The sequence below is a fragment of the Saccharothrix isguenensis genome (assembly GCF_052936305.1).
Genome location: NZ_CP193626.1, coordinates 6,747,832 through 6,804,630 on the forward strand (window position 1 = coordinate 6,747,832; position 56,799 = coordinate 6,804,630).

54 protein-coding genes (2 of these 54 cut by a window edge) are annotated in these 56,799 nt (G+C 72.0%); 14 read left to right on the plus strand and 40 right to left on the minus strand.

Annotation, left to right across the window (positions count from 1 at the left end):
- From cimA to ACRAKI_RS30325, 11 genes are all read right to left on the minus strand, one after another.
- On the minus strand, positions 1-1,097 hold the 5' portion of the coding sequence (gene cimA / locus ACRAKI_RS30275; RefSeq protein WP_447003892.1) for a citramalate synthase. Its footprint begins 499 nt before the window's first position; 1,097 of the gene's 1,596 nt are visible here — the first part of the coding sequence; the start codon lies at positions 1,095-1,097; the stop codon falls past the left edge of the window.
- Positions 1,098-1,297: 200 nt separating this feature from the next.
- A complete protein-coding gene (locus tag ACRAKI_RS30280; RefSeq protein WP_447003893.1) occupies positions 1,298-2,284 on the minus strand; it encodes an ABC transporter substrate-binding protein in 987 nt (328 codons plus the stop codon).
- On the minus strand, positions 2,281-3,033 hold the full coding sequence (locus tag ACRAKI_RS30285; RefSeq protein ID WP_447003894.1) for a heme ABC transporter ATP-binding protein: 753 nt from the start codon (positions 3,031-3,033) through the stop codon (positions 2,281-2,283). The genes ACRAKI_RS30280 and ACRAKI_RS30285 overlap by 4 nt, the downstream gene beginning before the upstream one ends.
- Positions 3,033-4,106, minus strand: a complete 1,074-nt coding sequence (locus ACRAKI_RS30290; RefSeq protein WP_447003895.1) for a FecCD family ABC transporter permease — start codon at positions 4,104-4,106, stop codon at positions 3,033-3,035. The genes ACRAKI_RS30285 and ACRAKI_RS30290 overlap by 1 nt, the downstream gene beginning before the upstream one ends.
- A 324-nt stretch (positions 4,107-4,430) precedes the next feature.
- Positions 4,431-5,468, minus strand: coding sequence for a 3-isopropylmalate dehydrogenase (locus tag ACRAKI_RS30295; RefSeq protein WP_447003896.1), 1,038 nt, complete (start codon positions 5,466-5,468; stop codon positions 4,431-4,433).
- Positions 5,469-5,718: 250 nt separating this feature from the next.
- Positions 5,719-9,048 (minus strand): S8 family serine peptidase, encoded by a 3,330-nt coding sequence (locus tag ACRAKI_RS30300; protein ID WP_447003897.1) that lies wholly within the window; start codon positions 9,046-9,048, stop codon positions 5,719-5,721.
- Positions 9,049-9,326: 278 nt separating this feature from the next.
- Complete coding sequence (serA, locus tag ACRAKI_RS30305; RefSeq protein ID WP_447003898.1) at positions 9,327-10,916, minus strand: phosphoglycerate dehydrogenase; 1,590 nt, start codon at positions 10,914-10,916, stop codon at positions 9,327-9,329.
- 328 nt (positions 10,917-11,244) lie between these two features.
- On the minus strand, positions 11,245-11,514 hold the full coding sequence (locus tag ACRAKI_RS30310) for a DUF397 domain-containing protein (RefSeq protein WP_158843276.1): 270 nt from the start codon (positions 11,512-11,514) through the stop codon (positions 11,245-11,247).
- Positions 11,515-11,584: 70 nt separating this feature from the next.
- Positions 11,585-12,598: a ketol-acid reductoisomerase gene (gene ilvC, locus ACRAKI_RS30315; RefSeq protein ID WP_447003899.1), complete on the minus strand. Its 1,014-nt coding sequence runs from the start codon at positions 12,596-12,598 to the stop codon at positions 11,585-11,587.
- Positions 12,599-12,629: 31 nt separating this feature from the next.
- Complete coding sequence (gene ilvN, locus ACRAKI_RS30320; protein ID WP_053723072.1) at positions 12,630-13,136, minus strand: acetolactate synthase small subunit; 507 nt, start codon at positions 13,134-13,136, stop codon at positions 12,630-12,632.
- Between the two features lie 7 nt (positions 13,137-13,143).
- Positions 13,144-14,982 (minus strand): acetolactate synthase large subunit, encoded by a 1,839-nt coding sequence (locus tag ACRAKI_RS30325; RefSeq protein ID WP_447003900.1) that lies wholly within the window; start codon positions 14,980-14,982, stop codon positions 13,144-13,146.
- A gap of 269 nt (positions 14,983-15,251) precedes the next feature.
- On the opposite strand from ACRAKI_RS30325, the gene ACRAKI_RS30330 reads away from it, so the two are divergent.
- From ACRAKI_RS30330 to ilvD, 3 genes are all read left to right on the plus strand, one after another.
- Positions 15,252-15,719, plus strand: coding sequence for a PH domain-containing protein (locus tag ACRAKI_RS30330; protein ID WP_447003901.1), 468 nt, complete (start codon positions 15,252-15,254; stop codon positions 15,717-15,719).
- Between the two features lie 26 nt (positions 15,720-15,745).
- Positions 15,746-16,159, plus strand: coding sequence for a vitamin K epoxide reductase family protein (locus tag ACRAKI_RS30335; protein ID WP_447003902.1), 414 nt, complete (start codon positions 15,746-15,748; stop codon positions 16,157-16,159).
- 79 nt (positions 16,160-16,238) lie between these two features.
- Positions 16,239-18,083, plus strand: coding sequence for a dihydroxy-acid dehydratase (ilvD, locus tag ACRAKI_RS30340; RefSeq protein ID WP_447003903.1), 1,845 nt, complete (start codon positions 16,239-16,241; stop codon positions 18,081-18,083).
- Between the two features lie 82 nt (positions 18,084-18,165).
- Here the strand turns inward: ilvD and ACRAKI_RS30345 are convergent, their stop codons facing one another.
- The 3 genes from ACRAKI_RS30345 to ACRAKI_RS30355 form a co-directional block, all read right to left on the minus strand.
- The gene (locus tag ACRAKI_RS30345; RefSeq protein ID WP_447003904.1) at positions 18,166-18,333 is read right to left on the minus strand and encodes a hypothetical protein; all 168 of its coding nucleotides are present in this window, start codon (positions 18,331-18,333) and stop codon (positions 18,166-18,168) included.
- On the minus strand, positions 18,333-19,058 hold the full coding sequence (locus ACRAKI_RS30350; protein ID WP_447003905.1) for a DoxX family protein: 726 nt from the start codon (positions 19,056-19,058) through the stop codon (positions 18,333-18,335). Before ACRAKI_RS30350 ends, ACRAKI_RS30345 begins: the two co-directional genes overlap by 1 nt.
- 81 nt (positions 19,059-19,139) lie before the next feature.
- A complete protein-coding gene (locus ACRAKI_RS30355; protein WP_447003906.1) occupies positions 19,140-20,054 on the minus strand; it encodes a 2-hydroxyacid dehydrogenase in 915 nt (304 codons plus the stop codon).
- Positions 20,055-20,084: 30 nt separating this feature from the next.
- Here ACRAKI_RS30355 and ACRAKI_RS30360 point away from each other — a divergent pair, with 30 nt between their 5' ends.
- Both ACRAKI_RS30360 and ACRAKI_RS30365 read left to right on the plus strand, forming a co-directional pair.
- Complete coding sequence (locus tag ACRAKI_RS30360; RefSeq protein ID WP_447003907.1) at positions 20,085-20,990, plus strand: alpha/beta fold hydrolase; 906 nt, start codon at positions 20,085-20,087, stop codon at positions 20,988-20,990.
- 10 nt (positions 20,991-21,000) lie between these two features.
- Positions 21,001-22,179, plus strand: a complete 1,179-nt coding sequence (locus tag ACRAKI_RS30365; protein ID WP_447003908.1) for a PQQ-dependent sugar dehydrogenase — start codon at positions 21,001-21,003, stop codon at positions 22,177-22,179.
- Positions 22,180-22,190: 11 nt separating this feature from the next.
- On the opposite strand, the gene ACRAKI_RS30370 is transcribed toward ACRAKI_RS30365, so the two are convergent.
- The 7 genes from ACRAKI_RS30370 to gatC form a co-directional block, all read right to left on the minus strand.
- A complete protein-coding gene (locus tag ACRAKI_RS30370; RefSeq protein WP_447003909.1) occupies positions 22,191-24,677 on the minus strand; it encodes a M14 family zinc carboxypeptidase in 2,487 nt (828 codons plus the stop codon).
- Positions 24,678-24,774: 97 nt separating this feature from the next.
- Positions 24,775-27,423 carry a CHAT domain-containing protein gene (locus ACRAKI_RS30375; protein ID WP_447003910.1) on the minus strand — a complete coding sequence of 883 codons (2,649 nt, stop codon included), beginning with the start codon at positions 27,421-27,423 and terminating at the stop codon, positions 24,775-24,777.
- 88 nt (positions 27,424-27,511) lie between these two features.
- Positions 27,512-27,724 (minus strand): hypothetical protein, encoded by a 213-nt coding sequence (locus tag ACRAKI_RS30380; RefSeq protein ID WP_447003911.1) that lies wholly within the window; start codon positions 27,722-27,724, stop codon positions 27,512-27,514.
- A 327-nt stretch (positions 27,725-28,051) separates the two neighbouring features.
- Positions 28,052-29,554 carry an Asp-tRNA(Asn)/Glu-tRNA(Gln) amidotransferase subunit GatB gene (gatB, locus tag ACRAKI_RS30385; protein WP_447003912.1) on the minus strand — a complete coding sequence of 501 codons (1,503 nt, stop codon included), beginning with the start codon at positions 29,552-29,554 and terminating at the stop codon, positions 28,052-28,054.
- Positions 29,551-29,742, minus strand: coding sequence for a hypothetical protein (locus ACRAKI_RS30390; RefSeq protein ID WP_447003913.1), 192 nt, complete (start codon positions 29,740-29,742; stop codon positions 29,551-29,553). Before ACRAKI_RS30390 ends, gatB begins: the two co-directional genes overlap by 4 nt.
- On the minus strand, positions 29,739-31,253 hold the full coding sequence (gene gatA, locus ACRAKI_RS30395) for an Asp-tRNA(Asn)/Glu-tRNA(Gln) amidotransferase subunit GatA (protein ID WP_447003914.1): 1,515 nt from the start codon (positions 31,251-31,253) through the stop codon (positions 29,739-29,741). Before gatA ends, ACRAKI_RS30390 begins: the two co-directional genes overlap by 4 nt.
- A complete protein-coding gene (gatC, locus tag ACRAKI_RS30400; RefSeq protein ID WP_015104569.1) occupies positions 31,250-31,549 on the minus strand; it encodes an Asp-tRNA(Asn)/Glu-tRNA(Gln) amidotransferase subunit GatC in 300 nt (99 codons plus the stop codon). The genes gatA and gatC overlap by 4 nt, the downstream gene beginning before the upstream one ends.
- 226 nt (positions 31,550-31,775) lie before the next feature.
- Here gatC and ACRAKI_RS30405 point away from each other — a divergent pair, with 226 nt between their 5' ends.
- Positions 31,776-32,426, plus strand: a complete 651-nt coding sequence (locus ACRAKI_RS30405) for an amino acid-binding protein (protein WP_447003915.1) — start codon at positions 31,776-31,778, stop codon at positions 32,424-32,426.
- A 19-nt stretch (positions 32,427-32,445) separates the two neighbouring features.
- On the opposite strand, the gene ACRAKI_RS30410 is transcribed toward ACRAKI_RS30405, so the two are convergent.
- Entirely contained in the window at positions 32,446-33,084 is a 639-nt protein-coding gene (locus tag ACRAKI_RS30410; protein ID WP_447003916.1) for a LysE family translocator, read from the minus strand.
- Positions 33,085-33,115: 31 nt separating this feature from the next.
- Positions 33,116-33,841 (minus strand): 3-keto-5-aminohexanoate cleavage protein, encoded by a 726-nt coding sequence (locus ACRAKI_RS30415; RefSeq protein ID WP_447003917.1) that lies wholly within the window; start codon positions 33,839-33,841, stop codon positions 33,116-33,118.
- A 26-nt stretch (positions 33,842-33,867) separates the two neighbouring features.
- Between ACRAKI_RS30415 and ACRAKI_RS30420 the strand changes: the two genes are divergently transcribed.
- Entirely contained in the window at positions 33,868-34,278 is a 411-nt protein-coding gene (locus ACRAKI_RS30420; RefSeq protein WP_447003918.1) for an SWIM zinc finger family protein, read from the plus strand.
- Here ACRAKI_RS30420 and ACRAKI_RS30425 read toward each other — a convergent pair.
- Positions 34,259-34,765 carry a GNAT family N-acetyltransferase gene (locus tag ACRAKI_RS30425; RefSeq protein WP_447008562.1) on the minus strand — a complete coding sequence of 169 codons (507 nt, stop codon included), beginning with the start codon at positions 34,763-34,765 and terminating at the stop codon, positions 34,259-34,261. The genes ACRAKI_RS30420 and ACRAKI_RS30425 overlap by 20 nt on opposite strands.
- Positions 34,766-34,895: 130 nt before the next feature.
- Between ACRAKI_RS30425 and ACRAKI_RS30430 the strand changes: the two genes are divergently transcribed.
- The gene (locus ACRAKI_RS30430) at positions 34,896-35,339 is read left to right on the plus strand and encodes a protein-tyrosine phosphatase family protein (protein ID WP_447003919.1); all 444 of its coding nucleotides are present in this window, start codon (positions 34,896-34,898) and stop codon (positions 35,337-35,339) included.
- Here the strand turns inward: ACRAKI_RS30430 and ligA are convergent.
- From ligA to ACRAKI_RS30445, 3 genes are read right to left on the minus strand one after another with little or no spacing between them, the layout of a single operon-like run.
- Positions 35,336-37,480, minus strand: coding sequence for an NAD-dependent DNA ligase LigA (ligA, locus tag ACRAKI_RS30435; RefSeq protein ID WP_447003920.1), 2,145 nt, complete (start codon positions 37,478-37,480; stop codon positions 35,336-35,338). The genes ACRAKI_RS30430 and ligA overlap by 4 nt on opposite strands.
- Before the next feature lie 31 nt (positions 37,481-37,511).
- On the minus strand, positions 37,512-38,177 hold the full coding sequence (locus ACRAKI_RS30440; protein ID WP_447003921.1) for a hypothetical protein: 666 nt from the start codon (positions 38,175-38,177) through the stop codon (positions 37,512-37,514).
- Positions 38,174-39,064 (minus strand): LysR substrate-binding domain-containing protein, encoded by an 891-nt coding sequence (locus ACRAKI_RS30445; RefSeq protein WP_447003922.1) that lies wholly within the window; start codon positions 39,062-39,064, stop codon positions 38,174-38,176. Before ACRAKI_RS30445 ends, ACRAKI_RS30440 begins: the two co-directional genes overlap by 4 nt.
- A gap of 11 nt (positions 39,065-39,075) precedes the next feature.
- On the opposite strand from ACRAKI_RS30445, the gene ACRAKI_RS30450 reads away from it, so the two are divergent.
- Positions 39,076-39,924 (plus strand): YeiH family protein, encoded by an 849-nt coding sequence (locus tag ACRAKI_RS30450; RefSeq protein ID WP_447003923.1) that lies wholly within the window; start codon positions 39,076-39,078, stop codon positions 39,922-39,924.
- Here ACRAKI_RS30450 and ACRAKI_RS30455 read toward each other — a convergent pair.
- Genes ACRAKI_RS30455 through ACRAKI_RS30465 form a run of 3 tightly spaced genes read right to left on the minus strand, consistent with a single transcriptional unit; the run spans position 39,900 to position 43,193 of the window.
- A complete protein-coding gene (locus tag ACRAKI_RS30455; RefSeq protein ID WP_447003924.1) occupies positions 39,900-40,646 on the minus strand; it encodes a succinate dehydrogenase/fumarate reductase iron-sulfur subunit in 747 nt (248 codons plus the stop codon). The genes ACRAKI_RS30450 and ACRAKI_RS30455 overlap by 25 nt on opposite strands.
- Positions 40,643-42,562 (minus strand): fumarate reductase/succinate dehydrogenase flavoprotein subunit, encoded by a 1,920-nt coding sequence (locus ACRAKI_RS30460; RefSeq protein ID WP_447003925.1) that lies wholly within the window; start codon positions 42,560-42,562, stop codon positions 40,643-40,645. Before ACRAKI_RS30460 ends, ACRAKI_RS30455 begins: the two co-directional genes overlap by 4 nt.
- 1 nt (position 42,563) lies before the next feature.
- On the minus strand, positions 42,564-43,193 hold the full coding sequence (locus ACRAKI_RS30465) for a succinate dehydrogenase cytochrome b subunit (RefSeq protein WP_447003926.1): 630 nt from the start codon (positions 43,191-43,193) through the stop codon (positions 42,564-42,566).
- A gap of 72 nt (positions 43,194-43,265) precedes the next feature.
- On the opposite strand from ACRAKI_RS30465, the gene ACRAKI_RS30470 reads away from it, so the two are divergent.
- Positions 43,266-44,171: a LysR family transcriptional regulator gene (locus tag ACRAKI_RS30470; RefSeq protein ID WP_447003927.1), complete on the plus strand. Its 906-nt coding sequence runs from the start codon at positions 43,266-43,268 to the stop codon at positions 44,169-44,171.
- Between the two features lie 10 nt (positions 44,172-44,181).
- Positions 44,182-44,685 (plus strand): GNAT family N-acetyltransferase, encoded by a 504-nt coding sequence (locus ACRAKI_RS30475; RefSeq protein WP_447003928.1) that lies wholly within the window; start codon positions 44,182-44,184, stop codon positions 44,683-44,685.
- A 44-nt stretch (positions 44,686-44,729) separates the two neighbouring features.
- Here ACRAKI_RS30475 and ACRAKI_RS30480 read toward each other — a convergent pair whose 3' ends face one another.
- The gene (locus tag ACRAKI_RS30480) at positions 44,730-45,740 is read right to left on the minus strand and encodes a methionine synthase (RefSeq protein WP_447003929.1); all 1,011 of its coding nucleotides are present in this window, start codon (positions 45,738-45,740) and stop codon (positions 44,730-44,732) included.
- A gap of 206 nt (positions 45,741-45,946) precedes the next feature.
- On the opposite strand from ACRAKI_RS30480, the gene paaI reads away from it, so the two are divergent.
- A complete protein-coding gene (gene paaI, locus ACRAKI_RS30485) occupies positions 45,947-46,360 on the plus strand; it encodes a hydroxyphenylacetyl-CoA thioesterase PaaI (RefSeq protein WP_447003930.1) in 414 nt (137 codons plus the stop codon).
- Here the strand turns inward: paaI and ACRAKI_RS30490 are convergent.
- Positions 46,323-46,730 carry a hypothetical protein gene (locus ACRAKI_RS30490; RefSeq protein WP_447003931.1) on the minus strand — a complete coding sequence of 136 codons (408 nt, stop codon included), beginning with the start codon at positions 46,728-46,730 and terminating at the stop codon, positions 46,323-46,325. The two genes, paaI and ACRAKI_RS30490, sit on opposite strands and share 38 nt — an antisense overlap.
- A gap of 66 nt (positions 46,731-46,796) precedes the next feature.
- Positions 46,797-47,969 carry a hypothetical protein gene (locus ACRAKI_RS30495; RefSeq protein ID WP_447003932.1) on the minus strand — a complete coding sequence of 391 codons (1,173 nt, stop codon included), beginning with the start codon at positions 47,967-47,969 and terminating at the stop codon, positions 46,797-46,799.
- A 41-nt stretch (positions 47,970-48,010) separates the two neighbouring features.
- Here ACRAKI_RS30495 and ACRAKI_RS30500 point away from each other — a divergent pair, with 41 nt between their 5' ends.
- Both ACRAKI_RS30500 and ACRAKI_RS30505 read left to right on the plus strand, forming a co-directional pair.
- The gene (locus ACRAKI_RS30500) at positions 48,011-48,517 is read left to right on the plus strand and encodes a DUF6584 family protein (RefSeq protein ID WP_447003933.1); all 507 of its coding nucleotides are present in this window, start codon (positions 48,011-48,013) and stop codon (positions 48,515-48,517) included.
- Between the two features lie 15 nt (positions 48,518-48,532).
- Positions 48,533-49,405, plus strand: a complete 873-nt coding sequence (locus ACRAKI_RS30505; RefSeq protein WP_447003934.1) for a serine/threonine dehydratase — start codon at positions 48,533-48,535, stop codon at positions 49,403-49,405.
- 722 nt (positions 49,406-50,127) lie between these two features.
- On the opposite strand, the gene ACRAKI_RS30510 is transcribed toward ACRAKI_RS30505, so the two are convergent.
- The 7 genes from ACRAKI_RS30510 to ACRAKI_RS30540 all read right to left on the minus strand — a co-directional run.
- Positions 50,128-50,457 (minus strand): hypothetical protein, encoded by a 330-nt coding sequence (locus ACRAKI_RS30510; RefSeq protein ID WP_447003935.1) that lies wholly within the window; start codon positions 50,455-50,457, stop codon positions 50,128-50,130.
- 100 nt (positions 50,458-50,557) lie between these two features.
- Positions 50,558-51,643: a tRNA 2-thiouridine(34) synthase MnmA gene (mnmA, locus tag ACRAKI_RS30515; protein ID WP_447003936.1), complete on the minus strand. Its 1,086-nt coding sequence runs from the start codon at positions 51,641-51,643 to the stop codon at positions 50,558-50,560.
- Positions 51,644-51,648: 5 nt separating this feature from the next.
- On the minus strand, positions 51,649-52,938 hold the full coding sequence (locus tag ACRAKI_RS30520; RefSeq protein WP_447003937.1) for a cysteine desulfurase family protein: 1,290 nt from the start codon (positions 52,936-52,938) through the stop codon (positions 51,649-51,651).
- Positions 52,938-54,308, minus strand: a complete 1,371-nt coding sequence (locus tag ACRAKI_RS30525) for an MFS transporter (RefSeq protein WP_447003938.1) — start codon at positions 54,306-54,308, stop codon at positions 52,938-52,940. Before ACRAKI_RS30525 ends, ACRAKI_RS30520 begins: the two co-directional genes overlap by 1 nt.
- Positions 54,309-54,447: 139 nt before the next feature.
- Complete coding sequence (locus tag ACRAKI_RS30530) at positions 54,448-55,314, minus strand: lysophospholipid acyltransferase family protein (protein WP_447003939.1); 867 nt, start codon at positions 55,312-55,314, stop codon at positions 54,448-54,450.
- Complete coding sequence (locus ACRAKI_RS30535) at positions 55,311-56,081, minus strand: GNAT family N-acetyltransferase (RefSeq protein WP_447003940.1); 771 nt, start codon at positions 56,079-56,081, stop codon at positions 55,311-55,313. The genes ACRAKI_RS30530 and ACRAKI_RS30535 overlap by 4 nt, the downstream gene beginning before the upstream one ends.
- A gap of 159 nt (positions 56,082-56,240) precedes the next feature.
- Positions 56,241-56,799, minus strand: the 3' portion of a protein-coding gene (locus ACRAKI_RS30540; RefSeq protein WP_447003941.1) for an electron transfer flavoprotein subunit alpha/FixB family protein. It continues 401 nt past the right edge of the window; only the last 559 of its 960 coding nucleotides appear in the window; its start codon lies off the right edge, out of view; its stop codon occupies positions 56,241-56,243.

Sequence of the window (56,799 nt, forward strand, 5' to 3'; positions counted from 1 at the left end):
ACCACGTTGGTGAGCGCTTCCGGCCGGCGGGTCAGGTCGATCCCGAACTCACGTCCCTTGAGCTCGAGACTGGCCCGACCCGCCATCTCGGTGACCAGCACCCGCATGTCGTTGCCGACGGTGTCCGGATCGATGTGGTTGTACAGCTCCGGATCCACCTTGATCGCGCTCGCGTGCAGCCCCGCCTTGTGGGCGAAGGCCGACGACCCGACGTAGGCCTGGTGGGTCTCGGGGGCGATGTTCGCGATCTCGGCCAACGCATGGGAGACCCGGGTCAGCTCGGCCAGCGATTCGTGCGGTAGCACCTGCAGGCCGAGCTTGGTCACGAGGTTCCCGACGACGGCGAACAGGTCGGCGTTGCCCGCCCGCTCGCCGTAGCCGTTCGCGGTGCACTGGACGTGGGTCGCCCCCGCCTGCACCGCGGCGATGGTGTTGGCCACCGCGCAGGACGTGTCGTCCTGGCAGTGGATGCCGACGCGGAAGCCCGTGCGGGCGATCACGTCGGCGACGGTCTCGGCCAGGCCCAGGGGCAGCTGGCCGCCGTTGGTGTCGCACAGCACGACGACGTCCGCGCCACCCTCCACAGCGGACTCCAGCACGCGCAGCGACGTGTCCGGGTCGAAGGCGAAGCCGTCGAAGAAGTGCTCGGCGTCGAGGAAGACCCGGCGGCCCTCGTGCACCAGGTGGCGGACCGTGTCGCGGACCATCGCGCAGTTCTCCGCGACGTCGGTGCGCAGGGCGCGTTCGATGTGCCTGCGGTCCGACTTCGCGACCAGCGTCACGACCGGCGTCCGGGCCTCCAGCAGTGCCCTGACCTGGGCGTCTTCGTGCACTTTGACGCCCGCCTTGCGGGTCGAGCCGAACGCGACGAGCTGTGCGTGCTTGAGCGTGAGCTCCCCCGCCGCGGCGCGGGCGAAGAACTCGGTGTCCTTCGGCATGGCGCCCGGCCAGCCACCCTCGATGAACCCCACGCCCAGCGAGTCGAGCAGCCGGGACACGGCCAACTTGTCGTTGACCGAGTACGAGATGCCCTCGCGCTGGGCGCCGTCCCGCAGGGTCGTGTCGAAGAGGTGGAATGAATCGCCGAGGGGGGTCACGAAGGGGCTCCTAGAGATCTCGGAAAACAAAAAGACCCCCCGCAGGATGCGAGAGGTCAGCGCGTCGGTTGCTTCGGGGAAGCACTAGCCGACGCGCTCAGCGATAATGATCACGGTGTGGAGAGCCACGTCGCCGATGGTGCCACAACCCGCCCGGCGATACCAAGCCACGGACGGGTTGTCCCACATCCTGGGTGCGGCTAGCCGCCGCTACCGCCGTTGTCGGCCAGGAACCTGGCGAACGCCTCGATGGCGGCGGGGTTGCGAGGGCTCTCCACCAGCGCGGCGTACGGCAGCACGAAGAACCGCTTGTCCCTGATCGCGGTGACGTCCGCGAGCGGCTGGTACGACTCCAGGAACGCCCGCTTCTCGTCCGGTGTGGTCGCCTGGCCGTCCGCGTAGTCGTTGATCAGGACCACGTCCGGGTCGCGGGCGACGACGGCTTCCCAGCCGACCGTGGTCCAGCTGTCGTCCAGGTCGCCGAAGATGTTCTCGCCGCCGGCCTTGTCGATGATGTCCTGCGGCGCGCCGTTGCGGCCGGAGGTGAACGGCTGGTCGAGGCCGCTGTCGTAGAGGAACACCTTCGGGCGGTGCTCCTTGACCAGCTCCGCCGCGTCCGCGACCTGCTTCCGGTAGCCCGCGATCAGTTCGTCGGCCCTGGCCTCCACGCCGAAGATGCGGCCGAGGTTCCGGAGGTCCGTGTAGAGGGCTTCCAGCGGGGGCATGATGCCGCGCTGCCTGCCCACGCCGTTCCGGCACGCCTCGGTGAGCTGGTAGGTGGCGATGCCCAGGTCTTCGAGCGCGTCCGGGGTGAAGCCGGTGCTCTCCGAGAAGCCGTAGTTCCAGCCGGCGAACACCAGGTCGGCCCCCGCGCCCTGGACGAGCTCCTTGGTGATCTGCTCGCCCAGTCGCGGCACGCGCTCGAAGTCCGCCTTCCACGGTGACGACGCGACGTCGCGCGCCTGGCCGCCGGCGATGACGTAGCCCGCCATCCGATCGCCCAGGCCGAGCGCGAACATCAGCTCGGTGATGCCGGTGTCGTTGGTGACCACACGGGACGGCCTCTGGTAGGCGACCTCCTGCCCGCAGTTCGTGACGGTGGCGGTGGCCGTCGGCTCGGTGTGGGCGATCCGCGCACCGCAGCCGGTCGTGAGCAGGACCAGGGTGAACGCGACGAGCCTCTTCACGGGTGGGTCTCCCTGTGTTCGAACAGCAGTTGCGGCACGCCGCTGGTGGGGTGGCGCACCACGTGGGCGCGGACGTGGAAGACCTCTTGGAGGACTTCGGGGGTGAGCACTTCCGCCGGCTTGCCGCTGCGCACCACCCGGCCGTGGTCCAGGACGTGCAGGCGGTCGCAGTAGGCGGCGGCGAGGTTGAGGTCGTGCAGGACGGCGAGGACGGTGACGCCGAGGCCCCGGACCAGGTCGAGGACGGCCAGCTGGTGGCTGATGTCGAGGTGGTTGGTGGGTTCGTCCAGGACGAGGACCTTCGGCTGCTGCGCGAGGGCACGGGCGATGAGGACGCGCTGGCGCTCGCCGCCGGAGAGGGTGAGGAAGCTGCGGTCGGCGAGGTGCGCGGCGTCCACCCGGGACAGTGCGTCGGCTTGGACCCGCTCGTCCTCGCGCTCGGTGGCGCGGTGCGGGAGGCGGCCCATCGCGACCACTTCGGCGACCGTGAAGTCGAACTCGACGTGGCTGTCCTGGGTGAGCGCGGCGAGGTCCCTGGCGGTGTCACGGACCTTGGTGGCGGTGATGTCCCTGCCGTCCAGCCGGATCACTCCCCCGGACGGTTTCAGCGCCCGGTAGACGCAGCGGAGGGTGGTGGACTTGCCGCTGCCGTTGGGGCCGACGATGCCGTGCACCTCGCCCGACCCGGCGTGCAGGTCGACGCCGTGGAGGATGCGGTCGACGGTGACGTGGTCGAGTCGGACGTCCATCAGCGACCGCCGAACACGTAGCCGCGGCGGCGCATCAGCAGGATGAAGCACGGCACGCCCAGCGCGGCCGTGATGACGCCGAGAGGCAGTTCTTCGGGTGCGGCGAGCAGGCGTGCGGCGACGTCCACCCAGATGAGGAAGCACGCGCCGGCCAACGGCGCCACGGCGAGCACCTTCCGGTGGTCCGCGCCCACGACGAGGCGAACCAGGTGCGGGAGCATGAGGCCGACGAACCCGACCGCGCCGCTGACCGCGACCAGGACGCCGGTCATGGCGGCGGTGACGAGGAAGAGCTCCTGGCGGGTGCGGGAGACGTCGATGCCGAGGGTGGTGGCGGTCTCGTCGCCCATGGAGAGCGCGTTGAGGTGCTTGGCGCGGGTTCGCAGGTGCACGACTCCCGCGCCGACGACCGTCGCGGCGATCGGCAGCGATGCCCACGTGACGCCGCCGAGGCTGCCCAGGAGCCAGAACATCGCGGCCCGCGCGGCCTCACCGCGTGGTGACTGGAAGACCAGGAGCATGGCGATGGCGGAGAAGCCGTAGGCCATGGCGGTGCCGGTGAGGACGAGGCGCAGCGGGGTGAGGTTACGGCCGGCGACCAGGTAGACGATCGCCATCGCGGCGAGCGCGGCGAGGAACGCGGCCGTGGAGAGGGCGTAGATGCCGAGGGACGCGAACAGGCCCGTGGTCGCCACCGCGGTGGCGCCGACGCTCGCGCCGGAGGAGATGCCGAGGACGTACGGGTCGGCGAGGGCGTTGCGGACCATGGCCTGGATCGCGACGCCGACGACCGACAGTCCCGCGCCGACGACGGCGGCGAGGAGGACGCGCGGGAGCCGGATGTCCCAGACAATCCGGTAGGGGCCGGCTTCGGCGGCGTCGATCGTCGCGCCGGTGAGGGCGGCTCGCAGGAAGCGGAGGACGTCGGCGAACGGGATGCCCACCGGCCCCAGTGCGACACCGCAGACGACCGAGCCGGCGAGGACGGCGGTGAGCGCGAGGCACAGGCCCGTGGTGGACGGGCGGCGTGGTGGAGCCGGTGCAGCCGGGGAACGACTGCTGGTGGAGGTCACCGGTCGCCTTTCGGCCAGGTGGCCTCGACCGGTCGGCCGGCGCCGCTCGTGGCAGGCCGGCGCACCCGTCCCGCGGACCACGGCAGGAATGGAGCTTCTTCCCACCGCCCACGGGTGATCGGGCTCGCCGAGCGTGGTGCTCGGCCTACCGTTGCGGGTCAGCGCCGGAATTCGACCGGACTTCCCCCACGGGCGGTACCGGACGACCTTACGCGTCAGGGCCACCGCGGCGGCTGCCGTGGTGGCCCTGATCACGTGTTCCGAGCTTGAACCCGGTTGTTCCGAACGCAGGACTCGCGCGTTCCGAACGCAGGACTCGCGGGGTCAGGCGGTTCGGACGTTGGACGAGACGAGCGCGGCGAGGCGGTCGCCCACCGCGTAGGTGGCGCCGGGCGACGAGTGGTCACGAGTCGCCAGATCAAAGGCCACCGACGCTTCGATCCTCCTGGCCGACTCCGACTCGCCCAGGTGGTCGAGCATCAGGGCGACGGAGAGGACCGCCGCCGTCGGGTCGGCGATGCCCTGGCCCGCGATGTCCGGCGCGCTGCCGTGCACCGGCTCGAACATGCTCGGGTTGCGCCGCGTCACGTCGAGGTTCCCGGACGCCGCGAGACCGATGCCACCGGTCACCGCCGCCGCCAGGTCGGTCAGGATGTCGCCGAACAGGTTGTCCGTCACGATCACGTCGTACCGGCCGGGGTCGGTGACCAGGTGGATCGTCGCCGCGTCCACGTGCTGGTACGCCACCGTCACGTCGGGGTGCTGCAACGACACCTCCTCCACCACGCGCGACCACAACGACCCGGCGTGCGTGAGCACGTTGGTCTTGTGCACGAGCGTGAGGTGCTTGCGCGGCCGGTTGGCGGCACGGCCGAACGCGTCGCGCACCACCCGCTCCACGCCGAACGACGTGTTGATCGACACCTCGGTCGCGATCTCGTGCGGCGTGTCCTTCCGCAAGAGCCCGCCGTTGCCGGCGTACAGGCCTTCCGTGCCCTCGCGCACCACCACCATGTCGATCTCGGGCGGGTCGGCGATCGGGCTGCGCACGCCGGGGTAGAGCCGGGCCGGGCGCAGGTTCACGTGGTGGTCGAGCTCGAACCGGAGCCGGAGCAACAGACCGCGTTCCAGGATCCCGCTGGGCACCGACGGGTCGCCCACGGCGCCGAGCAGGATCGCGTCGTGCTGGCGGAGTTCCCCGAGCACCGACTCCGGCAGCAACTCACCTGTGGCGTGCCAACGCGCCGCCCCGAGGTCGTAGCGGGTGATCTCGGCCGCGGGAACGACCTCACCGAGCACCTTCAGGGCCTCGGCGACGACCTCGGGCCCGATCCCGTCTCCTGGGATCACTGCGAGCCGCATCCACACACCTCCCAGGTATCAGTCCCATTGCGCGGGACTAGTTTCCAATGCGAAAGGCTACCGGTCCGGAGCGCCGGAACCGCACTCGGAACACCCCTCCGTGGCCATATCTCCCGGACTGCGGGACACCCGAACGGTTCAAGGCCCCCGTTCGGTCGTCACCCGATGCGCGTAAACGGCTCTGGCCGGCCGGGGCAACCCCCGACCGGCCAGAGCGACGCGCGACGTCAGTCCGTCGAGCGGCTCGACGTCACTCCGCCGAGCGGTGGGCCGAACGGCCCCGGACCTTCACCACGTCCGCCTTGTCACCGGAGGCGTTGTGGTGGTTCAGGACGAGCAGGCTGTCCGCACCGTCCAGCGCCAGCGACTCGGCGTCGCGGTTGACCACCAGCGCGGTGCCCGGACGGGACTGGTAGGACAGCGCGGCGTCGCCGCCGCCCTGCACCCACAGCCCCGGCTTGAGCGGGTCGAACGACAGCCTGGTCGGGATCGCGTCGACCAGGCCGTTGGACGAGCCCGGCGCGACGTAGTACCCGGCCACGCCGACCTGGTAGCCGATCCGCGACGTGTCCGCCGACGGGTCGATCCCCAGGGCGGACAGCAGCACCGGCAGCACCACGACGTTCGTGTCGAACACGTTGGTGTCCACGTCGCCGAACTGGCCGTTGACGCCCTGGATGTCGACCGCGGCACCGGTGTTCAGGTCCACCGTGACCGCGACCAGCAGGTCGGTGTCGGTCAGCTTGGTCGCGTAGACCTCGTAGTCGAACGCGCCGTCGCCGTCGGTGTCGATGTCGACGAACGGGATGGTGTTGTTGCCGAGGTTGTACCAGTTGCCCCAGGTCGACAGGCCGAACGCGAGCAGCGACTGCTCCGGCCTGCCCTGCGCCTTGGCCAGCGGCGCGGTGGACGTGACACCGACGTGACGCAGGTCACCACCCTTGGCCGTGTCGTTCAGCACGCAGTTGGCGGTGACGTTGCGGCGGCACTCCGGCAGCCGCGGCGAGGACGCCTGGAGCTCCAGCACGCTCACCAGCGACTTGTACGCGCCCTGGTCGACGCCCCGGCCGGTCAGGTTCAGCACGCCCTGGCCGGTGCCCGTGATCCGGACGCTGTTGGGCGCGTTGATGTCGGCCACCGGCTTCGGCGCCGAGTACACCGGCACCCGCAGCGGGACCGAAGCGCCCCTGGTCGGCGTCAGCACGACCCGGCCCGACGCGTCGGCCAGGTACTGGCGCGGCGTGTCGAGGTGGTTGGCCTCGATCGTCGGGTCGGCCGTCTTGCGCAGCGCGGCCGGGTCGTCGATCTTCAGCGTGACGGTGATCCGGGCGACGCCGCGCGGGCTGAGCCGCACGGTGGACGTCGACAGGTCGTAGCGCACACCCGGGATCTGGGTCAGCGCCTCGTAGCCGACGGTGTAGTCGACCCAGCTGGTGGACTTGTTGACCACCTTGATGGTCTTCGTCCGCGACACCGGCTGCGCCACCTCGACCGTGCCGAACGACGCGGACACGGCGCCCGGGTCGTCCTGCACGTAGGCGAGCACCTGGTTCTCCACCGCGGCCTTGGCGTTGACGCGGCCCGCGCCGACGCGGTTGGGCGCGTAGGTCCTGCCGTCCGCCTTGACGTCGGCGCCCGCGCTGTTCATGACCGCGGCCTTGACCTCTTCGGGCGTCCAGTCCGGGTGGACCTGGCGCACCAGCGCGGCGACACCGGAGATGTGCGGCGCGGCCATCGACGTGCCCGAGTTGACCTGCGTCTTGTTGCCCGAGCCGACCAGCGCCGAGGCGATGGAGTCACCGGGAGCGGCCACGTCCGGCTTCACGACCGGGCCGCGCACGCCGCGCGAGGTGAACGAGCTGGGGGTGTCGGTGATCGACGTGTCGAACGTCGGCAGCGAGGTGCGCAGGTCGCCCGCCTGGCGGACCACCAGCCCGCCCGCGGCCAGCACCGGGCGCAGCTCCGCGGTGGCCGAGCCGGTGAACTGGAACACCGGGATCGTCGCGTTGCCGGAGATGCCCGCGTTGAAGTGCTCCAGCTGCGAGGTGAACACCGCGCCGACGGCGCCGGCGGCGGTGGCGTTGTTGGTCCGGCCGACCGAGCCGCAGCGACGCGTGGCGTCGTTGTCGTCCCACTCCAGCCAGACCATCTTGCCCGCGACGGCGGCCTTGTCGGCGGGGTTGAACGCCAGGCAGCCGTCCTTGTTGGCGGCGTCGGACATCGCCACGACGGGCGCGGAGACGTCCAGGCCCTCGTAGTCGAAGGCCACGCTGTACTGGCCGGCCTTCTTGCCCGCGGAACCGGCCGGGGCGGTCACCTCGACCGCGTCGCGCAGCACGTAGGAGTCGCGCGTGCTGGCCACGGTCAGCGCCTCGGGGGTGCTGCCCGGCGAGCCGCCGATGTCGTAGAGGTCGCCGCCGTTGCCCGCGGAGAACACGGTGAGCACGCCGGAGGCGTTGAGCTTGCGCACGAACAGGCTGTCCGGGTCGTCCGGTGCGCCGTAGTCGGAGCCGAGCGACAGGTTGACCACGTCGAGGTGGTCGGAGAAGTCGCCGTCGCCGTCCGGGTCGAGCGACCAGTCCAGGGCCTGCGCGGTGACGTTGGTCGAGCCGTCGCAGCCGAACACCTTCAGCGCGTACAGCAGGGCCTTCGGCGCGGTGCCCGGACCGATGCGCATCCCGTCCAGCGCCTCGGGGGTGAGCTTGGTGTAGTCGCCCTCGAAGGTGGTGCCGTCGGCGTTGACACCGAAGCCCGCGGCGGTGCCGGCGACGTGCGTGCCGTGGCCGTTGCAGTCCAGCGGGTTCGGGTCCGGCTTCGGCGTGTTCAGCGCCGGGTCGTCGCTGCTGCCGTCGTAGGCGTTGCCGACGAAGTCGTAGCCGCCGACCACCTTGGCGGTCGGGAAGTACGAGGCGTCGACCTTGGTCTCGTCGATCGCCTGGAACGCCTCGATCGTGCCGGGGCCCGCGAAGTCGCTGTGGGTGTAGTCGATCCCCGTGTCGATGATGCCGATGCGGGTGTCGTCACCGAGCTTGCCGTACTCCTGCCACGCCTTGAGCGTGTTCGTCAGCTGCACGGCGGTGGAGTTCTGGCGCTTCTTCGGCACCACGGTCCGCACGGACTTCACGTCCGCGCGCTGGGCCAGTTCGCGCACCTTCGCCGCGTCGGCCTGGACGACCACGCCCGGCACGCCGTTCGCGGTCCGGTACAGCTCCTTGGTGGCCGAGTCCTTGCCCCGGAGCGCGTCGACGACCACGTCGGTCACCCGGCGGGTGTCGTTCTTGGTGGCCTTGGCGGCGTCCTTGGCCTGCTGCTTGGTCGCGCCCTTGCCGGTCTGCTCGGCGAACGTGTCGACGGCCGGCTTGGCCTCCAGCTCCACGAACGCGGTGACGCGGCCCTTCGCGGCGGTCAGCCGGTCGGACACCTTCAACTGCAACTTGCCGGCGTCCAGTCCGCGCGCGGCGGCGACGGACGGCGCCAGTGGATCATCGGCGGCCAGCGCGGTACCGGCGGTGGACCCGGCGACGAGTAGCGCCGCCAGCACCGGTACGGCTGATCTGGCGACAACGCGAGATCGGCTCACAACGTGCCCCAACCGAGGTCGGATTCGACCGGGCAGGCAGCGTCGCGTGAAATCGGGGGAACTGCCCGCGTGGTGCCGTGCCCTCTACGGCACCGGGTCAACCTCGTGGGAGGGAACCTAACTGCTCGATCGAGTCGATCAGTTCGTCCGAACGAGTGACGACACCCACAGTTTTGACGACTAACCGTCAACTGTGACACCGCCGAGACCTGCGGCGATATACATCAGCAGGTCTCGGCGGCGTTACTCCGTTTCGGGGACCACCAGCGGGCGGACGGTCAGTCGAAGTTGACCGAGCGAACCGTGCGCGCGCCGACGGACGCGCCGATCGGGTCGAGCACAGCGGTGTCCACCGGGCGGTCGACGCGCAGCAGCATGAACGCGTCCGCGCCGTCCTTGGTCTGGCTGATCTGGGCGGCCTCGACGTTCACGCCGGCCTCGCCGAGCAGCGTGCCGACGGTGCCCATCACGCCCGGCCGGTCCGGGTACTCCAGCAGCAGCACGTTGCCCTCGGCGCGCAGGTCGAAGCTGCGGTCGTTGATGCCGACCAGCTTCTCCACCTGGTCCAGACCCGTGAGCGTGCCCGACACGGTGATGACCGCGCCGTCCGCCTGCACCGCGCGCACCGTGACCAGGCTGCGGTGGTTGGCGCTCTCCGGCTCCTTCACCAGGTCGACGCTCACCCCGAGCGCGGTGGCCAGCGCCGGGGCGTTGACGAAGGTGACCTGCTCCTCGACCACGCTGGAGAACACGCCGCGCAGCGCGGCCAGCGGCAGCACCGCGACGTCCTCGCTGGACAGCTCGCCGCGCACCTCGATGGTGACCGAGGTCGGGGCCTTCGCGCTCAGCGCCGCGACCACCGTGCCCAGCTTCTGCACCAGCGGCAGGTACGGGCGGACCTCCTCGCCGACCACGCCGCCGCCCTGCACGTTCACCGCGTCCGGCACGAAATCGCCGGCCAGCGCCAGCAGCACCGACTTGGCCACGTCCGTGCCCGCCCGGTCCTGCGCCTCGGTGGTGGACGCGCCCAGGTGCGGGGTGACCACGACGTTCGGCAGGCCGAACAGCGGGCTCTCGGTGGTGGGCTCGGTGGAGAACACGTCGATGCCCGCGCCGCCGACCTGGCCCTCCTTGACGGCCTCGGCCAGCGCTTCCTCGTCGACCAGACCGCCGCGGGCCGCGTTCACGATGATCACGCCGCGCTTGGCCTTGGCCAGCTGCTCGGCGCCGATCAGGCCCTTGGTCTCCGGGGTCTTCGGCAGGTGGATGGAGATGAAGTCCGCGCGCTCCAGCAGCTCCTCCAGCGTCACCAGCTCGATGCCGAGCTGCGCGGCGCGGGCGGCGCTGACGTACGGGTCGTAGGCGATCAGCTCGGTGCCGAAGGCGGCGATGCGGGCGGCGAACAGCTGGCCGATCTTGCCCAGGCCCACCACGCCGACCGTCTTGCCCTGGACCTCGACGCCGTTGAACTTGCTGCGCTTCCACTCGTGGTTCTGGAGGGTGGCGTGCGCGGCCGGGATCTGGCGGGCGGTGGCGAGCAGCAGCGCGACGGCGTGCTCGGCGGCGCTGACGATGTTGGAGGTGGGCGCGTTGACGACCATCACGCCGCGCTCGGTGGCGGCGGGCACCTCGACGTTGTCCAGCCCGACGCCCGCGCGGGCGACGACCTTCAGCTTGGTGGTCGCCTGGAAGACCTCGGCGTTGACCTTGGTGGCGGAGCGGACCAGGAGTGCGTCGGCGTCGGCGACGGCTTCGAGCAGCGCGGGACGGTCGGTGCCGTCGACGTGGCGCACCTCGATGCCATCACCGAAGACGTCGAGAACGGACGGTGCGAGCTTCTCGGCGATGAGGACAACGGGCTTGGTCACGGACGTCGCTCCCGGAGGTGTGAACGGGTGGGGAGCGCGGGGCCGTCGAGCAGGTCGTCACCCGCGCCGGCCGGCCACGACAATGTGTCCGGTTTGTTAACGAGCATAGTCAGCGCCCGGCCGTCGACGGACACCCGGGTGCCCCGTTTCACCTGCTGGAACGCGGTACGTGCGTCCTACAGGGACACCACCCGTTGGCGCCGTAGTCGGGAACGCACGACTCGCGGTGCCCGACTGCGCGGTTCACGGTGCCCGACTGGACGACTCGCGCGGTTTCGGGGCTCTCGCCGCGAGCCCTCCGTTGGGGCACGGTGACACTGCCGGCCCGTCACCAGGGTTCGTCGAACTCGCCGTCCTTGACGCCGAGGATGAAGGCCTCCCACTCGGCGGGCGTGAAGACGAGGACCGGGCCCTCGGGGTGGGCCGAGTTGCGCATCGCCGTGTACGTCACGCCATCGGTGTGCTCGACGAACGCGATCTCGACGTGCTCCTCTTCCTCCTCCGCGCCTTCGTCGCTGCGGATCCACTCGGCGCCGGTGAGGTCGAGGTTGCCCCGGACGTGGGCCTTGTCGTCGTAGATGGGCGCGCTGTCGGTCATGGCCCCTAGGTATACCGGAGCCCGCAGCGTCCGGGGACACTGCGGGCTCCGTACCGCGGAACTGCTGGTCTCAGGCGGTTTCGGTGATGGGGCGGTCGACCCAGGACATCAGGTCGCGCAGCTTCTTGCCGACCTCCTCGATCGGGTGCTGCTCGCCCTCCTGCTGCAACTTCTTGTAGTTGCCGCGGCCGGCGTCGTCCTCGTTCACCCACTCGGTGGCGAAGGTGCCGTCCTGGATCTCGGTCAGGATCTTCCGCATCTCCTCCTTGACCCCCGGCGTGATGACGCGCGGGCCGCGGGTGAGGTCGCCGAACTCGGCGGTGTCGGAGATCGAGTACCGCATCCGGGCGATGCCGCCCTCGTACATCAGGTCCACGATCAGCTTCAGCTCGTGCAGGCACTCGAAGTAGGCGACCTCGGGCGCGTAACCGGCCTCGGTCAGCACCTCGAAACCGGCCTGCACCAGCGCGGACGCGCCACCGCAGAGGACGGCCTGCTCACCGAACAGGTCGGTCTCGGTCTCCTCCTTGAACGTGGTCTTGATGACGCCCGCGCGCGTGCCGCCGATGCCCTTGGCGTACGACAGCGCCAACGCCTGCGCGTTGCCGGTGGCGTCCTGCTCGACCGCGATCAGCGCGGGCACGCCCTTGCCGTCCACGAACTGGCGGCGGACGAGGTGGCCCGGACCCTTCGGCGCGACCATCGCGACGTCCACATTGGACGGCACGGTGATCAGGCCGTAGCGGATGTTGAAGCCGTGGCCGAAGAAGACCGCGTCGCCGTCCTTGAGGTTCGGCGCGATGTCGTTGGCGTAGATGTGCCGCTGCGCGGTGTCCGGCGCCAGGATCATGATCAGGTCGGCCTCGGCTGAGACCTCGGCGGGCGTGCCGACCGGCAGGCCCTCCTCCTCTGCCTTGGCCCGGGACTTCGAGCCCTCGGGCAGGCCGATCCGGACGTCGACGCCCGAGTCGCGCAGGCTCAGCGCGTGCGCGTGGCCCTGGCTGCCGTAGCCGATGACCGCGACCTTGCGCCCCTGGATGATGCTCAGGTCGGCATCGTCGTCGTAGAAGATCTCGACGCTCACTGGTGGTACTTCCTTCCTCGGAACCGGAAAATCAGCGCACCGCGGTCGCGGTGATGGAGCGGGCGCCACGGCCGATGGCGACCATGCCGGACTGGACGATCTCGCGGAGCCCGTAGGGCTCCAGCATCCGCAGCAGCGCGTCGAGCTTCTCGGACGTGCCGGTGGCCTCGACCGTGACCGCCTCCGGGGAGACGTCGACGACCTTCGCGCGGAACAGCTGCACCGTCTCCAGGACCTGGCTGCGCACCGTGGCGTCGGCGCGGACCTTGACGAGCAGGAGCTGCCGCTGAACGGACGCGGCGGGCTCCAGCTCCACGATCTTGATGACGTTGATGAGCTTGTTGAGCTGCTTGGTGACCTGCTCCAGCGGCAGCTCGTCGACCGAGACGACGATGGTCATCCGGGAGATGTCCGGGTGCTCGGTGCGGCCGACGGCGAGCGACTCGATGTTGAACCCGCGCCTGGAGAACAGGCCGGCGACCCGCGCGAGGACACCGGGCTTGTCCTCGACCAGAACGCTCAGGGTGTGCCTAGTCATCACGTCGTCACTCGTCCTCGTCGAACAGCGGGCGGATGCCACGCGCGGCCATGATCTCGCTGTTGCCGGTGCCCGCGGCGACCATCGGCCACACCTGGGCGTCCTTGCCGACCACGAAGTCGATGACGACCGGCCGGTCGTTGATCTCCATGGCCTGGTGGATGACCGCGTCGACCTCTTCGCGCGACTCGGCCCGCAGGCCTGCGCAGCCGTACGCCTCGGCGAGCAGCTTGAAGTCGGGGATGCGGTGCTTGTGCGTGCCCAGGTCGGTGCTGGAGTAGCGCTCGCCGTAGAACAGGGTCTGCCACTGGCGGACCATGCCCAGGTTGCCGTTGTTGATCACGGCGACCTTGATCGGGATGCCCTCGATGGCGCAGGTGGCCAACTCCTGGTTGGTCATCTGGAAGCAGCCGTCGCCGTCGATCGCCCACACCTGGACGTCCGGCATGCCCGCCTTGGCGCCCATCGCGGCGGGCACCGCGTAGCCCATCGTGCCGAGGCCGCCGGAGTTGATCCACGTGCGCGGCGACTCGTACTTGACGAACTGCGCCGCCCACATCTGGTGCTGGCCGACGCCCGCGGTGAACAGGGTGTCCGCCGGGGTCAGCACGCCGATCCGCTCGATCGCGTACTGCGGCGACAGCGTGCCGTCCTCGGGCCAGTCGTAGCCCAGCGGGAACGTCTCGCGCAGCGCGTTCAGCTGCGCCCACCACGGCGCGAGGTCGACGGAGGTGGACGCGTTCTCCTTCTCCGCCCGGACCGCGTCGACCAGCTCGCCGATGATCTCCTTGCAGTCGCCCACGATCGGCACGTCCGCGCGGCGGTTCTTGGAGATCTCCGCCGGGTCGATGTCGGCGTGCACGATCTGCGCGTCCGGCGCGAACGAGCCCAGCTGCCCGGTGACCCGGTCGTCGAACCGCGCGCCGAGGGCGATCAGCAGGTCCGACTTCTGCATCGCGGCGACCGCGCCGACCGAGCCGTGCATGCCGGGCATGCCCATGTGCTGCGGGTGCGAGTCGGGGAACGCGCCGCGCGCCATCAGCGTGGTGACGACCGGGATGTTGGTGGACTCGGCCAGCGCCAGCAGCTCGGCCGACGCCTCGGCCTTGATCACGCCGCCGCCGACGTAGAGGACGGGGCGACGGGCCGCGGCGATCAGCTTCGCGGCCTCGCGCACCTGCTTGCCGTGCGGCCGGGTCGTCGGCCGGTAGCCGGGCAGCCGCATCTCCGGCGGCCAGGAGAACGTGGTCATCTCCTGGAGCACGTCCTTGGGGATGTCCACCAGGACGGGGCCGGGGCGGCCGGTGGACGCGAGGTGGAAGGCCTCGGCGATGGCGCGCGGGACGTCCGCGGCGTCGGTGACGAGGAAGTTGTGCTTGGTGATCGGCATGGTGATGCCGCAGATGTCGGCTTCCTGGAACGCGTCGGTGCCGATCAGCGGCCGGGACTGCTGGCCCGTGATGGCGACCACCGGGACGGAGTCCATGTTGGCGTCCGCGAGCGGTGTGACGAGGTTCGTCGCGCCGGGGCCGGAGGTGGCCATGCAGACGCCGACCTTGCCGGTCGCCTGGGCGTACCCGGTCGCGGCGTGGCCCGCGCCCTGCTCGTGGCGGACCAGGATGTGGCGCACCTTGGTGGAGTCGAGCAGCGGGTCGTAGGCAGGCAGGATCGTGCCGCCGGGGATGCCGAAGACCACCTCGCAGCCCACCGCCTCCAGCGAGCGGACGAGGGACTGGGCACCGGTCATGCGGACGGGAGCGCCGCTCGGCGGGGCCGGTTTCGGCCGCGGTCCAGGGCGGGGCGACGGCGGCTCGCCGGGAGCCGGTCGCGAGGTTGCGCTGGTCATCTGTCTGCCTCGTGGGTAAGGAGAATGCACGGTCCGGGCACGAAAAAACCCTCGCCAACCCGTACGGGCCGGACGAGGGTCGCGCGTCGACGCAAGCTCGAATGCCTAGGCGTCGACGCGCCTGGGAAGTACGAGAACGAGGTTGCGCTGCATGGCCCTGACGTTAACCGTCAAGGGTGCGGAGCGTCAACTGTGCGGGACGGCACTCCCGGATGGTGGACGGTTCGAGCTGCGTGGACGTGGGTCGGAGTCACCCGCTCGGAGGACCGGTGGCAGCATCTGGAGACGTGCCGAAAGCCGTGTTCCGCATCCCCACGCCCGCCGTGATCGCCGCCGCTTCCGCCGCCATCTGCGCGACGCCCGTCGCGTGGGCCGCGCCGGGCCTCCAGGCCCTCTACCTGTTCCCGGCCGCGTTCGTGTGGTGGGTGCTGCGCAACCGGACGACCGTGGACGGCGAGCGGATCGTGGCGCGGAGCACGTTCGGCCGGCGGGTGGTCGAGTGGTCGGACGTGAAGGCGATCAAGGTGGTGCCGAAGGGGTGGTTGTCGGCGGTCCTCGCGGACGACTCGCTGGTCCGGCTGCCCGCCGTCCGCGCCGGTCACCTGTCCATGTTGTCGCTGGTCAGCAACGGTCGGGTGGCCGACCCGACGGCGGTGCCGAGGGTCGAGGAGCCCGCCGAGGGCCCGGTCGAGCCCAACGGGGACGAAACGGCGCCGCCGCTAAAGTCCGACGAGTGAGCTCCACCACGCGAACCCTTCGGTGGGTGCCGGTCGTCAGCCTTCTGCTGTCCTTGGCGGGCCTGGCGGTCTCCGCCTACCTCACCGTCGCGCACTTCACCGCCGGCGCGCTGCTGTGCGCCGAGGGCGAGGTGATCGACTGCGGCACGGTCACCACCAGCGAGCAGTCCGAGCTGTTCGGCATCCCGGTCGCGGTGCTGGGGCTGGCGTTCTTCGCGTTCATGACGGTCGCGTGCCTGCCGTTCGCCTGGCGCAACGAGACCCTGCACTGGGCCAGGTTGGCGTCGATCGGCGTCGGCGTGCTGTTCGTGGTCTACCTCGTCGCGGCCGAGTTCGTGCTCATCGGCAAGATCTGCCTGTGGTGCACCGCTGTGCACGTCATCACGCTCGCGCTCGCCGCCGTGCTGGTCACCGGCGCGTTGCGGCGGAGTAATCTCTGAGGCACCGCTCCAGCCTCCCGCGCCCCACCCCGCGCGCGCCGTTCGGGTAGCACCTTTCGAAAAGACTTCTGGAGGAGCCGTGCCACCGCTCCGTTCCCGCACCACCACCCACGGCCGCAACGCGGCGGGCGCACGCGCCCTCTGGCGTGCGACCGGCATGACCGACAGCGATTTCGGCAAGCCGATCGTGGCCATCGCCAACTCCTACACGCAGTTCGTGCCGGGCCACGTGCACCTGCGCGACCTCGGGGACATCGTGGCCGACGCGATCCGCGAGGCGGGCGGGGTCCCGCGCGAGTTCCACACCATCGCGGTGGACGACGGCATCGCCATGGGGCACAGCGGGATGCTGTACTCGCTGCCGTCGCGCGAGATCATCGCCGACTCGGTCGAGTACATGGTCAACGCGCACCAGGCCGACGCGATCGTGTGCATCTCGAACTGCGACAAGATCACCCCCGGCATGGTGAACGCGGCGATGCGGCTCAACGTCCCGGTCGTGTTCGTCTCCGGCGGGCCGATGGAGGCGGGCAAGGCGGTCGTGGTCGACGGCGTGGCCGTCGCGCCGACCGACCTGATCACCGCGATCTCCGCGTCCGCGTCGCCGGACGTGGACGAGGCCGGGTTGGCCGAGGTGGAGCGGTCCGCGTGCCCGACCTGCGGCTCGTGCTCCGGCATGTTCACCGCGAACTCGATGAACTGCCTCACCGAGGCGCTGGGCCTGGCGCTGCCGGGCAACGGCTCCACGCTGGCCACGCACTCCGCGCGCCGCGAGCTGTTCGCCGAGGCCGGCCGCACGGTCGTGGACCTGTGCCGGCGGTACTACGAGCAGGACGACGAGTCGGTGCTGCCGCGCTCGATCGCCAACCGCAAGGCGTTCGAGAACGCCATGGCGCTGGACATGGCGATGGGCGGCTCCACGAACACCGTGCTGCACATCCTCGCCGCCGCGCGCGAGGGCGAGGTCGACTTCACGCTGGCGGACATCGACGCGCTGAGCCGGCGGGTGCCGTGCCTGTCGAAGGTGTCGCCGAACTCGGACTACCACATGGAGGACGTCCACCGGGCGGGTGGAATCCCGGCCCTGCTGGGTGAGCTGTGGCGCGGTGGCCTGCTGAACGAGGACGTGCGCACCGTGCACAGCCCGGACATCTCGTCGTGGTTGGGCGAGTGGGACGTCCGCGCGGCTTCGCCGTCGGAGCGGGCCGTCGAGCTGTTCCACGCCGCGCCCGGCGGTGTGCGCACGACGCAGGCGTTCTCGACGTCCAACCGGTGGTCGAAGCTGGACACGGACGCGGCGGGCGGCTGCATCCGGGACGTCGAGCACGCGTACACGAAGGACGGCGGCCTGGCCGTGCTGCACGGCAACCTGGCCGAGCGCGGCGCGGTGATCAAGGCGGCGGGCATCGACGAGGAGCTGTGGCACTTCGAGGGGCCGGCGCGGGTGGTCGAGTCCCAGGAGGAGGCCGTCTCGGCGATCCTGAAGAAGGAGATCCAGCCGGGTGACGTCCTCGTGGTCCGCTACGAAGGCCCCGCCGGCGGGCCGGGCATGCAGGAGATGCTGCACCCGACCGCGTTCCTCAAGGGCGCGGGCCTGGGCAAGAAGTGCGCGCTGATCACGGACGGCCGGTTCTCCGGCGGGACGTCGGGCCTGTCCATCGGCCACGTGTCGCCGGAGGCGGCGGGCGGCGGCGTGATCGGCCTGGTCCAGGACGGCGACCGGATCCTGATCGACATCCACGAGCGGCGGCTGGAGTTGCTGGTGGACGAGACGGTGCTGGCCGAGCGGCGGGCGAAGATGGAGGCGTCCGAGCGGCCGTGGCAGCCGGTGGACCGGGTCCGACCGGTGACGGCGGCGCTGCGCGCCTACGCCCGGATGGCGTCGGACGCCTCGACCGGCGCCGTGCGTGACGTGGACAAGTAGGCCTTCCCGGGAACCGGCCGGCGAGAGCTCCAGTCGGCCGGTCCTGGCTGTTCAAGGCTGTTCGGACCTGCTCGGGGGCTGCTCAGGAGCTGGGCAGCAGCCAGGCGAGGGCGAGCCCGGCGAGCAGTCCCGCGGGCGGCAGCAGCGACCGCGCGGTGAGGCCGATCGGGAACGCGATCAGGTAGACCACCGGTATCCCGATCACCACCAGCGCGAGCTGCGCGCCCGCCGCGGCCACCCGCTCGTCCATCACCTGAAGACGTAGAGGGTCGCCGCGGTGGCGCCGGCGGCGACCACGAGGCAGATGAAGCCGGACAGCAGCGGGTGGCGGAACCAGCTGCGGTTGTTGTCGACGGAGGCGCGGCCGGGGCCGGCGAACAGCAGGCCGAACGCCATCGCCGCGTAAGCCGCCTCCAGCTCCACGCCGTTGGGCGCGAAGAACCCGCCCTTGTACTTCAGCGCGAGCACGTTGATCATCACGCCGAGCACGCCGGCCGCGGCGAGGGGCGTGAACAGGCCGAGGGCGAGCAGGACGCCGCCGCCGAGTTCGGTCACGCCGGTGACCCACGCCAGGATCCGCGGCTCGCGGAACCCGATGGACTGCAGGGTGGCCGTGAACCCGTCGATGCCCGGCCCGCCGAACAGCCCGAACACCTTCTGCGAGCCGTGCATGACGAACGCGCCGCCGAGCACCAGCCGCAGCACCAGCAGGCCGATGTCGGGGCTCGCGGTCCAGCCGAACGGCTTGCGCTCGTCGTCCTCGATGTCGTCGTAGCTGGCGGGCTTGTCCTCCAGGTCGGCGATCGGCGTGTAGCCGGTCGTGTCGAAGCCCCGGGTGTCCTGGGTGGTGGTCCGGGTGGTCGGCTGGGTGCCGTCGTCGAAGTGGTGCACTCCCCCGCTCACGCCACTCGTGGAGTAGTACCCGTCGTCGGAGTAGCCGCTCGATGCCCTCGAACGGTCGTCGTGAGTAGCCACGCCCGCACGTTAGGAGGTTCGGACGACCACCGCGAGCGTCCGTCCGCCGCGCATGTTCGCCCAAACGGGTGAACATCGTGGCTAGTACTCGCCCTTGACCAGGTTCGCCGGCAGCTCTCCACGGGCGAAGCGGGCGACTTCGGCGGCCACCACCGCGTACGCGCGTTCGGAGTGGCCCGTGCAGCTGCCGGCCACGTGCGGGGTGAGGAAGAGCCCCGGCGCGGTCCACAGTGGATGGTCGGCGGGCAGCGGCTCGGGCTCGGTCACGTCCAGCGCCGCGCGGAGCCGTCCCGCCGTGAGCTCGGCCAGCAACGCGTCCGTGTCGACCACCGCGCCGCGTGCCGCGTTGACCAGGATCGCGCCGTCCTTCATCCGGGAGAGGAACTCGGCATCCACCATCCCGGTGGTCTCCCCGGTCAGCGGCACCACCACCAGCACCGCGTCGAACCCGCCCACCAGGTCGGGCAGCTCGTCCATGCCGCGCACCCCGGGACGCGCGGTGCGGCCGACCAGCGTCGCGGTCGCGTCGAACGGCTCCAGCCGGCGGCGGAACTGCTCGCCCAGGTCGCCCGCGCCGACCACGAGCACCTTCTTGTCCTGCAAGGTCTCCGTGAGGTGGTAGTCCCAACGCCGGTCCTGCCGCGCCCGCTCGAACGCCGGGAAGTCGCGGTAGATCGCGAGGAGCGCGCCGATCGCCCACTCCGCCGTGCTGCCGCCGTGCGCGCCGCGGCACGTCGACAACATCACCCCGTCGGGTACGACTCCGATGAACCTCTCGGCGCCCGCCGACAGCAACTGCACCAGCTTCAGCGACGGCAGCTCGGCGAAGACGTCACGCGGGTCCGTGCCGTGGAGGAACTTCGGCACCAGGACTTCCGCCTGCGCGGCCTCGGCCGGGAGCGGCTGCCCCGGCTCGTAGCGGACGGGCCGCACACCCTCCACGTCGGACAGCGCGCGGACACCGAGGTCGTCGGGGACCAGAACGGTAAGGCTCACGGGTTCGCACGTTACGGCACACTTGCCGCCATGCGGGAGCACGACGTCTTCTCCGCGGACGGCACGCGGATCAGGTTGTGGCGCACCGAGGCCGACGGGCCGGACGTGCTCCTGAGCCCCGGCCTCGGCGCGGTGCCGACGTTGTGGCCGGGGCTGCCGGTGGCGCGGGTGCACAGCTGGTACCACCGCGGCACCCTGGCGTCGGACCGGCCCGCCGACCCCGGTCGGATCGAGCTGGACGACCACGTCGCCGACGCGCTGGCCGTGCTGGACGGCGGTGGCGTGGAGCGGTGCGTGGTGATGGGCTGGTCCATGGGCGTGACGGTGGCCGCCGCGCTGGCGTTGCGGCACCCGGAGCGGGTGAGCGGCTTGATGCTGGTGGCGGGCGCGCCGGGTGACACGTTCGCGAGCGTGCTCGGGCTGCCGGGCGTGCCGGTGGAGCTGCGGCGGCTGATCGGGGTGTCGGGCGCGACGGCGCTGAAGGCGGCCGGGCCGCTGCTGGACGCCGTGCTGCACCGGCTGCCGGTGCCGGACCTGGGCCGGGTCGCGGACCTGGCCGGTCTCGACGGTGCGGTGGCGCGGTCGCTGACCGCGTCGCTGCGGCGGTACCTCCAGCACGACTGGCGCTGGTACTTCACCCTCGCGCTGGCCTTGGGCCGATCGCCCCGGCTGGACCTGACCGGCGTGACGTGCCCCACAACCGTGCTGGCCGGGCGGTACGACCCGCTGGCGTCGGCGGACGGGGTGGTCGGCCCGGTGGCCCGGTTGCCGCAAGCCAGGGTGCGGATGCTGCCGAACACGCACTTCCTGCCGCTGCAGGACCCGCAGGTGGTCGTGGACGAGCTGGAGCTGCTGCTCGACCGGGCCGACGCCGTGCACCGCGCCGTGCACGAACTGGACGGACCGCTCACCTCGCGTTCACGGCCGCGCGCCTAACCTGGGGTGCGTGCCTCGACTGCGTGGAGTGCTGATCGGCTCGGTCCTCGGCCTGGTGGCCGCGGGCTGCGCGAGCTTCCCCGAGCAGCCGGCCCCGGCCGGGTGGAGCCCGGCCCAGCAGCTGACACCGCAGGCCGGGCCGGTGCCCGAACTGCCCGGCGAGCTGCCGAAGGGGCCTGGTGAGCAGCCGGGCCGGCAGCCGACGCCGGTGCCGCCGCCCGAGGGCTGCAAGGACTTCAACCCGGCCGTGGTCGGGACGTGCCTGGACCCGGTGTCCGGGGTGGCGCTGACCGACGTGAACCAGACGACCGGAGCGGTGACCGCGTTGGCGACCGAGCGCGCCACCGGGCGGCTGCTCAGGGTGACGAGGGACGTCGACCCGGTCGAGGTCGCGAAGTTCGAGGTGGACGCGTCGGGTGACGGCGGGCTGAGCGGGCTCACGCTGTCGCCGACGTACGCCGAGGACCGGCTGGTGTACGTGTACGTGACCACGGCGACGGACAACCGGGTGCTGCGGATCGCGCCGGGCGACGTGCCGAAGCCGGTGCTGACCGGTATCCCCAAGGGGCCCACGGGCAACCGTGGCGTGCTGTCGTACGACAGCACCGGCGCCCTGCTGGTGGCGACCGGTGACGCGGGCAACCCGGCGTCGGCGGCCGACCCCGGATCGCTGGCCGGGAAGGTGCTGCGGATCGACGGCACCGGACAGCCGGCGCGGGGCAACCCGACGCCGGGGTCGCGGGTGCTGGCCAGTGGGCTGAAGTCGCCGGGCGGCCTGTGCGTGTCGGGTGACGGGACGAGGACGTGGGTGACGGACGCGGGCGCGTCGGCCGACCTGCTGTACCGGGTGGAGCCCGGCAAGGCGCTGGGCGAGCCGGCGTGGTCGTGGCCGGACCGGCCGGGGGTCGGCGGCTGCGCGTCGTTCTCGAACATGGTGTCGCTGGCGACCGGCAACGTGCCCGGCATGATCAACCTGTCGCTGAACCCGGACGGCAGCTTCGCCGGCAAGCCCGAGGTGAGCCTGAACGGCGCGGAGGGCTTCGGCCGCCTGGGGCCGGTGGTGGCCCTCGACGACACGACCGCGCTGGTCGGCACCGTGAACAAGAACGCGGGCGGCACACCGGTCTCCAGTGACGATCGCGTGGTGATCGTCGTGCGTGAGCCCGAGCCCGGCGGCGGCAGGGACTGAACCGGTCCGCTCTAGAGCGCGGTTCCCGGGTGGGCGGCGGTGCGGTAGACGGCGTCCGCGACCTGCCAGTACAGGCCTTTCGGGTGGTCGCGGAACAGGGGTTCGGTGCCGAACAGGACCGCTCGGGCGCCTCTCGGCGACGTGCCCGCCACCACCGCCGCCTGACCGGCAGCCGCGTCCGGCCCACCGGAACCGTCCGCGCGCGGGAGCCAGTGGCCGGCGACCAGGTCCTGGTACCGCTGGCGCACGCTCACCCCCGCCCCGAGGTCCGTGAACCAGTACGGCGAGTACACGAACGAATGGCCGACGTCACCGGCGTCGTCCACGACCGCCACGACCCCGTTCGCGTCCTCCCGCCCCGCGACCGCCCGCACCGGCAGCACCCCGGCATCGGCGTTGAACCGCGCCCCCGTCTCCCCCCGCGTCACCACGCCACCGCGCGAGAGGAACTTGTCCACCCCCGCGCGCGCCGCCACGGTCAGCTGGTCGTACCGCAACCCCGACGACACGAACAGCACGTCCACCCCGGCCAGGTCGAACCCGCCGTCCAGCACCTCCGTGGACACCGGCCGCACCTCGAAACCCATGTCCCGCAACGCCTTCAGCTCGTCCGCCGCCACCGCCCCGGCCACCACCGGACGCCGTAGCGGCACCCCGCCCTGCCCCGGCGTGAACCGTGTCCCGTACCGGATCGACACCTCCTCCGCCGCCGAGCGCGCCGACGCGGGCACCACGATCGTCCCGTCGTCCCGCCGACGCAGCTCCACCCCGCGCCCGAGCAGGTCGTTCACCGCCGCCACGTCCTTGCCGTCGGCCAACGCCGGCGCCAGGTCGCTCCCCTCGGGGACCCGCACCGACCCCGTCGGCGACGCCGCCGCCACGTCATGCCCGCGCACGTCCACCGGCCCGTCGCGCACGACGTCCACCGAAGCACCCCACAGCAGCCGGTGGCTCCACCCGCTGACGTCGTACGTGACCGGCACCTCGTCCGAGATGTCCCGCCCGGCCTCCAGCATCACGTTCGCCAGCGCACGCTTCGGCTGGCGCATGTCCACCACGTACGACCCGGCCGGGTACTCCCGACCGCCCACCGAGAAGGCCCGCTCCGCCCGCTTCACCCGCACGTCGTGCGCCACCAGGTGGTCGACCAGCCGCGCCGCCGCCGGACCGGACCGCTGCCCGTCACCCACCGGCACCACGTACGCGCGGGGGAACTCGGTGGTGTAGCGGTCTTCGGGACCGAAACCGGGCACGAAACCGTCCGGCACCAGCCGCTGCGACTCCCCCGCCAGGCCACGGCGGAACATCTCGATCTGGTTGTCCACCATCGGTACCCGGTTGTCCCGCACGTACGTGAGCGCGCTCCGGATCGTCGCCTCGACCACATCCGTGTTGATCGCCGCACGCCGCCGCAGTTCCGTCACGGTCAGCGTCACGTAGTCGTTCCGGTTCACCCGCAAAGGGATCTCGATCGTGTAGGACACCGCGCCGTGGAACATCGAGTACTGCGCGGTGTAGATCGGCGCCCAGCCGTCCCACACGCCCGGTTCGCAGTCCCGGAACGGGATTTCCGGCGTGGCCGCCTCCGCGTGCCCGAGGGCCTGCACGGCGTCCTCCATGTGCAGCCCGCCCGCGTAGCCGTGCTTGAGGTAGAGGTCGAAGTCGTAGTTCTGGCCGTGCGGCGGCGTGGTCGGCTCGATCAGCGTGTTCGCCACGTACCCGTGCTCGTCCAGCACCAGCAGCGGCTGGAGGCGCTTGACCACGTCCCGCGCCGCCCGCGACTCGGGCTGCGACGACGTGACGAAATCCCGGTTCAGGTCGAACCCGCTCGCGTTGGCCCGCGTCCCGGCCACCCGCCCGTCCGGGTTCGCCGTGAGGTTCACGTGGACGCGGCTGCGCCGGAGTAACTCCGTCGTCGACCGGTCGGTGGCCAGCGCCAGGTCCTCGATCACGCGGAGCGCGCCGTCGGTGCCCTCCCACTCGTCGCCGTGGATGTTGGCGTTGATCCACACCGGCGCCTTGTAGGTGGTGCGGAGGAAGAGGTCGCGGGCGGCGGCGACCGGGTCGTTCTCGATCTTCTCGCGCCACGCCTCCTGCTTGCGGGTCTCGGCCGGGCTCTCGGGGGCGGTCAGCGTCACCAGGTAGAGGTCGCGACCCAGCGCCGACTGGCCGGCGACCTCGACGGAGATCCGGTCGCTGCGGCGCTGGAGGTCGTTGAGGCGCGGCGCGAGCGAGTGGTACGGGGCGAGGCCGAGCTTGATCGACCGGTCGTCCCGGTCTTCCGGGTACGCGCGCAGGAGGGTGCGTCGCGGGTAGCCGAGGGTGGCGTCGGACCGGTTGGGGCCGGTCGCGACGGCGGGCCGGAGTGGCTCCGAGGCGGCGACGTGGTTGCGCTCCGTGCCGTTGGCGGGCTGGTCGGCCCGCCCGACTGCGGGCGCGGCGGTCGCCGGTGCGGCCATCGTGGCCAGCAACAACACCGTGATCAGCAACGAGCGCACCGGCCGCCTCCGATCGATCGCCGAAGAACTCCTCCACCCTCAGTAGTGGGTGCGGATCACCCGGTCAACCGGCGAACGGCTGGTCGAGCAGGAAGTGTCAGCCCGAGCCGAGGCACACGAACGGGCGGCGCAGCGGGTCCACGGCCACCGCGTCGGCCAACGCCACCGCCGGCGACGCACCGCCCGCGAGGTTGCGGTGGAAGTCGGCCATCGCCGCCGCCGAGGGCTGGTCCCCGACCCGGCTGGACGCCGCGATCACCGTCCGCGCGCCGCTCGCCAGCAGCGCGCCGGCGAACCCCAGCGGCTCGTCACCGGGCCGCACCCGGTTCAACGCCAGCTCGCACGCGGCCAGCACGACCTGGTGCGGCGGTCGGCGCACCCGGCCGACCTCGTGCGCGAACATCGCACCGTCCACCAGCTCCAGCCGCGAGAACAGCGCGTTCTCCGGCTCGTGCTCGCCGTGCGCGGCGATGTGCGCCAACTCCACGCCGTCCAACGCCTCCAGCACCGAACTCACCCGGGCCTCGCTGACGCCGAGCAGCTTCGCCTCACCGTGGTAGCCCGCGAGCCGGTCGATCTCGCCCTGCGCCGCCTGCAACCCCGGACCGCGCACGAGCAGCACGCCACTGGCCGGCTCCCGGTCCGCCCGGATCGCCGACACCCACGCGGTGGCGGACGGAACGGCGGTGGTCGGTCGGTTCGCGCACATGGGCAGCACGCCCCACGGCACCACGTACAGCGCCCCGGTCGGCACGACGACCAGCTCGCGGGAGCCGATCATGGTCGCCAGCGGACGCAGCAGCAGCCGGTCCAGCTTCTCCGCCTCACGCCGTGCGGACGCCGAGATGACCTCGGCCAGCGGCGGCGGCAGGTAGTCGGGCGCCAACGCGTTGAGGTCGGCGTGCAGGCGGCGCGCGCTCTCCGTGACGGCGTCAGCCGGGCCGAGCCGCACCATGCGCACCCGTGCGCCGGCCAGCACCAAGGCGATCAGCTCGTCGTCGCAGACCGCGAAGCTCACCAGGGCCCGGCCGGCCAACCGGGCCAGCACCTCGTCCGGCGAGACGACCGGGCGCGGCGTGCCCCAAGGGCCGGTGCTCCAGCCCATCCGGCTCGCGGCACGCTGGCTCGTCTTGAGCCGCGCCTCCAGCTCGGCGGTCGGCAGGCCGTCGAGCCTGGCCCGCAGCAGCACCCGGCTCAACCGGCGCACCTCGGCGATCCGCTCGCCCAGCTCCGAGTCCACCGCGGACTCGGCCGGCTCGTACCGGTACAGCTGGGCCCTGGTGCGTTCCAGCCAGGTGAACAGCCGCTTGGCGTTGGCCGCCGAGTCACCGCCGGCCAGCACCAGCCGGATGGCGAGTTCACCCAGCTCACGGCCGTGCACCGCGGTGCCGGACACGAGTTCCAGCCCGCCGAGCCGGTCCCGCATCCGGCCAAGCTCGGCCAGCCCGGCCTTGGCCTGCGCCAACGCCACCCGCTCGTTGCCGCGAGCCAGCGCCAGCTCCGCCCGGCCCAGCCGCAGCAGCATCCGGTGGTCGATCGGCGTGATCCGGCGCGACTCGGGCACGCGGCGCAGCAGCTCGGCGCCGCGGTCCGGGTCGCCGCGGCGGACCTCCAGCCGAGCCGCCAGCACGAGCGCGAACGCGGCCTGGTCGAGCAGCTTCAACGCGGCCAGCTCGGCGGACAGCTCCAGCGCCCGCGCGACCACCTTGGCGACCGGCCGCCGCGACTCCAGAGCCCGCACCACGTCCACGCGCAGCGCGATGAGCCCCGCCACCGCCGCCCACGCCGGGCTGCCGCGCCCGGCCAGCTTCCGCTGCGCCGACCGCGCCATCCGCCGGGCCAGCACGAGGTCGCCGTCCTGCAACGCCGCCGCCGCGCGGAACAGCTCGGCCTCGGCCACGTCCTGCCCGATGCGCTGGCGGCGCAGCTCCGGCAGCACCTCGTCCAGCAGCCGACCGGCCTCGTCGGCCAGGCCGACGCTGATCATCGCCTCGGCCTGGTCGATGCGCAGCCGCAGCAGCAGACCCGGTTCGAGCTCCTGGAACGCCCGGTTGGCCTCGTGGTAGTGGTGCAGGGCGGCCGGGATGTCGCCGGCGCGCTGCACCGCGTTGCCCAGCGCGTGCTCCGCGATCGCCGCGCGCAACGGCAGGTCGTGCGCGTTGGCCAGCTCGACCGCCCGGTTCAGGTCGCGGACGGCCTTCTCGTGGCGGTGGACCTCGCCGTGCGCGTTGCCCCGGTTGGACAGGGCGAGCGCGAGCAGGTCGACGGACTCCTGGTCGGCGTGCGCGGTGAGACGGCGTTCGCTGCGCTCGATCTCCCGGTCCAGCTGGGCGATGCCCTCGTCGATGCGGCCGACCCGGCACAGCAGGGCGGCGCGGTTGAGGTTGACCAGGGTGGAGAGGTGGGCCCGCAGCGCCTCGTCGCGCAGGCCGGCCAGTTCCCGGTCCACGCCCGCGAGCTGGACCAGGCCGTCGTCCACGTTGCCCGTCTCGGCGAGGCAGAACGCCAGCGTGTTGAGCAGTCGCGTGCGGACTTCAAGGCGCGCCTGCGGGTCGATGCCCGGGATCTCCAGCAGCGCCAGGCCCCGGCGCATCTGCCGGATCGCGGCCGGGTGGCGGTCGGCGGTGGCCGCGTCCAACGCGCTGCGGTGCAACTGCCGGGCCAGCGCGACCGTGTGCTCCGGCCCGGACGGGGCGCGGCGCGTCCCGCTTGATCTGCGAACGGGTGTTTGCGCAGGCACGGTCATATGAGATCACAACGACAGCCGGAGGCCGCCGGCCATGAGGTCGGCGGCATCCGGGGGTGGCGTCACCGCACCCTGGCCCGATCGGAGGTCAGGTGGTCCGCGCGACCGCCACCGGCTCGTCACCGGTCGGCTTGTACGGGCCGCCCATGGGCTTCACGAGCGGGTCGCCGGTCGGCTTGTACGGGCCGCCTGTGGGCTCCACGCCCCCGCCTCCGCCCGTGCCGGTGTCCGTTCCGGCGTCGATGACGCCGTCCTCGACCACGTCGATGTCGGTGACGAGCTTCCGGTCCTTGCGAGACATGGCGTTGCCTCCCCTGCAACAGGCCCCTCGGTGGGGGTGTCCTCTGCGTCTGGTTGATCGTTCCGGCGGTCCCCCGACCGCTGATCGATCGCCCCAAGCGTGACACAGATGGACGAAGCCAAGAAGGTTTAACTTCACGGAGAGCGATCACAAGCCTGACCGCTAGGCCATCTGCCAGGACCGGAGACGCGGTTCGCCGAGTGTTACCACACGAATGGGCGAACGTCTTCACACTCTGCAAGGCATCCGGGGATGCAGTGCGCCACCCTGGTAACAGCGGTGGGGCAGGGCTCGCCACGAGCCCTGCCCCACCGGTGGAACCACTCGCTACGAGCAGCGGACGATGATCAGCTCACGCACGCGCTTCGCGTCCGCCTGGCCCTTCGTCGCCTTCATGACCGCGCCGACGATCGCACCGGCCGCCGCCACCTTGCCGTCGCGGATCTTCGCCGCCACGTCCGGCTGCGCGGCCAGCGCCTCGTCCACCGCCTTCTCCAGCGCCGAGTCGTCCGAGACGACCTTCAGGCCGCGGGCCTCGATGACGGCCTCCGGCTCGCCCTCGCCCTCCAGCACGCCGGTGACGACCTCGCGGGCCAGCTTGTTCGTCAGCTCGCCGGAGTTCACCAGGCCCACGACCCGCGCGATCTGCGCCGGCGTGATGGCCAGCTCCGCCAGCTCGACGCCGCGGTTGTTGGCCTCCTTGGTCAGGTAGGACACCCACCACGACCGGGCCTCGGTGTGCGTCGCGCCGGCCTCGACCGTCGCCGCCACCAGGTCCACCGCACCGGCGTTGACCAGGTCGCGCAGCTCGGCGTCGGTCAGCGACCACTCCTCCTGCACCCGCTTGCGGCGCTCCCACGGCAGCTCCGGCAGCGTGCCGCGCAGCTCCTCGACCCACTCGCGGGACGGCGCGATCGGCGCCAGGTCGGGCTCCGGGAAGTACCGGTAGTCCTCCGCCGTCTCCTTCGTGCGCCCCGGCGACGTGCTGCCGGTGGACTCGTCGAAGTGCCGGGTCTCCTGGGTGATCGTCCCGCCGGACGCCAGCACCGCGGCCTGGCGGGTCATCTCGAAGCGCACCGCCCGCTCGACGCTGCGCAGCGAGTTGACGTTCTTCGTCTCCGTGCGGGTGCCGAACTCGGTCGCGTCCTTGGCCATCAGCGACACGTTCGCGTCGCACCGCAGCGAACCCTGGTCCATCCGGACGTCCGACACGTCGAGCGCCTTCAGCAGGTCGCGCAGCGCGGTGACGTAGGCGCGCGCCACCTCGGGCGCCCGCTCGCCGGTGCCCTCGATCGTCTTGGTGACGATCTCGATCAGCGGCACGCCGGCCCGGTTGTAGTCCAGCAGCGAGTGCTCCGCGCCGTGGATGCGCCCGTCCGAGCCGCCGACGTGCAGCGACTTGCCGGTGTCCTCCTCCATGTGCGCGCGCTCGATCTCGACCCGGAACAGCGAGCCGTCGTCCAGCGTCACGTCCAGGTAGCCGTTGAACGCGATCGGCTCGTCGTACTGCGACGTCTGGAAGTTCTTCGGCATGTCCGGGTAGAAGTAGTTCTTCCGGGCGAACCGGCACCACTCCGCGATCTCGCAGTTGAGCGCCAACCCGATCCGGATCGCCGACTCCACCGCCTTGGCGTTCACCGCGGGCAGCGCGCCGGGCATGCCGAGGCAGGTCGGGCAGACCTGCGTGTTCGGCTCACCGCCGAAGACGTTCGCGCAGCCGCAGAACATCTTGGTGGCGGTGTGCAGCTCGACGTGCACCTCCAGCCCGAGCACCGGGTCGAACCGCTCGATGACCTCGGCGTAGTCCATCAGCTCGTGCACCGACGTCATGCCTTCCCGTCCTTCCGCAGGTCGCGCACGGCCAGCGCCGCACCGGTGATCGCCACCAGGATGCTCGCCAGCCCGTTGGCCACCGCGAGCTTGTCGTCCTTGCCGCGGGCCGACTTCAACGTGGAGAACGCGCTGGTGGCCGCCCCCGCGGCGCCGACCAGCGACAGGATCGTGCGTCCGCGCTTCACCTGGCACCCGCCAACTGCGGCACGCCCTGGATCACCGGCGCGCCCAGGGCCGCGTCGCGCGCGACCTCGTACGCCGCCGCCACCCGGTACATCCGGTGGTCCTGCAACGCGGGCGCCATGATCTGCAACCCCACCGGCAGGCCGTCCTCGTCGGACAGTCCGCTCGGGACGCTCATGGCGGCGTTGCCGGCCAGGTTGGCCGGGATCGTGCACAGGTCGGCCTTGTACATGGCCATCGGGTCGTCGGCGCGCTCGCCGATCCGGAACGCGGTGGTCGGAGTGGTCGGCGAGACCAGCACGTCCACGGTGGCGAACGCGGCCTCGAAGTCGCGGCTGATGAGCGTCCGCACCTTCTGCGCCGAGCCGTAGTAGGCGTCGTAGTAGCCCGAGGACAGCGCGTACGTGCCGATCATGATGCGCCGCTTCACCTCGGGGCCGAAACCGGCCTCGCGGGTCAGCGACATGACCTCCTCGGCGCTGCGGGTGCCGTCGTCGCCGACGCGGATGCCGTAGCGCATCGCGTCGAAGCGGGCCAGGTTGGACGAGGCCTCGCTGGGCGCGATCAGGTAGTACGCGGGCAGCGCGTAGTCGAAGCTCGGGCACGAGACCTCGACGACCTCCGCGCCCAGCTGCTTGAGCTGCGCCACGGCCGCCTCGAAGCTGCGCAGCACGCCCGGCTGGTAGCCCTCACCGCTGAACTGCGTGACCACGCCGACGCGCACGCCGGACAGGTCGCCGTTGGCGCCCTCGCGGGCCGCCGCCACCACGGGCGGGACCGGCGCGTTGATCGAGGTGGAGTCCATCGGGTCGTACCCTGCGATGACCTCGTGCAGCAGGGCCGCGTCGAGCACCGTGCGGGCGCACGGCCCGGCCTGGTCCAGCGACGACGAGAACGCCACCAGCCCGTACCGGGAGACACCGCCGTAGGTGGGCTTCACGCCGACCGTGCCGGTGACCGAACCGGGCTGGCGGATCGAGCCGCCGGTGTCCGTGCCGATGGACAGCGGGGCCTCGAAAGCGGCCAGCGCCGCCGCCGAACCGCCGCCCGAGCCGCCGGGGATGCGGTCCAGGTCCCACGGGTTGCGGGTCGGGCCGTACGCCGAGTTCTCGGTGGAGGAGCCCATCGCGAACTCGTCCATGTTGGTCTTGCCGAGGACCACCACCCCGGCTTCCTTCAGCCGTCGGGTGACCGTGGCGTCGTAGGGCGGGATCCAGCCTTCGAGGATCTTCGAACCGACCGTGGTCGGCACGCCCTCGGTGGTGAGCACGTCCTTGAGCGCGATCGGCACGCCGGCCAGCGGACCGACGTGGACGCCGGCCGCCAGGTCGTCGTCCACCTTCCGGGCCGCCTTGAGGGCGCCCTCGGTGTCGACGTGCAGGAACGCGTTGACCGAGCCGTCGACCTCGCCGATCCGGTCGAGGTGGGCCTGGGTGACCTCCACCGCGGACACCTCGCGGCCCGCGATCTTGGCCGCCAGCTCGGCGGCGGTGCTGCGGATCAGGTCGCTCATGCTTCCTCCCCCAGGATGCGGGGCACGCGGAAGCGGCCGTCCTCGGCGGCGGGGGCGCCCGCGAGCGCCTGCTGCTGACCGAGGCTGGGACGCACCACGTCCTCGCGGAACACGTTGGTCAGCGGAACGGCGTGCGAAGTGGGCGGGATGTCCGCGGTGGCGATGTCGCCCACCGTGGCCACCGACTGCAGGATCACGTCAAGCTGGCCCGCGAACAGGTCCAGCTCGTCGTCCGTGACGGCGAGCCTCGCCAGGCGGGCCAGATGCGCGACCTCGTCGCGGGAGATGCTGGGCACCTCGTCAACCCCCGGGGGTCTGGTTTTGTGGTTTTTGGACCTGCCGAGTCTATTGGCTGGTCAGAGCGACCTTCGACCGGGTTGCCCGCGCTCGCGCGCGGGGGTGCGCGATTTTACCGGGGGGCAACGTGGCTGGTGGGTCGGAAAGCGAAGCTGCGTCTGCGAGAATCATCGACCGGCGAGTTTCCCACCTCGATGCTCCACCACAGCCTTGGAGGCGTGCACCGTGTCCTTCCTGATCCGGGTCCAGCTCCCGGACCGTCCCGGCACACTGGGCGCGGTCGCCTCCGCGCTCGGCGCGATCGGGGCCGACATACTCAGCGTGGACGTGGTGGAACGCGGCGCCGGCCTGGCCATCGACGACCTGGTGGTCGAGCTGCCCTCCGGGCGGCTGCCGGACGTGCTGATCACGGCCGCGGAGTCCATCGACGGCGTCGAGGTGGACGCGGTCCGGCCGTACGCGGGTGTGCTGGACACCCACCGCGAGCTGGAGCTGGTGGAAGAGGTCGCCGAGGACCCCCGCCACGGGCTCGAGGTGTTCACCGAGGGCGTGCCGAAGATCATCCGGGCGGGGTGGGCGGTGGTCGTGTCGTGGGACGGCGCCGCCGTGCACCGGCTGACGTCGTCGTCGGCCGCGCCCGAGACGAGGCTGGAGGCGCCGTGGATGCCGCTGGCGCGGGCGACCGTGCTGGACGGCGAGGCGGACTGGGTGCCGGAGACGTGGCAAGAGCTGGGCACCGAGCTGGCCGCCACCCCGCTCGGCAAACCGGACCGCGTCCTGCTCGTCGGCCGCCCGGGCGGCCCCATGTTCCGCGCCGCCGAGGTCGCCCGCCTGGCCCACCTGGCCGGCATCGTCTCCGTAGTCCTCCCCGACTGACCCACGCGAGTCCTGGGACTCACGCGGGTTCGGGGGTGGTGGCGATGGTCACGCCCAGGCCGATCATCGTCAGGCCGCCGGCGCCGCCGATGAGGGAGAGGCGGCGAGGGGAACTCGCGAACCAGGTGCGGGCGGTGGCGGCGGCGAGGCCCCAGGCGCTGTCGGACGCCACGGCGATGAGGTTGAAGACCAGGCCCAGCAGCAGCATCTGAACCGCTACGTGGCCTTGGGCGCGGTCCACGAACTGCGGTAGGACAGCGGCGAAGAACACGATCGTCTTCGGGTTCGCCACGCCGACCGCGAACCCCTCCCACAACGTGCGCGAGCCGCCGTGCGCCGGGCCGCCACCGGTGAACGACGCGTGCAGCGACCCGCGCTGCCGCACCGCCTTCACCCCCAGGTACACGAGGTACGCGGCGCCGACGAGTTTCAGGGTCGTGAACACGAACGCCGAGCGCTCCACGACCGCCCCGACGCCGAACGCCACGGCGACCACGAGCGCGTAAGCACCGAGCGTGTTCCCCAGTACCGTGATCAACGCGGCACGGCGGCCCTGCGCCAACGCCCGGCCGACCACGAACAGCACGCTCGGCCCGGGGATCACGATCAGCAGGAACGACATGGCCGCGAAGGCCAAGAGCCGGTCGGTGGGCACCATGCCACCAACGAAACCACGCCGGAGACCCGCTCTACCAGTGCTTTCCCGCCACGGCGGCGAGGCCCACGAGCTGCGCGTTGTCGACGGCGGGCGTGCCGTCACGGGCGGTGAGGGTGTCTTCGAGACCGATCCGGGTGTCCAGCCCCAGCGTCAGCGCGTGGTCGAGCACCGGCCACGCGCTGTCGTCCTCGCCGTGCAGCAGGACCGGCACGCCGAGCGGCGCCAGCAGGTCGAGCAACCGGTCGGCGTGCCGCGTCGTCTCCCCCGGCCGCACCTCGGCCAGCACCCGGACCGTCCCCTCCGGCACGCCGGCGTCCAGCAGGGTCCGCGCGGCGTCGGCGTGGAACACGCCCAGCTCGATCCCGATGCCCGCGTCGCGCAACGCGGTGGCGACGTCGAGCCAGCCGTCCTCGTGCACGTTGACCGACGCGACATCCGGACGTCCGGCGGCCAGACCCGCCCACCCGAGCACCAGTTCGGCCCGCCGCACCCGGTCCGGCACGATCCACGCGCCCGTGGTCACGCCGATCTCCGCGTGCGGCACGACGGCGCGGACCACGGAGACCGTGGTGGCGACCTCGGGACCGGCCAGCACCTCCAAGCCGACCACGTCCCGCGGGTGCAGGTGGAACGACGTGACGCCCCGCGCCGCGCAGTCCGCCGCGTCCGCCGCCAGCTCCTGCGGGGTGATCGGAAGACTAGGGTGACTGCCCGGCTCGCGGGCGCCGTTCAGACAAGCCTGGAGCACGGAACCCACCGAACCACAAGGTGTTGGATACCGCCATGCCGACGCTGACCTCAGCCCTGCTGCGCCACTACGCGGGCGCCAAGTCGTACTGGCGCGGGCTGACCTACCGCGACTCCGTGGCCGAGTTGGCCGTGCGGTCGCGGCACGTGGAGGCCGTGGTGCTCGGCGCGGCCGAGTACCGGGTGACGCTGCAGTGGGAGGACACCCACCTGACCGGCACCTGTTCGTGCCCGTACGGCTCGCAGGGGTTCTTCTGCAAGCACTGCGTGGCCGTCGGGCTGGTGCTGTTGGAACGCGACCTGACCGTGCCGCCGCCGGACGCCGAGGACGAGGAGCTGCGCGTGCGCCTCGCCGAACTGGACCACGCGACGCTGGTCGCGCTGCTCTACGACCGGGCGTCGCGGGACCGCGCGCTGCGGGACGAGATCATGCGAGTTCGAGGCTGAACCCGAGCGCCATCAGGTTCACGCCCGGCACCGGCTGCCAGTCGCGCTCGGGCAGCCGCTTGAACCCGAGCCGCTGGTAGAGCCGGTGCGCCGGGGTCATGTCCTCGGAACTGCTCATCACCAGCAGCGGCGCGCCGAGTTCCCGCGCCCGTGCGATCACCGCACGCACCAGCGCCTCACCGACCCCACGGCCACGGGCGGACGGGCTCACCGCGAGCATCCGGAACTCGACCTCGCCGTCCCGGCTGACCTCGGCGTACGGGGTGCCCGGCCGGACCACCGTGACGGTGCCGAGCACGGTGTCCTCCGCGTCCACGGCCACCAGCAGTTCCGCCTCCCTGGCGCGGGTGCGGGCATCGACCAGCTTGTCGGCGTACCCGCCGGTGTGGCTGTCGATGTGGCGGTCGGCCTGGTAGGCGGCCACGGTGATCGCCCCCGCCGCCGCCCACTCGTCTTCCCGCGCGGGCCTCACCACGATGTCGGCCATCTGGTACCCCTCCACCTCGCTGAACCTCCCCGATCGTGTCCAGACAACTGCGCCGGGCGGGCGCGATCAAGGATCGCCGCGGATGTCACCCCGGGACGTCCGCAAGAGTGCGGGTCGCGATGATGGCTTCATGAGCCTTCCCGGTGCGGTCGAACTGCCCGACGGCGCACTCGTGCGGGGTCGGGGTCTGCGGAACCCGATGCCGGAGGGGACGCCCGACTACGGCCTCTACCTGGGCTCCGCGAAGATGCGGGCGCGGCGCGGGGCCGGCATCACGTGGACGCACGAGTGGGTCGAGTGGCCGGACTTCCGGGTGCCGAAGTCGCCGGACCAGGCCGTGGCGCTGATCCGGGACCTGCACGCGCGGGCCGTGGCGGGTGAACGGGTCGAGGTGGCGTGCGGCGGCGGTGTCGGGCGGACCGGCACGGTGATCGCGTGCCTGGCCGTGCTGGCGGGCGTGCCGGCGGGTGACGCGGTGGCGTGGACGCGGGCCCACTACAGCCGGCGCGCGGTGGAAACGCCCTGGCAGAAGCGGTGGGTGGCGCGCTTCCCCGACGTGAGGCCGACGCGCTAGTCGGCGGCCGTGGGCTCCTCGGCGAAGGTGGCGACCTCGGTGGCGGCTTCGGGGCCTTCGTCGAGCAGGACGCGGAAACCCGCCTCGTCCAGGACCGGCACCTTGAGCTGGAGCGCCTTCTCCGCCTTCGAACCCGGCGACTCGCCCACCACCACGAACGCCGTCTTCTTGGACACGGAACCCGCCGCCTTCCCACCCCGCGACAGGATCGCCTCCTTCGCCTCGTCCCGCGAGAACGTCTCCAGCGACCCCGTCACCACGATCGACAACCCCGTCAGGTTCCGCGGGATGGAGGTGTCGCGTTCTTCCGCCGTGCGGACGCCCGCCGCCCGCCACTTGTCCACGATCGCCTGCCGCCACGGGGTCTCGACCCACTCGCGCACCGCCGTCGCGATGGTGGGGCCCACGCCCTCGGCCGCCGCCAGCTCCTCCTCCGACGCCGCGGCGATGTTCTCCAGTGAGCCGAACTCCTGGGCCAGCGCACGGGCCGCCGTGGGGCCGACGTGCCGGATGGACAGCGCCACCAGGACTCTCCACAGTGGACGCTGCTTGACCGCCTCCAGGTTGTCCAGGAGCTTCAGCGCGTTCGCGGTCAGCTCGCCGTCCTTGGTGCGGAACAGCTCGACCTGCGCCAGCTTGCCCGCGTCCAGGCCGAACAGGTCGCCCTCGTCCGAGTACACCGGGGAGTCGACCAGGGCCGCCGCCGCCTCGAAGCCCAGCACCTCGACGTCCAGCGCCGAGCGGGACGCCAGGTAGGCGAGGCGCTCCCGCAGCTGACCCGGGCAGCCCGCCGCGTTGGGGCAGCGGATGTCCACGTCGCCCTCCTTCATCGGGCGCAGCGCGTGGCCGCACTCGGGGCAGGTGAGCGGCATCTCGAACTCGCGCGCGTCGGCGGGGCGGGCGTCGATCACCGGGCCCAGCACCTCCGGGATCACGTCACCGGCCTTGCGGATCACGATGCGGTCGCCGATCAGCACGCCCTTGCGCTTGACCTCGCTCGCGTTGTGCAGGGTCGCCCGGGCCACCGTCGAACCGGCCACCTTCACCGGCTCCATCACCGCGAACGGCGTCACCCGACCCGTCCGGCCCACCTGCACCTTGATGTCCAGCAGGGTGGTCGTCGCCTCTTCCGGCGGGTACTTGAACGCGATGGCCCAGCGCGGCGCGCGCGAGGTGCTGCCCAGGCGCCGCTGCGACGACACCTCGTCCACCTTGACGACCACGCCGTCGATCTCGTGCACGGCGTCGTGCCGGTGCGCGCCCCAGTAGCCGACGTGCTCGCCGACCTCCTCGAACGTGCTCAGCACGACGGTGTGCGACGACACCGGCAGCCCCCACGCCCTCAGCGCCTCGTACGCCTCGGACTGCCTCGTCAGCTCGAAGCCCTCCCGCTTTCCCAGCCCGTGGCAGATCATCCGCAGCCGGCGCGACGCCGTCACCTTCGGGTCCTTCTGCCGCAACGACCCGGCTGCGGTGTTGCGCGGGTTCGCGAACGGCGGTTTGCCCGCCTCCACGAGCCGGGCGTTCAGCTCAAGGAAGTCCTCCACCGCGAAGAAGACCTCGCCGCGCACCTCGACCAGCGCGGGCACGGGGTACGCGTCGGTGCCGGTCAGCGTCTCCGGCACGTCCTCCAGGGTGCGGACGTTCAGCGTCACGTCCTCACCGGTACGCCCGTCGCCCCTGGTCAGCGCGCGCACCAGCCGCCCGTGCTCGTACAGCAGGTTGATCGCCAAGCCGTCGATCTTCAGCTCGCACAGGAAGTGGACGTCGGCGCCGACCTCCTTGCGCACCCGGTCGAACCACCCCCGCAGCTCCTCGGCGGAGAACGCGTTGTCGAGGCTGAGCATCCGCTCCAGGTGGTCGACCGCCTTGAACTCGGTCGAGAACGTGCCGCCGACGAGCTGGGTGGGCGAATCGGGCGTGGCCAGCCCGGGGTGCGCCTCCTCCAGCGCCGCCAGCTCGCGCAGCAACTCGTCGAACTCACCGTCACTGACCGTCGGCGAGTCGAGGACGTAGTAGCGGAACTGGTGCCCGCGCACCACCTCGGCCAGCGCCGCGTGCTCCTCGCGCACGTCGGCGGGCACGTCCTCGACGCCCTCGGCGGGGGCGTGGGTGGGGTTCAACGGGTCGCTGCTGGTCACGGCATGAGGGTAACCAGGGGGTCCGACAATTTCAGGCGGGCTCCCCGTCGATCGCCCGGACCAGGTCGCGGAACTCCAGCAGGCCGATCGTGCCCTCCGGCTCGGCCGACGCCGTTTCGACCCGGCCCAGCCGGGCGCCCGCCAACCGCTCACCGAGCGTGACGTCCAGCGGCAGGAACGTCATGGTCCGCCGGGCCGTGTCGTCCAGGTTCGCGAACTCGGGGTGGTAGACGGCGACGTCGACCAGGCCGTCCGACACCTGCGCCACCACCCGCACGTCGGCCAGCCGGATGTGGCGCGGGCCGAGGTTGATCGTGACCTGGGTCGGGTCCGGCACCGGGGGCACCGAGTCGTGGTACTCCCAGATCATGTCCCCGGGCGGCGCGGCCTTGATCCACGCGTCCGTGTAGGGGCGCAGCTTCGGGTCCTCCTGGCTGGTGATCACCAGCGCGTAGATCGCCCGGTGGCCGCGTTCGAGGGAGAAGTCGAGGTCGGGGTGCACGGCCGAGACCAGCACGCCGATCTCGCCCTCCACGCGGTGCGGTTCGCCGTCGCCCAGGGCCGCGCTGACGGTCGGCAGCAGCTCGAACCACTCCTGCCAGAACGCGACCGCGGCCTCGTCCGGGTTGGGCAGGTGGAGGGGCACCGGCTCGGGCGCGGGCCGGGGTTCGGTACGGCGTCGGCGCAACCAGCTCATGCGCCCATTGAACTACGCCGGGTGGTCACCGCGAGGAGTTCCGCGGCGGGTCCGACCAGCCGCCGTCCGGCCGGCCACACGGCGCGCAGCACGCGGCGCAGGTCGAGCGCCACCGGCACCTCGACCAGCCGCCCGTCGGCCAGGTCCAGGGCCACGGCGAGCACGCTCAGCACCGCCGGCGCCACGCCCGCGACCACCGCGCCGCGCACGGCCGTGGTCGAGCCCAGCTCCAACGCGGGCGCGCAGGTGTCCGGCAGCACCCGGTCCAGCGTGTCCCGCGTTCCCGAACCGCGCTCCCGCATCACCAGCGGCGTCGCGGCCAGTTCCGCGGGTGTCAGCCGACGACGCCGCCGCGCCCACGGGTGCCCCGGAGCGACCACCACCGCGAGCCGGTCCACGGCCACCTTCCGCGACGAAAGGCCTGGCAGCGGACCCGGCGCTTCGACGAACCCGAGGTCGACCGCGCCTTCTCGCACGAGCCGGCCGACCGTCTCCGAGTTCGTCACCCGCAGCCCCACGCGCAGGTCCGGGCGGGCCCGCCGCAACTCCGCGATCCAGCTCGGCGCCAGGTGCTCGGCCACGGTCATGCTGGCCGCGACCCGCAACTCCGCCTCCCGCGCCGACCGCAGCGCCCGCGCGCCCTCCACCAGCCCGGCGACCTCGTCCAGCACCCGCCGTGCCCGCTCGGTCACCACCACGCCGGCGGGCGTGAGCACCGAACCGCGGCGGTTCCGGTCCACCAGCACCAGCCCGAGCCGGCGTTCCAGCGTGGACAGCCGCTTGCTCGCCGACGGCTGCGCGATGCCCAGCTCCGCCGCCGCCCGGCCGAGGCTGCCCAGCTCCCCCACCAGCACCAGCAGGCGCAAGGACTCGATGTCCGGGGTCATAGCCCCAGGGTATGACCCCAGAGGGCACGACCGCCTACCGGAAGCGCCGGGCACGGCGGAGGGTGGACGGTGTGCTGATCGCCGCGATGGTCCTGGGTGTGCTGGTGGGTGGACGCCTGCCGGACCTGAGCGGCGTCACCCGGACGCTGCTGCGCACCGGCGTGGTCCTGCTCGGTCTGCAACTGTCCGTTCCGCAACTCCTCGCTGTGGGACCGGGCGTGCTGGTCGCGGTGGTGGTCACGGTGTCGGTGACGTTCTTCGGCACGTTGTGGCTCGGCCGCCGGCTCGGGCTGCCCCGCGGTCTCTACGTCCTGGTGGCCAGTGGCTTCTCGATCTGCGGCGCGTCGGCGATCGCGGCCGTCGAGGGCGTCGTGGAGCGCGAGGACGAGCACGTGGCCACCAGCATCGCCCTCGTCACCCTCTACGGCACGCTGGCCATGATCGCGTTGCCGCTGATGAACGCGTCACCGCAGTGGATCGGGCTGAGCGTGCACGAGGTCGCGCAGGTGGCCGCCGCGGCGCCCGCGTCCGGTCTGGCGACGGCCATGGCGGTGAAGCTCGGCCGGGTGGCGTTGCTGGCGCCGATCGTGGCGGTCGTCGGCGCGCGCGGCAGCCGTCCCCCGTTGGGCTTCCTGCTCGGTTTCGTGGCGTTGATGCTGGTCAGCCCGCTGGTCCCGGACTACGTCCTGGGTCCGGCCAAGACGGTGACCACGGTCGTGCTGGCCGTCGCGCTGTTCGGCCTGGGCACGTCCGTCCGCCTCGGGAAGCTCCTGCGGATCAGCCCCAGGGCGCTGCTCCTGGGGCTGCTCTCGACGCTCCTGGTGTGCGGGACGGGCTACCTGTCGCTGCGGATGGTGTGACCGCGCAGCAGGTCGGCGTTCAAGCGGGCGATCGTGGTCAGCGGGATGCCCTTGGGGCACGCGGGCGTGCACTCGCCGGCGTTCGTGCAGCCGCCGAAACCCAACGCGTCGTGCTCGGCCACCATGTCCCGTGCGCGTGAGTACCGCTCCGGCTGCCCCTGCGGCAGCACGCCGAGGTGGGTGGCCTTCGCGGCGGTGAACAACATGCCGGACCCGTTGGGGCACGCCGCCACGCACGCGCCGCAGCCGATGCACGCCGCCGCTTCGAACGCCGTGTCCGCGTCCGGCTTGGGCACCGGAGTCGCGTGGGCGTCCGGCGCGGACCCGGCCGGCACGCTGATGTACCCGCCCGCCGCCACGATCTTGTCGAACGCCGACCGGTCCACCACCAGGTCGCGCACGACCGGGAACGGCTCGGCCCGCCACGGCTCGATGGTGACCACGTCGCCGTCCTTGAAGTGGCGCAGGTGCAGCTGGCACGCGGTGGTGGCCTTCTCCGGCCCGTGCGCCATCCCGTTGATCATCAACCCGCACATGCCGCAGATGCCTTCACGGCAGTCGTGGTCGAACGCCACCGGGTCGTCCCCGGACGTGATCAGCCGCTCGTTGAGGACGTCCAGCATTTCGAGGAAGGACATGTCCGGCGACAGGTCCTCCATCACGTAGTCCACCAGCCGCCCGGTGGCACTGCTCTGCCGCCAGATCCGCAGGGTCAGTTTCACGAGTAGCTCCGGGTGCTCGGGGTGACGTGCTCGAAAGCGAGCTCTTCCTTGTGCAGCACGGGCGGCCGGCCTGCGCCCGTGTACTCCCACGCGGCCACGTAGGCGTAGTTGGCGTCGTCCCGCAGCGCCTCGCCGTCCGGGGTCTGGCTCTCCGCGCGGAAGTGGCCGCCGCACGACTCGGCGCGGTGCAGGGCGTCGATGCACATCAGTTCCGCCAGCTCGAAGAAGTCGGCCACCCGGCCGGCCTTCTCCAGCTCCTGGTTCAGCTGCTCACCCGTGCCCGGCACCTTCACCCGCTGCCAGAACTCCGCGCGCAGCTCCGGGATGCGCTCCAACGCCTTGCGCAACCCGGCCTCGTCGCGTTCCATGCCGCACTCGTCCCACATCAGCCGGCCGAGCTCGCGGTGGAACGACTCGACCGTGCGGTCGCCGTTCACGGCCAGCAGCGTCGTCACCCGGCCACGCACCTCGGACAGCGTGTCGGCGACGGCGGGGTGGCTGTCGTCGACGGCCTCGAACGGCGCGTCGGCCAGGTAGTCGCCGATCACGCCGGGCAGCACGAAGTAGCCGTCCGCCAGGCCCTGCATCAACGCCGACGCGCCCAGCCGGTTCGCGCCGTGGTCGGAGAAGTTCGCCTCACCGATCACGTACAGGCCCGGGATGGTGGAACGCAGGTCGTAGTCGACCCACAGGCCGCCCATCGTGTAGTGCACGGCGGGGTAGATGCGCATCGGCGTCTTGTACGGGTCGTCGCCGGTGATGCGCTGGTACATCTCGAAGAGGTTCCCGTAGCGCTGTTCCACGGCGGGAGCGCCGAGACGCTCGATGGCGTCGCGGAAGTCGAGGTAGACGCCGCGCTTCTCGTCCGAGATGTTCTTCGCCGCGCGGGACGCGATGTCGCGCGGGACGAGGTTGCCGAAGCTCGGGTACATCCGCTCCAGGAAGTAGTCCCGGTCGCTCTCGGGGATGTCGTTCGGCGCACGGGTGTCCTGCGCGTCGCGCGGCACCCACACGCGGCCGTCGTTGCGCAGGGACTCGCTCATCAGGGTCAGCTTCGACTGGTGGTCGCCGCTGATCGGGATGCACGTCGGGTGGATCTGGGTGAAGCACGGGTTCGCGAACAGCGCGCCGCGCCGGTGCGCCCGCCAGATCGCGGTGGTGTTGCAGCCCTTGGCGTTCGTGGACAGGTGGAACACGTTGCCGTAGCCGCCGGTCGCGAGCACGACGGCGTCCGCGAAGTGCGTGGACACGTCGCCGGTGACGAGGTCGCGCACGACGATGCCGCGGGCCCTGCCGTCCACCACGATCAGGTCGAGCATCTCGGTGCGGGCGTGCATCTCGACCCGACCGGCGGCGATCTGGCGTTCCAGCGCCTGGTAGGCGCCCAGGAGGAGTTGCTGCCCGGTCTGGCCGCGGGCGTAGAACGTGCGGGAGACCTGCGCGCCGCCGAAGGACCTGGTGTCGAGCAGACCGCCGTACTCGCGGGCGAACGGCACGCCCTGCGCCACGCACTGGTCGATGATCTCGACGCTGATCTGCGCCAGCCGGTGCACGTTGGACTCGCGTGACCGGAAGTCGCCGCCCTTGACGGTGTCGTAGAACAGGCGGTGCACGCTGTCGCCGTCGTTGCGGTAGTTCTTGGCCGCGTTGATGCCGCCCTGCGCCGCGATGCTGTGCGCCCGGCGCGGGCTGTCCTGGTAGCAGAACGACTTGACCTGGTAGCCGAGTTCGCCCAGCGTCGCCGCCGCCGCGCCGCCCGCGAGGCCGGTGCCGACCACGATGACGCTGCGGTTGCGCCGGTTGGCGGGGTTGACCAGGCGGGCCGAGAACCGGCGGCGGTCCCAGCGCGATTCGATCGGACCGTCCGGCGCGCGCTGGTCGGAGATCGGGGAACCTTCGGTGTGGGTGTCCGGCATATCAGCTCACCAATCCGGTGAAGACGGCGAAGGGAACGGAGAGGAACCCGACGCAGATCAGCACGGCCACGCCGAGGCCGATCACGCGCGAGGTGGTGATGCCCAGGGTCTGGGTGGCGCTCCACACGCCGTGGCGGATGTGGAAGCCGAGGGCCAGCACGGCGACCGTGTACGCCAGCACCACGTACCAGTGCTGGAAGTCCGCGACGACGTTCGCGTGGATCTCGCCGGGCACGCCGTGCGGGTTGAGCCACCCGACGGTGAGGTCGAGCAGGTGGTAGACCACGAACAGGGCGATGATCACCCCACCCCAGCGCATGGTGCGGGCCGCGTAGCTGCCCTGGACGCGCCTGCGGTGCTCGTACTTGCCGCGCGCTTTCCGGGACCTGGCGGTCAGCTGGTAGGCGGCGAGGAAGTGCAGGGCGACGCAGCCCAGCAGTCCGATCCGCATCGGCCAGACCACGCCGATCTCGCGCAGGAACCGGCCGTAGCCGTCGATCGCCTCCGGGCCGGAGAAGACCGCCAGGTTGCCGATCATGTGCGCGACGACGAACAGCAGCAGCGCGGCACCGGTGACGGCCATGACGACCTTCTTGCCGATGGTGGTGCGGTAGAGCCCGATCGTGTCCACGGGGGTGACGCTAGGAACGCGTGTGACAAGTCGTCCAATACATCGTTAGCCTTCAATCGATAGTCTGAGGCTATGACGCTCCAGCAGCTCGTGTACTTCCTGGCAGTGGCCCGGACGCGGCACTTCACGCGGGCCGCCGCGGAGGCGCGTGTGGCGCAGCCCTCACTTTCCAAGCAGATCCACGCGTTGGAGAAGGAGCTCGGGGCGGAGCTGTTCAGCCGGGCGCGCGGGAACGTGACGTTGACGCCGGCCGGCGAGGCGCTGCTGCCGGTGGCGAGCCGGATCCTGTCCGATGTGGACACGGCCCGGCTGGAGGTGGCGGAGCTGGTGGGGCTGCGCCGGGGTCGGGTGCGGGTGGGCGCGACGCCGAGCCTGTGCGGCAGCCTGTTCGCGGACGTCATCAAGAGGTACCACGACGCGTACCCCGGCATCCAGGTGTCGGTGACCGAGGGCGGGTCGCGCGACCTCGTGCAGGCGTTGGAGGCGGGGCAGCTCGACCTGGCGCTGGTGATCGTGTCGCCGGCGGACTCGGAGCGGGCGTTGACCGTGGTGCCGGTGCTGCGGGAGGAGCTGGTGGTGGCGTCCTCCGAGCCGTTGGGGGTGGCGCGGATGCGGTTGACGGACCTGCGCGACCAGCCGTTGGTGATGTTCCGGCCGGGGTACGACCTGCGGGAGACGACGTTGGCGGCTTGTCGGCGGGCGGGGTTCGAGCCTCGGTTCGCGGTGGAGGGCGGCGAGATGGACGCCGTGCTGCGGTTCGTGGAGGTGGGGTTGGGGGTGGCGATCGTGCCGAGCACGGTGTTGGCCACGCGGGCGTTGCACAGCACGCCGTTGGCGCCCAGCACGTCGCGGACGGTGGCGCTGGCCCACCGGACGGATGTCGCGCCGACGTCCGCGAGCCGGGCGTTCCAGTCCGTGCTGCTGGGGTTCCTGCGCGGGGCGAAAATGCCTTCGGGGGTGCACCTGGTGAGGTCGTAGGGTGCGGTCCGTGCTGATCAGACGTGAGACGCCGGCCGATGTCGACGCCGTGGCCGCCGTGACCGAGGCCGCTTTCGCGGCGCGACCGGGCGGGGAGGCGTGGCTGGTGGGCGCGCTGCGTGCGGACGTCGGGTGGATCCCGGCGTTGTCGCTGGTGGCCGAGGTGGAGGGCGCGGTGGTCGGGCACGTGGTGTGCACGCGTGCCTCGGTGGGCGGGTCCCCGGCTCTCGGCCTGGGTCCCCTCAGCGTGCTGCCGTCGCACCAGCGGGTCGGTGTCGGCAAGGCGTTGACGCACGCCGTGCTGGGTGCCGCGGACGCCCTCGACGAGCCGTTGGTGGTCCTGCTCGGCGACCCGGCCTACTACTCCCGTTTCGGCTTCCGCCCGGCGTCCGACCTCTCCATCACCCCTCCGGTCGAGGAGTGGGCGCCGTACTTCCAGGCCCGCACCCTGACCACGTACACCCCGGCCCTCACCGGCCCCTTCGCCTACGCCGACCCCTTCACCCGCCTCTGATCCCGTGTGGGTCCTACGTTCCGGACGTAGGACCCACACGGGGGTCACCAGGTTTCGGGGGGTTCGGCGAAGGCCTTGGCCAGGTCCCGGGTGAGGGGCAGGGCCTGGCGGAGCCAGCTCTCGGTGGCGCCGGCCATGCCGCAGGTCGGGGTGGGGACGGCGTTCGTCGCCAGGATCGTGCGGGGGAAGCCGAGGCGGTCCGCCAGGTGGAGGGCGGGGTGGGCCAGGGACTTGAGGGTGGGCGGGGTCTTCGGCTCGGTGCCGGGGGTCACGCCCAGGAACAGGTGCGCCTGCGCCTCCCAGGCCTCGCCCACCTCGTCCCACATCGTCTCGTCCAGGATCGTCAGGTCGAACGAGATCGCACGGGCGCCGGCCTCGCGGATCAGGGTGATCGGCGGCTTCGGCGCGCAGCAGTGCACGACCACGTCCGCGTCGACACCCTCGATCACGGCCTGGAGCACGGAACGCGCGTTCGGCACCGGCACGGCGGCGACCGTGCCCAACTTGGACGGCGTCGGCAGCAGGCCCTTGAGGACGGCGGGCAGCGCCGGTTCGTCCAGCTGCACGACGACCTTCGCGCCGGTGCGCTTGGCGACCTCGGCGACGTGCCGGTTCAGCCCCTCGGTGAGCGACTCCGTGAACTCGCGCAGGGCGCCCCGGTCGGTGAGCACGCGGTGGCCGCGCACCAGCTCCACGCACGCGGTCAGCGTCCACGGTCCGGCGGCCTGCACCTTCACGACCCGCGGCCGAGCGGGCTCGGCGGCCTCCTCGAACGCGTCCAGGTCGCGGCGCAGCAGGTCCACCGCGCGCCGGTGGTCCCGACCGGGGTGGGCGGCGGTCCGCCAGCCGCTCGGCACGACCTCGACCGGCAGGTCGACCAGGAGCGCGGCGGTGCGGCCGATCATGTCCGCGCCGACACCCCGCGCCGGGAGCTCGGGCAGGTGGGGGAGGTCTGGGAGTTCGCCGAGAACGATCCTGGCGGCCTCCTGGGGGTCGGTTCCGGGTAGCGAGCCGATGCCGGTTGCGGCGCCGGCGGACCAAGGGAGGGCATCCACGCGGACAGTCTCCCACCCGGCCCGCCCTGCCGTTCAGGACCGAAAAGGTCTAGACCCATTGACCGATGTGGTCCAGTCCACCTAACGTGACGTTGCCGGTGCCCACAGTGGCCGAGGCGCCGCCCACGACGTGGTGCGGGGGCGTGCCGCGCCCCGCGCTCCCGCACCACTCCCACCGCGCGGCCGGTGAACCTTAAGGTGCACGGATGAACGGACCCGCGGACATGCTCGCCAACGACGCCGCGTCGGCCGCGCTCGGCATCCGGGCGCTCGAACTCGGCGAGGGCACCGCCCGTCTCGCCATGACGATCACCGACCTGATGGTGAACGGCCACGGGATCGGGCACGGCGGGTACGTGTTCCTGCTCGCCGACACGGCCTTCGCCTGCGCGTGCAACCGCCACGGCTCGGTGACCGTGGCGGCGCAGGCGGAGATCGACTTCATCGCCCCCGTGCACGCGGGGGACGAGTTGGTGGCCGAGGCGGTGGAGCGGGCCAGGTTCGGGCGGAGCGGGATCTACGACATCACCGTGCGCCGGGGCGACCAGGTGGTCGCGGAATTCCGCGGCCGGAGCCGGACCCTCAAGCCGAACGGCGCAGACCCAGCACCTGGAGGGTGATGAACCCGAGCACGGCGAGCGCTTGGGCGACGATCAGGAGAACACCGAGCCCGGTCACCGGGAACCACCCGGCGAACGCGGTCAGGAAGCTGTCCAGCACCCACACCGAATTGCCGACCACGACCACCGCGACCAGTGGGCGAATGGGCCGCAGACCGAGGATGAAAACGCCGGCGCCGTAGCCGAGCAGGAACACGCCGAGCCCGATCACGAGCCCTTGGGGCAGTCCCGTCGGGAGGTCGCTGAACAGCAGGGCCACCAGGCCGAGCCCGGCCGAGCCGACACCGTCGAGCTTGAGGGCGAAGCGGAGGAGACCGTCGTCGCGGACCTTCGCCGCCGGAGTCGCGTGAGTCGCACCAGTTGTCGTCATGGCCCGGAAGCTATGGTCAGGTCCACTGCCGGCGGTACGCCAAGCACTGCCAACGGCTGCCAGTCCTCAGCTCACGACCTGCGCGGACAGGTCCTCCGCCACCAGTCGGGCCCCCGCGTTCTGCCAGTTGTGCAATGTCCGCTCCGGCACCTGGTTGACGAACCACGCCAGCGCCCGCCGCGCGTCCGGATCGAGGTCTTCGCGCTTGGTGCGCACGCTGTACGGCCGGATACCGACCACGTAGTAGTAATACAGCGCGTTGTAATGCCGCCATTCGTCACTGGTGCCGAACTCGCCGTCGCGCGGTTTGAGCCGGAGAATGCTCTCCGACAACAACGACTTCAACTCCGCCGCGCGTTCCAGCGGTTGATCGGACGCACCCCGCGCGGCCAGCCGGGCGTCGATCACCGGCAGTTCGGTCAACGGGCTGGCGACCAGCCTGCCCAGGTCGCCGTAATTGCTCAGGGCCCGCCGGGTCAGCTTGACGAACTCGCTCTTGTCCAGCGGCGCGCGGCGGGGCAGCGCCTCGGCCGCGTCACGCAGTTCGGCCCGGGACGCGGCCACGTCCGGCACCGCGACCTTGTCCACCAGCAACGCCAGCGGGTTGGCCAGCACCTGCACCGCGATCGCGGCGGCGACCGTCCCGTACAGCAGCGGCAGCAGCCGGTCGTCCAGGAACAACGCCACCTGTCCGCCGAACACCGCCGCCAACCCGGCCGACGTGAGCAGCGACCGGACCATGTCCGCCCGGACCGCCTCGCCCTCGTCGAACGCGTCGGCCACGGCCACGATCACCCCGAACGCCACCAGGTCCACCCCCGCCGACGCGAACACCAGCCACTCGGGCAGCACCTCCAGCGCCACCACCGCGCAGCTCAGCCCGAACAGGATCGTCGCCGCGCCCAGCAACGCCCGCCGCAACCGCAGGCACAGCACCAGCGCGGCGGCCAACGGCACCAGCACCACGAACGGCGCGAAGTAGGCGGCCACCAGCAACGGCAGCGCGCTCCACCGCCACCACAGCTCGTAGCGCACCGGCAGCCAGCACACGACCACACCCGTCCACGCGACCGCGGACACCGCCAACAGCATCGGCGGCACCGGCAGCACGATCACCACCGCGTAGTTGAGCAACCCGATCGAGGCACGCTGGAGCAGCGGTTTCCGGGGATCGCGCACCAGCAGGTAGAGGCCGAGCCACCAGGCGAGGCCGAAGGTCACCACCGACACCGCGATCACCCGCCGATCCTACGGTCGCCGGGGCTGGGACGATGTCGTCCATGCCGGTCGAGCTGACCCTCCGCAAGGTCGCCGAAGAGGTCGAACGCGGTGACCTGGCCAGTGTGCTGCGCGCGCGGCAACGCCTGGTCGGGCTGGTCACGAGCTTCCCCGACCGGCTGGACCTGCGCGATCGCCTGGCCGGGGTGTACCGGGTGCTGGGTGACGCGGCGCAGGCCGGCCGGTGGGGCTACCTGTCCGAGGTGCGCGACGAGGCGGAGGTGGCGGCGTTCGAACGCGCCTACCGCACGCCGCTGGCACGGCTGGAGGCGCTGAACTGGGTGAGCGGCGAGTCCGGCGCGGCAACCCGGACGGCGCGGGAACGGCTGGTGGCGCTGCGGTCCGCGGCCACCGCGCAGCTGCGCGCGGAGCTGGAGGTGGACGACGACCGCGACTCGTCGTGGGCCACGAACGCGTTGGTGCTCCTCGGTCTCGTGGTGGTGCTGCTGTGCTTCGTGGTGGGGGCCGTGACGCTCGTCATGTGGGTATACAGGTGGTTCGCCGGGTGAGCGCATGCTGGTGGGATGACCCCCGACGTCACCGCCGCCGCCGACCGCATCCGCCCGCACGCCCGCCGGACCCCGTTGTGGCGCACGGAGGTCGACGGCCGGCCGATCGTGCTCAAGCTCGAACACCTCCAGCTCACCGGCTCGTTCAAGCTCCGCGGAGCGCTGAACACCCTGCTCGCCGCCGGCTCACCTGATCGTGTGGTCACGGCGTCGGGCGGGAACCACGGGCTGGGCGTGGCCAAGGCCGCGGACCTGCTCGGGCTGCACGCCACCGTCTACGTGCCGGTGAGCGCGCCGGAGGGCAAGGTGCGGCGGATCGAGGCGGCGGGCGCGAAGCTGATCCGGCACGGCGACACCTACGCGGAGGCCGTGGTGGCGGCCCGCGAGGCTCCCGGTTCCTACGTGGAGGCGTACAACGACCCGATCGTCGTGGCCGGTCAGGGCACGGTCGCGGCCGAGGTGGTCGCCGACGCGCCGGACGTGGACGTGATCGCGGTGGCGGTCGGGGGCGGCGGGTTGGCGGCGGGCACGGCGCTCGCGTCGGGTCGGCTGACGGTCGCGGTGGAGCCGGAGCGCTGCTGCGCCCTGCACCACGCGCTCGCGGCGGGCGAGCCGGTCGACGCCGAGGTGGACTCGGTCGCCGCGTCCGCGCTGGGCGCCACTCGGGTGGGTGAAGTTCCCTTCGGGATCCTGAGCACCCACCCGGTGACGTCGGTGCTCGTGCCGGACGCGGAGATCCTGGCCGCCCGGGACCGGCTGTGGGAGGAGTTCCGGCTGGCCGTGGAGCCGGCGGCGGCCGTGCCGTTCGCCGCGTGGCTGGCCGGACGGGTGCCGGGCGACCTGCCGTGCGTCGTGCTGTGCGGCGCGAACACCGACTGGACCCCGTGACGCGTGATCACCCCAGGCGATCGAGCGGGCTGAACACCGCGGACAGGCTGGGGTCGTGGAACAGGGTGATCCGGCTGATCCCCCAGCCGTGCGGGTGAGCACCATCAGCGCGTGGGCCAGGTGCTCGGTCTTCCCGGCGTGCACGTGGACGCCGAACGCGGGCTGTCCGTTGGCCTGGGTGGGCGCCAGCCGCACCACGCCGGGGGTCCGCAACCGGGTGGACAGGGAGCGCGCGCTGACGGGGGTCGGTGGGCTGGACGACCTGGTCCTCGGTCGGATCGGCCTTGGCGAGGCTCGCCCGTGCCCGTTGGAGCGAGTTGCCGACCGACGCCGTGGTGGTGCCGAGCAGGTCGGCGACCTCGGCCGCACGCCAGGCGAGCACTCACGCAGCCGCAGCACGGCCGCTGCCTCGGGGGCAGGTCCTGGCTTCGGACCGGTCCCGCACCACGACCATCGAGCCCATCTGCTCCCCTCCGCACCCGCGGCCTCTGCCGCACGTCGGCACAGATCCGGGAAGTGGCGACAACTCATCGCGCGGCGGTCTGCTGCCGCCGGCGACGGCCTGTTGCGGGCTGCGGGCGACGGCCTGCCGATGCGGGCTGCGGCCGTCCTGCTGCCCGCATCGGCCTGGGCGGTGAGCACCACGTCGAGGGGACGGTGACGCAGCCGGACCGTCCCCTCGCATCGGCCGGCTGCACACGCCCTCGTCGTCGCCGTGGCCGCTACAACGCGCTCGTCTGGCCTTCCCCGACGCCACCACCCGCCGCCGGACGGCACCACGCGTGGTCGGCCGCACGGGGCTCCGCGACGCGCTCCTCCGAGCCGCGCGCCTGCGGCGGCACCTCGATCTCCCGCTGCGCCGCCGGGTCCAACAGCTCGACCCGTTCGACCAGGACCTCCACCTCGGCGATCAGCCCCGCCCACTCCGGCCGGTGCAGGCGCTCCCGCACCACCCAGCGCAGCGTGCGGACCTCCGCGCGCAGCCGTTCGAACTGCTCCGGATCGAGACGTTGCGCGGACGGGTGGTCGAGCTTGCTCGCGACCACCCTCACCCGGGTCCCTACATCCACCAGCGACCTCCGGCGTCGTGCGTTGTCATGCGGCACACGCGCAGTGTCTCAGGCGACACCGACAAAACAACGACGCCTACCGTCAGCGGGTGGTGCTGATCGTCGCGCTGGCCAGCACCAGGTCGCCCGCGGCCGGGTCCTCCCGGTACACCGCAACCGCCTGACCAGGCGCGACACCGCTCAACGGCTCGCGCAGGCGGACCAGCAACTCGCCGTCCACGACTTCGGCAACTGCGGGCGCGAGGCCACCGTGCGCGCGGACCTGGGCCACGCACTCCACCGGGCCGTCGAACTCGATCCTCGTCACCGGGCGCCGGGCCACGATCTCGGACACCTGGAGCTTCTCCGCCGCGCCGACCCGCACCGTGCCGCTCACCGGCTCCAGCGACAGCACGTACCGGGGCCGGCCGTCCGGCGCGGGCGCGTCGATGCCCAGGCCCTTGCGCTGGCCGACGGTGAACTCGTGCACGCCCAGGTGCCGCCCGAGGACCGCGCCGGTCTCGTCGTCCACCAGGACGCCGGGCTGCTCGCCGAGCTTGCGGGTCAGGAAGCCCTGCGTGTCGCCGTCCGGGATGAAGCAGATGTCGTGGCTGTCCGGCTTCTCGGCGACCTGCAACCCGCGCTCGGCGGCCTCGGCGCGCACCTGCGCCTTGGTCGAGTCGCCCAGCGGGAACATCGCGTGCACCAGCTGCTCACGGGTCAGCGAGGCGAGCACGTAGGACTGGTCCTTGCCGTCGTCGGCCGAGCGCCGCAGCTCGATCACACCGTCCACAGTGGACAGGCGGGCGTAGTGCCCGGTGCAGACGGCGTCGAAGCCGAGCGCGATCGCCTTGTCCAGCAACGCCTCGAACTTGATCTTCTCGTTGCACCGCAGGCACGGGTTCGGGGTGCGGCCGGCCGCGTACTCGGCCACGAACTCGTCCACGACCTCCTCGGTGAACCGCTCCGCGAAGTCCCAGACGTAGAACGGGATGCCGAGCACGTCCGCCGCGCGCCGCGCGTCCCGGGCGTCCTCGATGGTGCAGCAACCGCGCGCGCCGGTGCGGAGCGTGCCGGGCTTGGCCGACAACGCGAGGTGCACGCCGGTCACCTCGTGCCCCGCCTCGACCGCCCGCGCCGCGGCCACGGCGGAATCCACCCCGCCGCTCATCGCCGCCAGCACCCGCATACCCGTCACACCTCCGCTGTCGTCTGACCGCCGACCCGGCCGGCCGCGGCAGTCGTCTGGTTGTCGGCGCGGCCGGCAGTCGTCTGATTGTCGGCTCGGCCGGCAGTCGTCTGATTGTCGGCTCGGCCGACGGAAAGCCTCTTCAACCCCGCGATGCCCGCACTCCGAGCCCGCTCCACCACCGGCCCGATCACCTCGGCCAACCGGCGCACCTCGGCCGCCGTCGACGTGTGGCCGAGCGTGAAGCGCAGCGAACCGCGCGCCAGCACCGGGTCGACACCCATCGCCAGCAGCACGTGGCTGGGCTGCGCCACACCCGCCGTGCACGCCGAGCCGGTCGAGCACTCGACGCCCTTGGCGTCCAACAGCATCAGCAGGCTGTCACCCTCGCAGCCGGGGAACGTCAGGTGCGCGTTGCCGGGCAACCGGTGCACCGGGTCGCCGTTCACCGCGACGTCCGGCACGACCCGCCGCACGGACTCCACCAGCTCGTCCCGCAGCGCCGCGATCGAGGCGGCCTCCGCCGGCTGGTGCTCCACCGCGTGCCGCACCGCCGCCGCCAGGCCGACGATCGACGGCACGTCCAGCGTGCCGGACCGCACGTCCCGCTCCTGCCCGCCACCGTGCTGCAACGGCGTCGTCGCCACGTCACGGCCGAGGATCAGCGCACCGACCCCGTACGGCCCGCCGACCTTGTGCCCGGTGAGCGTCAACGCCGACGCGCCCGACCCGGTGAAGTCGACCGGCAGCGCGCCGATGGCCTGCACCGCGTCGGTGTGGAACGGGACCGCGCGCGCGGCGGCCAACGCGGCCAGCTCGCGCACCGGGTTGACCGTGCCCACCTCGTTGTTCGCCCACATCGTGGTGACCAGGGCGACGTCGTCGTCCAGCGCGTCGGCCAGCGCCTCGGGCCTGATCCGGCCTAGCCCGTCCGGCTCCAGCCACGTGACCTCGGCGCCCTCGTGCTCGACCAGCCACTGCACCGCGTCCAGCACGGCGTGGTGCTCCACCGAGGACGCCACCACGCGACGCCGCCGGGACGTGCGCCGCGACCAGTAGATGCCCTTGACCGCGAGGTTGTCGCTCTCCGTGCCGCCGCTGGTGAAGATGACCTCGGAAGGGCGCGCGCCCAGGGCGTCCGCGATGTCCTCCCGGGCCTCCTCGACCGCACGTCGCGCCCGCCGCCCCGAGGTGTGCAACGAGGAGGCGTTGCCCGTGGTGGACAACGCCCGGGTCATCGCCTCGATCGCCTCGGGGATCATGGGGGTCGTGGCGGCGTGGTCGAAGTAGGCCATCAGTCTTCCAGGGTAGCCCGGCGCAGCCGTCCCGCGAGCACCGCACCGAGCACCGAGACGCCCGCCATCAACAGGTCGAACGGCAGCACGGCGGCCGTGGGGGCGGCGGCCGAGGCGACAGACGCGATCAGCACACCACCCAGCCCGACCAGCAGCGCGGAGCCCAGCATGTCGCTGATCTGGAGGGCCGACGAGTTGAACCCCCGGTCGACCTCGGACGACGCGCCGAGCGTGAGCACGCTCAGGCTGGCCATGGCCATCCCCATCCCGGCGCCGGCGACCGCCCACAGGATCGGCGTGGCCCAGGCCGGACCCCACGAAGGTGCGATGAGCGTCACGCCGGAGATCCCCACCGCGTTCAGCACGAACCCCCACCGGACCAGCTTCTCGCGCGGGATGTCCGGCCGGCGGGACTGCCACCAGGCGGCGCCGGACCAGCCGAGCGCGCTCAGCGTCAGCGGGATGCCGGCGGCGATGGCCGAGTAGCCGTGCACGGCGGTCAGCGTCAGCGGGATGAACGCCTCGGCGGCGAAGAACGAGCCGGCCAGCAGCGCGCGGGCCAGGATCGTCACCGGCAGGCCGTGACGGGCGGTGAGCGTGCCCTTGGGCAGCAGCACGCGCAGTGCGGGGACCAGCGCGGCCAACCCCGCCGCCCCGATCACCAGGTTGACGCCGCGCGGGTGCTGGGCCGCCCAGCTCAGGGCCGCGACGCCGAACCCGGCGCCGAGCGCGGCCGGCGGCAGCCCGCGCCGGGTGTTCCGGTCGGGGGTGTGCGGCGGCAGGTTCCGCAGCACGGGCACCAGCAGCAGGACCCCGACCAGCACGAACGGCGCCAGCCCGAGGAACACCCACCGCCAGCTGACCACCTCGGTCAGCCACCCGGACACCGCCGGCCCGACCAGCGACGGCACCACCCAGGCGGAGGCGAGCAGGCCGAACACCGCCGGCCGGTCCCGTTCCCGGTAGACGAGCCCGATCAGCACGTAGACGGCGACCACCTGCGCCCCGCCGCCGATGCCCTGGAGCACCCGGCCCAGGAGCAGCTGGGTCATGTCCTGCGCGAACCCCGCGACGATCAGGCCGACCAGGAACAGCGCGGGTCCGATGAGGAGCGACGGTCTCGGCCCGCGCAGGTCGCTCAGCCGACCGGACAGCACGGTGGCGACCACGCCGGCGGCCAGGAAGGCCAGGAACGGCCACGCGTACATCTCGTTGCCGTCCAGGTCCGCGACCATCCGCGGCATGGCGGTGCTGACGCCCATGTTCTCGAAAGCGAGCAGCGTGACGAGCAGGATGATGCCGACCGTCGGGCCCCGCCGTTCGGGCGTCCACAGGTTGCTCTTGCCGGGCGTCTCGGCTGTCGTCGTCACGGCTCAATGGTTCAACCTCCACCGGGGTGGAGGTCAAGGCCATATGACGCAGTCCGACTCAGCCCCCTCCCCGAGCCTCAGGCCAGTGCCCGCCCCGCGGTCGTCGCTCCGTGGACGGCGGCGGAGTTCGAGCGGAACCTCAGGCCACGCCGGCCGACGTGGGGGCGTGCACCCGCTGTCCGGGCAGCTCGAACGACCCCGTCAAGACCCGTTCGGCCTCCTGCTGGACGAGCGCCGCGAGTTCCCGTCGAGTCGCCGCACGGCCGGGGGCGACCTCGTCCAGCACGTGCACCTCCACCACGAGCCCGCGTGAGCGCAGCACCCGTCGCATCGAGTCGACCAGCGAGTCGGACCCGACGAACGCCGGCCGGGTGGACGGCGCCGAGTCCTGGAGGTACCGCAGCACCACGGGCCGCACCGGCACACCGGCGTCCAAAGCGGCCTGGAACAGCGCGGGCCGGTAGCGGCCGGAGGCCACGCCGCACCACGTCGTCCCCTCGGCGTGGATGCCGACCGCCGCGCCGTCCCGCAGCGCCGCGGCCAGCTCGGCCACCGTCGCCGGCAGCAGCGACAGCCGCTCGCGGTCGAGGTACACCGTGCGGGCCGCGGTGATCAGCCGGCCGAGCACCGGCCAGTCCCGGATGTCCCGCTTGGCCACCAGTCGGATCGGCTGCACCGCGTCGATCGCCAGCTCGTCCAACCAGGACACGTGGTTGGACACGACCAGCACACCGCGTCCCGGGTTGTCCTGGAACACCGGCCCGATCACCCGCAGCCGCACGCCGAACGCCCCGAGCAGCGCCCGGAACCACCGTCGCAGCAACACCGTCCGGGCGTGCCCGCGGACGCACAGCACGGCGATCACCACGAGCGCGCCGCACAGCATCACCGTCGCCGCCAGCACCGCACGCAGCACCGCGCGGGCCGACCCGACGGACGCCGTCGAGTGGTCCACGCACCCGTCACCGCAAGGCGAGACCGGCATCCACGCGTGCTTCGCGTTCACCCCGTCTCCCCGAGGAAGAACTTCAGGTAGCGCTGGTCCACCCGCTCCATCCCCAGCAGCACCGGCAGGTCGACCACGCCGAAGTCGGCGTCCAGGGCCGGCCGCCCGCACACCCACGCGCCCAGCCGCAGGTAGCCCTTGAGCAGCGGCGGGAGGACGGTCTTGTCCGGCCGCGCGACCGAGTCGACGTCCCAGGGCTGCAACGGCGTCACCCGGTACTCCTCGGGCGCGTGGTGCTTGGCCGCCACGACGTCCCACACGCCCGCCGCGAAGGACCCGCCGTCGTGCAGCGGCACGGACGCGCAGCCGATCAGCCACGAGTGCCCGGACAGGAGCATGTACCGGGCGATGCCGGCCCACACCAGCGACACCACGGCGCCGTTGCGGTGGTCCGGGTGCACGCACGACCGCCCCGTCTCCACCAGGGACGGTCGCAGGGGGTCCAGCGCGGACAGGTCGAACTCGCCGTCCGAGTACAGCCGCCCGGCCTCGGCGGCCCGCTCCGGCGGCAGCATCCGGTACGTGCCGACGATGTCGCCGGTCCGGTCGTCCCGCACCACGAGGTGGTCGCAGAACTGGTCGAAGTAGTCGACGTCGTGCCCGGGTACGGGCGTGTGCAGCACGGCGCCCATCTCGGCGGCGAACACCTGGTGCCGCAGCCGCTGCGCGGCCACGACCTCGTCGCTGTCGCGCGCGACCAACAGGGAGTAGCGCGGCGCGTCGGAAGCGGCGTCACCGGTGCTGACAAGCAGTTGCGGCTGCGTCATGGGTCTGGTCTACCGACCGGTTGGCGACCGGGAGCAGGCCGTTCCGATGACGCCTCAATGGCAGGTCGGTTAAGCGCCGGTGAGCCCGCGAACGGCACGGGGGCCGCGCCACCGGAGTGGCGCGGCCCCCGTGGGGGTCCTGTCGGACGAACGCGCAGGTCAGCCCTTGCGCTTGCCTACCTCGTCGGTGAGCTGCGGCGCGACCGCGAACAGGTCGCCCACGACACCGAAGTCGGCGATCTCGAAGATCGGCGCCTCCGGGTCCTTGTTGATGGCGACGATGGTCTTGGACGTCTGCATGCCCGCCCGGTGCTGGATCGCGCCGGAGATGCCCAGCGCGATGTACAGCTGCGGCGAGACCGTCTTGCCGGTCTGGCCGACCTGGAACTGGTGCGGGTAGTAACCGGAGTCCACGGCGGCACGGGACGCGCCCACGGCCGCGCCGAGGCTGTCGGCCAGCTTCTCGACGACCTCGAAGCTCTCCGCGCTGCCCACGCCACGACCACCGGACACGACGACCGACGCCTCGGTCAGCTCGGGGCGGTCGCCGCCGACGACCGGCTCACGACCGGTCACCCTGGTGACCAGCGCCGGGTTGGCGGCCGGCGCCTCGACGGCCTGCTCGACCGCGTCGACCGGGGACTCGGTGGCCTCCACGCCGCCGGGCCGCAGGGCGATGACCGGCACACCGTTGGTGACCTTGGACTTCACCACGTAC

Excerpts from the sequence above, each read along its gene's own strand:
- ACRAKI_RS30285 (WP_447003894.1), bottom strand. The coding sequence starts at position 3,033 with ATGGACGTCCGACTCGACCACGTCACCGTCGACCGCATCCTCCACGGC.
- ACRAKI_RS30295 (WP_447003896.1), bottom strand. The coding sequence starts at position 5,468 with ATGCGGCTCGCAGTGATCCCAGGAGACGGGATCGGGCCCGAGGTCGTC.
- ACRAKI_RS30310 (WP_158843276.1), bottom strand. The coding sequence starts at position 11,514 with ATGACCGACAGCGCGCCCATCTACGACGACAAGGCCCACGTCCGGGGC.
- ilvN (WP_053723072.1), bottom strand. The coding sequence starts at position 13,136 with ATGACTAGGCACACCCTGAGCGTTCTGGTCGAGGACAAGCCCGGTGTC.
- ACRAKI_RS30325 (WP_447003900.1), bottom strand. The coding sequence starts at position 14,982 with ATGACCAGCGCAACCTCGCGACCGGCTCCCGGCGAGCCGCCGTCGCCC.
- ACRAKI_RS30345 (WP_447003904.1), bottom strand. The coding sequence starts at position 18,333 with ATGGACGAGCGGGTGGCCGCGGCGGGCGCGCAGCTCGCGCTGGTGGTG.
- ACRAKI_RS30360 (WP_447003907.1), top strand. The coding sequence starts at position 20,085 with ATGCGGGAGCACGACGTCTTCTCCGCGGACGGCACGCGGATCAGGTTG.
- ACRAKI_RS30375 (WP_447003910.1), bottom strand. The coding sequence starts at position 27,423 with ATGACCGTGCCTGCGCAAACACCCGTTCGCAGATCAAGCGGGACGCGC.
- ACRAKI_RS30380 (WP_447003911.1), bottom strand. The coding sequence starts at position 27,724 with ATGTCTCGCAAGGACCGGAAGCTCGTCACCGACATCGACGTGGTCGAG.
- gatB (WP_447003912.1), bottom strand. The coding sequence starts at position 29,554 with ATGACGTCGGTGCACGAGCTGATGGACTACGCCGAGGTCATCGAGCGG.
- gatA (WP_447003914.1), bottom strand. The coding sequence starts at position 31,253 with ATGAGCGACCTGATCCGCAGCACCGCCGCCGAGCTGGCGGCCAAGATC.
- ACRAKI_RS30410 (WP_447003916.1), bottom strand. The coding sequence starts at position 33,084 with ATGGTGCCCACCGACCGGCTCTTGGCCTTCGCGGCCATGTCGTTCCTG.
- ACRAKI_RS30420 (WP_447003918.1), top strand. The coding sequence starts at position 33,868 with ATGCCGACGCTGACCTCAGCCCTGCTGCGCCACTACGCGGGCGCCAAG.
- ACRAKI_RS30425 (WP_447008562.1), bottom strand. The coding sequence starts at position 34,765 with ATGGCCGACATCGTGGTGAGGCCCGCGCGGGAAGACGAGTGGGCGGCG.
- ACRAKI_RS30430 (WP_447003919.1), top strand. The coding sequence starts at position 34,896 with ATGAGCCTTCCCGGTGCGGTCGAACTGCCCGACGGCGCACTCGTGCGG.
- ACRAKI_RS30440 (WP_447003921.1), bottom strand. The coding sequence starts at position 38,177 with ATGAGCTGGTTGCGCCGACGCCGTACCGAACCCCGGCCCGCGCCCGAG.
- ACRAKI_RS30445 (WP_447003922.1), bottom strand. The coding sequence starts at position 39,064 with ATGACCCCGGACATCGAGTCCTTGCGCCTGCTGGTGCTGGTGGGGGAG.
- ACRAKI_RS30450 (WP_447003923.1), top strand. The coding sequence starts at position 39,076 with ATGACCCCAGAGGGCACGACCGCCTACCGGAAGCGCCGGGCACGGCGG.
- ACRAKI_RS30460 (WP_447003925.1), bottom strand. The coding sequence starts at position 42,562 with ATGCCGGACACCCACACCGAAGGTTCCCCGATCTCCGACCAGCGCGCG.
- ACRAKI_RS30470 (WP_447003927.1), top strand. The coding sequence starts at position 43,266 with ATGACGCTCCAGCAGCTCGTGTACTTCCTGGCAGTGGCCCGGACGCGG.
- paaI (WP_447003930.1), top strand. The coding sequence starts at position 45,947 with ATGAACGGACCCGCGGACATGCTCGCCAACGACGCCGCGTCGGCCGCG.
- ACRAKI_RS30490 (WP_447003931.1), bottom strand. The coding sequence starts at position 46,730 with ATGACGACAACTGGTGCGACTCACGCGACTCCGGCGGCGAAGGTCCGC.
- ACRAKI_RS30500 (WP_447003933.1), top strand. The coding sequence starts at position 48,011 with ATGCCGGTCGAGCTGACCCTCCGCAAGGTCGCCGAAGAGGTCGAACGC.
- ACRAKI_RS30505 (WP_447003934.1), top strand. The coding sequence starts at position 48,533 with ATGACCCCCGACGTCACCGCCGCCGCCGACCGCATCCGCCCGCACGCC.
- mnmA (WP_447003936.1), bottom strand. The coding sequence starts at position 51,643 with ATGCGGGTGCTGGCGGCGATGAGCGGCGGGGTGGATTCCGCCGTGGCC.
- ACRAKI_RS30520 (WP_447003937.1), bottom strand. The coding sequence starts at position 52,938 with ATGGCCTACTTCGACCACGCCGCCACGACCCCCATGATCCCCGAGGCG.
- ACRAKI_RS30535 (WP_447003940.1), bottom strand. The coding sequence starts at position 56,081 with ATGACGCAGCCGCAACTGCTTGTCAGCACCGGTGACGCCGCTTCCGAC.